Genomic DNA, 55,563 nt, shown 5'->3' with positions numbered 1-55,563 from the left:
CAGCAGGCGTCTCCGGCCTAGGCCCCGAGGCATCAGGACAGCCGGGGGTCGAGCGGGTCGCCGGGCGGCGTCGGCGGCCGTGGGATCACACCTCGAGCACTGAGAGCGTTCGTCACCTCGGTCACGAGGGCTGCGGAGCCGATCGCGATGCCGGTGCCGAGCAGCACGCCGGTCACCACGTCGGAGAACCAGTGCGCCGACAGGTAGACCCGTGACAGCGCCATCACGAACGTGAACCCGACCGCGAGCAGCTCCCATTTGCGGCGCCGCTGCCCGGGTGGGAAGAACACCAGCACCAGGGAGACGGCGAGCGCGGCGCCGGCCACGGCATGCCCCGACGGGAACGAGAACCCGTTCGTCTCCACGAGGGGGTCAGGCGGACGCCCCCGGTGGAAGAAGATCTTCAGCCACGTGAGCACCGCCTCCGACGCGACCCACGCGAGCACGAAGGTCGAGAACGCCACCCATCGCCGCCGGAAGAGCAGCCACGTCGCGACCACGATGCGGAGGGGGATCGTGACGAGGCCGCCGCCCACGATGCTCAGGAACGTGAAGAACCCAGTGAGCACGCCGACACGCACGTCGTCTGCCCAGCGCTCGACCGTGGCGTCGAACTCGCCGATGAACGACACCGTGGTCAACGGCGCCAGCTCCTCGGGATGGCGCCCCACCGCGACGAGCATGAAGGCGAGGCACGCGAGCAGGCCGAGGGAGAAGCGGAAGGCTCGTCGGTGATCGGTCAGCATCGTCGGCGAGACTAGCCTGCGCACGGTGGCGCCCCGGCCCCGCAGACCGTGAGGTCGAGATCGCGACGGACCTCGGACACGATCGTTGCCCGCGGCAGCGTCGACACGGCGCGATCGGCCTCGATCACGAGGGCGGGTTCAGAGCCCTGAGCGAAGCGGTAGCGATACACGATGCACCCGCCGTCGAAGAGGAGCATCCGCGATCCGACGAACGGATCGAGACTCTCGGGCAACTGGTACGTCCGCATGCCGATCTCGTCGGGTGCCGGGGGGACCTCCACGGCCTCGCTGACGTCACAGCTCGCCATCAGCGCGATCTCGACGGCGTGGACCCCGGCTCGGTCGTGGTCGAGCCAGAGCGTGGTCCCGCTGTCGCGTATGAGCGACCCGGCGAACCGCCATCCGATCGGGAGCTCGGCGATGCAGGGGATCCGGGTGGCCGAGGGCACCGACTGAGCCTCCAGGACGAGGATCGAGCCGTCGAGGTGGGCGCAGACCGGCTGTTGCGGGATGTCCGCCGAACACGCGATCGCTCCCGACATCAGCGTGATCGAGAGCGCGATCGTGGGCCACCTCACGCGAACACCGTCCAGTTCGACACCAACAACCCGAGCACGATGAACGCCACGAGCACCACCCCGATCGTGAGCAGGATGCGCCGGACGCTCCATCGTTGGATCTTCATCGGCTCCCGTTCGGGCGCGAGCGCCTGGAACTCGGCCAGCAGGTCGCGGCCGTCCTCCTTCATCATCGTGCGTAGCTGGGTGGGGCTCGCCACGCCTCGGGTCGCGGAGAATGCCTCCGCGATCTCCTCCGGAGTGAACAAGCGCAAGGCGTGCTCGTACACGCGTTGCGCGTCGGAGCGCAGGCCGAGGACCATCATCATGTTCGCGAGGTCGACGGCCTGACGCCAGGGGGAGGGCCGTACCTGCACGAAGAAGACGTCGATCAGCTTCAGGTCTCCGCCGAGCACCATGAGGTTGGCGGGCTTGATGTCACGGTGGGCCAGACCCTCGTCCCACATCTCGCGCACGAGCCGCAGTCCTTGGTCGATCACGCGGTCGTCGACCTCCGCCTCGCCGATCTCGACGGCACCGACGAAGAACTCCATCACGATCATGTACTCGCGTTCGGGGGTGATCTCGACGACGCCGTACGGGCGCGGCACGGGCAGGTCGAGATCCTCCATCAGCCTGAGCGTGTAGTCCTCGTACTCCACGAACCGGCGCACCGTCTGGAACGGGGTCTCGTCCTCGAGCTTGCCGTACAAGATCGTGCGTCCGAGCTTGTACCAGCGATCGGCGCGGACGTGGTTCTTCGCGTACAGCTTCGCGAACAGCACCCGCTCCGTGCCGGAGCCTTCCTCGCGTACTCGCAATCGCAAGGGCGTTGAGCCGCCAGACCCTTCCAACCCCACGGGTTCCACGTCGAGCACGCGGTAGCCGAGCTGATCGCGGACGGCGGTGGCGATCGCTTCACCCCGTCGGCCTCCGACGTCGAGATGCGCCGACTTCCCGCGTCGATAGGTCACCGGGAAGACGTCGTTCGGCGCGAACCAGCGGAACGCAGTGAGCCCGATCGCGACCCCCAGCACGGCGCCGAAGATCGCGTCGGTGGGGTGGTCGACCGCGAGGTAGACCCGAGCGATGCCGACGACCAGGAGCACGCCTCCGGTGGCCCACTTCGAGGCCTCTCGCCACCGTCCGTGCGGGATCAACGAGTACGTGATGCCGACCAGGGTGACGGCGAGGCCGGCGAGCTGCCTCGACGGCATCCCGAAGTCCTGCCACGGCCCGATCGTGATCACGTCGAGCGGCCGCGGCCGGTGGATCGCCAGTGTCAGCCCGTACGTCACGAAGGCCTCGACGATCAGGGCGCCGATGAACACGAGCAGGTGACGCCACCGGCGGACCACGATCAGCGTCGCGATCGTGCCCCATCGCAGGATGCGGATCGCCCACCGGGACGTGAGGAGGGCGATCATCTCCATGACGTCGGTGAGAGGCTCAGCGCGCCACGAGGCGAACCATCGCAGCACCGCCGTGTCGACCCGCTCGAAGAGGCGTTCTGACGGCTCGAACAGCACGATGCCGATCACCGTGGCCAGGAAGTAGGCAGCCATGAACAGCCAGAACTTCCCGCTCTTCCCGAGCTCCCGCGGCAGTGGCGGCGCCTCGCCCGAGGGGCGCCGCCGCACGTCGGGACCGAGCTGGCGTCGTCGATGCTCGTGGGTGGTCTCGGTCGTCCGCTCGGCGGCGTCCATCTCGTTCCTCTTCCCTCGTCCGCGCGATGCTACCCGGAGGCGTTCCCGAGGTGGTGCTCGTCCAACCATCTGGCCGCCGCCACGGCCGGAGCGACGCCCGAGCTGACGAGGGCGTTGAGCGATCGGAGCTCGGTGGTGGTCAGCTCGGCCGACACCGCGTCGATCGCCTCGGTCAGTTCGGGGCCGAAGCGTTCCACGGCGTCACGTCGCACGAGCGGCGTCACGTTCTCCGCAGGCTGTAGGCGCCGATCGTCCTGCAGCAGCACGAGCCCGTGCTCCGCGAGGCTTCCGTCGCTCGTGAACAGCACCCCGACGTCCACCGTCCCCTGCTGGACCGCAGCAGCCGTGATCGGTCCGCCCGCGTCGAGGGGTAGGAACGACGCGAACTCCAGGCCGTAGGTCTGGGTGAGGCCGAGCAGGCAGAGGTCTCGCTCGGGGCACTCAGGCGGTCCTCCGAGCGTCATTGCGGAGGCGACCTTTCGCAGGTCGCTCACCGTTCGCAGCGCATGCTCCGTCGCGGTCTCGGTCGTGACCACGAGGCCGTTCCTGCTCTGGGCGGGAGCCGGGTCGAGAACTTCGATGTCGCGGGAGCCGAGCGAGACGCGCAGCGTCGCCAGCGACGAGTCCGGGTCGACCGAGGGCCGACCCCCCAAGAACGCGACCGCGCTTCCGGCGTACTCGGGCACGATCTCGATCAATCCCCGCTCGAGCGCCGGCAGCACGACCTCTCGTGCTCCGACGCGGCGGAGGTGTCGGACCTCGAAGCCCTGGGCTCGCAGCGCGCCGGCGTAGACCTCGGCGATCGTCTCGCTCTCGTCGAAGTCGAAGGACGCGATCGTGATCGCATCGTCCTCGAGCGTGTGGTCCACCGGTGTCGCCGGCCCACATGCGGCGATCGACGCCGTGATCATGACCAGCAGCACACCCATCGTCCTCGCGCCCATGCCGAGAACCGTACTCCAGCGACGGGCCGGGGGGTCGCGCCCGGGTGTCGCGTGGGACAGGCACAGGGGGACGTCGGCTAGGCTCTCGCGCGATGCAGGTCGTGCATGGGTTCGATGCGTTGCCGCTGCTGGAGGCACCCTCGGTCGTGACCGTCGGCTTCTTCGACGGCGTCCACCTCGGGCACCGGTCGGTGATCGACACCACGGTCGCTCGGGCCCGCGACCGCGGCATCGGTTCGATCGGCATCACCTTCGACCGCCACCCTCGCGAGATCCTGACCCCGGGCAACGAACCTCGTCTGCTGACCACGGTCGATCGAAAGGCGGCGCTCATCGGAGCGAGTGGGCTCGATGTTCTTCTGGTGCTCGAGTTCACCCCGGAGTTCTCGCACATCCTCGCGGAGGACTTCGTCCGCACCGTGCTCGTCGACGGCGTGCACGCACGGCACGCGGCGATGGGTGCGAACTTCACGTTCGGCTACAAGGCAGCGGGCACGGTCGCGATGCTGTCCGAGATGGGGGCCCGGTACGGCTTGACCGCCGAGGGGGTGCCGCTGTTCGAGCTCCATGGACGCACGGTATCGTCATCGTCGATCCGCGACGCCCTGGCCGCGGGCGAACTGACGTGGCCGGCCGAGGCGCTCGGGCGGCGCTTCGTGCTCGACGGCGAGGTGATCTCGGGGCACGGTCGCGGCAAGGGGCTCGGCTTCCCGACGGCGAACCTGCGGACCTGGCCGCGCCTGATGCTGCCGGGGCAGGGGATCTACGCGGGCGTGGCCGAACTCAGAGGTCGCCGGTACCGGGCCGCGATCGACGTCGGCACGAACCCCACGTTCGGCGTGGAGCCGCTGCACGTCGAAGCTTTCCTGCTCGATTTCGAGGGTGACGAGCTCCGCGGGGAGCCGCTCGCGATCGAGTTCTGGGAGCGTCTGCGCGACGAGATCCAGTACGAGTCGATCGACGAGCTGATCGCGGCGATCGCCGACGACGTCGAACGCACGCGGGCGATCGTGCACGACGATCAGCTCGACCGGTGACCGTCGCGGGGTCGGCGACCCGCCCGATCCTCCCGCAGCAGGCGCCACGCGAGCCGCATCATGTAGGCCAACGGGATCGTGATGCCGACCCGCTGCACGATGCCGTTGCCCGGGCGCACCACGTCCCGGGCGAAGTACGACATCACCCCGCTCGAGCCGATCGCCGCTCCCGCAGCCGGCAGGGCCAGGTCCCGCAGTTCGGGTTCGCGGCGCAGGCGAGCCGCGAGTGACAGGAGTCCGGCCGTCGCGCAGACGTGTCCGATCACCGAGGCGAGGTCGTGGGCGTCGTTCATCCACGACTGGCGTCCGATGGGCTCGCCCGGCATCGGCCAGTTCGACATGCGGTCGCGACGCATGCCCCCGGCGGCGCAGATCGCGAGCCCCGATGCGCCCAGCAGCGTGGGCCCGTTCCCGGCGTCACCGAGCCGACGTTCGAGCGAGGCCGCGAATCCGATCGCGCCGATGCCGAGCGCCCAGAAGCCTGCGGTCATGACGAACGGCGCGCTGGCGTCGGGGGCCGCGAGGCCGCTGATGTGCTCGTTCGCGGGCGAGTAGCTGGGCTGGCGGCGACTCGCGCCGATCCACGCGGTCGTGAACAACACGGGGCCGACCAGGCCGCACGCCTGGAGCAGGCGGTCACCGAGGGGAGGCATCGTCGCCATGGTAGTCACGGCCGGTCGGGCGTGGCCGTCCTGGGCCCGGACCGGATCGTGGGAGGATCCGCTCGTGCGGGTACGTGACCTGGTGATGCGCTCGATCGCTCGGCTCGCCGCCCTCGGGTGGTTCCGCTCGGTCGAGACGAGCGGGCTCGAGCGGGTGCCGTCACGCGGGCCGGTGCTCGTGGTCGCCAACCACGACGGGGGGTTCGTCGACCCCGTGCTGCTCGCCGCGACGCTCCCGCGGTTCCCGCGCTTCCTGGCGATGGCCGGCCTGTGGCGCACGGCGGCGAGGCCGTTCCTGTGGCTCGCGGGGGCGATCCCGGTCGTCCGCGCTTCCGACGGCGCGACATCGGCCAACGTGCGGGCGTTCGCCGCCTGCCACGACGTCCTCGCCGGCGACGGCGCGGTCGCGATCTTCCCCGAGGGACGGGCGAGCGACGAGGTACGGCTGCTGCCCGTGAAGACGGGGGCCGCCCGCATCGCGCTCGGCTCGCGCGCCGCCGGGGCCGAGGGTCTGCGGGTCGTGCCGGTCGGGCTGATCTACGAGAACAAGTCCACCGCGCGGGCGCGCGTCTACGTCCGCGTCGGCCTGCCGATCGACCTCGACACCGAGCTCAGGACCCTCGTGCCGCCGGGGGGCGACGCCGAGGACGACGATCGCGAGACGGTGGGCGCGCTCACCGCGGTGATCCGCGATCGACTCGCCGCCGTTGCCCTCGACTTCGACAGCGCGGCGCAGATGTCGTCGCTCGGGCTCGCCGCCACGATCGCCCTGCGGCCCCTCGACGCCGACCCCGGGTGGCGGCCCGCGTTCTCGGCCCGTGAGGATCTCACCACCCGGCTGGGCGATGCACCCGAGGCGCAGCAGGCAGCGGTCCGTGACGCCGCCGACGCCTATCGAGCTGCGCTGGAAGCGAACGCGATCTCCGATGCCGCGGTCGCCACCGACCCTCGACGGCACCGACGGGTGCACCTTGCGGGGTTGCTGGCCGCGGCGCTGCTCGCCGTGCCGGCCGTGGTGGGCGCGGTCGTCAACGCGGTGCCGGGAACCCTCTCCTGGCTCTCGGGGCGGCGTCCGATGGCGCCGGTGACCCGGGCGACCGTGAAGTTCTTGGTCGCGATCGTCTGCTTCCCGCTGACCTGGCTCATCGTCCGCTACCTGCCACCCGTGCGCGACACGGCGCACCCATGGTGGGTGACGGCGGTGATCGGCCCTGCCTGCGGCCTCGCGGCGGCGTGGCTGGGAGCGCGGCTGCGGCGCGCCCGGCGGGCCCGCGTCAACCTCCGGAGGCTCGCCGGCGTCGGCCCATCCCTCGACGACCTGCGTGCCCGACGCGACCGCCTCGTGGAGGCCGTGGGCGCCGTCACGGCCGAGGATCGGTTCGGTCAGGCCGGTGTTCCCGCTGGTAGGCTTGGTGACTGACCATGACGTTGACCAAGGAATCGAAGTCCCAGATCATCGCCGAGTACGCGCGGTCCGACGGCGATACCGGCTCGGCCGAGGTGCAGATCGCGGTGCTGACGACCCGCATCGCCGAGTTGACTGAGCATCTCAAGACCCACAAGCACGACCACGCGTCCCGCCGCGGCCTGCTTAAGATGGTCGGCCGTCGCCGCCGCCTCCTCGACTACCTCCGCAACGAGGACATCGAGCGGTACCGCGACGTGATCGCGCGTCTGGGCCTTCGCCGCTGAGGCTCGCGCAGCCGTTTCCGGCGCGGTTTCGCGTCGCCGGACGGCACGAAGGAGTGATGCGAACGACCCAACGACCCGCCGGAGGCGGGATCCAGGTCGGTAATCAGTAGCGAGCCTCCGGACGGCTCCACGGCTTCGGCCGGGCGCCCGGCGGCCCACCACTGAGGATCGGCCGACCCGCCTCCTTCCGTACCGCGCACGCCCGATGCGTGCGCCACACCAAGGAGGAAGGCCACATGGCCACCATCACCAAGTCCCACGCGTTCGGCGACCGGGACATCACGCTCGAGACCGGCCGCATGGCCAAGCTCGCCGACGGCGCCGTCGCCGTCACCTACGGCGAGACCCAGGTCCTCGCCACCTGCGTCAGCAGCAACCCTCGCGAGGGCATCGACTTCTTCCCGCTCACGATCGATGTGGAAGAGCGCATGTACGCCGCGGGCAAGATCCCCGGCAGCTTCTTCCGCCGCGAGGGCCGGCCATCGGAGACCGCGATCCTGACCTGTCGGCTGATCGACCGCCCGCTGCGGCCGACGTTCAAGGACGGGTTCCGCGACGAGGTGCAGGTGATCATCACCGTGCTGGGAGTCGACGGGGAGAACCCGTACGACATCCCCGCGATGAACGCCGCCTCGGTCGCCACATGCCTTGCCGGCCTGCCGTTCGACGGCCCGGTCGCCTCGGTGCGTATGGGCCTGATCGACGGGCAGTGGGTCGTGAACCCCACGTTCCAGCAGGTCGAGGAGGCGACGTTCGACGTGGTCGTCGCCGGCCGCAAGAACGACGCCGGTGAGATCGACGTGCTGATGATCGAGGGCGAGGCGCCCGACAACACCTGGGACCTGCTCGCGGGAGGCGCCGCCGCACCGACCGAGGAGACCGTCGCCGAGGGGCTCGAGGCGGCGAAGCGCGCGATCGATGAGCAGATCGGCTTCCAGCAGGCGTTCGTCGACGAAGCCGGGGTCACCGAGCAGGAGTGGACCCCGCGTCCGCTCTACGGCGACGACGTCTACGAGATCGTCTCGTCCTTCGCGGCCGACCGTCTCGGCGAGGCGATCGTGCCCGACAAGGCCGAGCGCGAGGAGAAGCTCGACGCGCTGAAGGCGGAGGCGAAGGAGCACCTCGCCGTCCGGCTGGGCGAGGACGGGATCGACCGGCTCGGGGAGTTCGGGGCCGCGTGGAAGCAGGTGCAGAAGAAGGTGATGCGGGCCCGCGTGATCAAGGAGGGCATCCGCCTCGACGGCCGCACGCCCACCGAGATCAGGCCGCTGTCCGCAGAGGTCGGTGTGCTCAAGCGCGCGCACGGCTCGGCACTGTTCAGCCGCGGCGACACGCAGGTGCTGAACATCACGACCCTCGGCATGCTCCGCATGACGCAGATGATCGACACGCTCGACCTCGAGGACACGAAGCGGTACATGCACCACTACAACTTCCCGCCGTTCTCGACCGGCGAGACGGGCCGCGTCGGCTCGCCACGCCGCCGAGAGATCGGTCACGGCGCGCTCGCCGAACGCGCTCTGATCCCGGTGGTGCCGCACGAGGACGAGTTCCCTTACGCGCTGCGGCTCGTGAGCGACGTGCTGAGCTCGAACGGCTCCACGTCGATGGCGAGCGTCTGCGGTTCGACGCTCTCGTTGATGGACGCTGGCGTGCCGATCAAGGCGCCGGTCGCGGGCATCGCGATGGGCATGATCGCCGACGACGGCGCGTTCGTGACCCTCACCGACATCCTGGGCGCCGAGGATGCGCTCGGCGACATGGACTTCAAGGTCGCCGGCACGCGCGAGTTCGTCACCGCGATCCAGCTCGATATGAAGGTCACGGGGCTCCCCGGCTCCGTGCTGGCCGATGCGCTGAAGCAGGCGCGCGAGGCCCGCTTCCAGATCCTCGACGTGATGGAGGCCGCGATCCCCGCCCCGCGCGAGGAGGTCAACGCGAAGGCGCCACGCATCATCTCGATCCAGATCCCGGTGGACAAGATCGGTGAGGTGATCGGCCCGAAGGGCAAGCGCATCAACGAGATCATCGCGATGACCGGCGCCGACATCGACATCCAGGACGACGGCACGGTGCTGATCGGCTCCACGCTCGGCGCCGAGGGCGCCGACGAGGCGTCGCGCATGATCGACGAGATCGCGAACCCGCGCCCGGTGCTCGTGGGCGAGCAGTACGAGGGCACCGTGGTGAAGACCACCACGTTCGGCGCCTTCGTGAACCTCGTGCCCGGACGCGACGGGCTCGTGCACATCTCGAAGCTCGGCAAGGGCAAGCGCCTCAGCAGCGTCGAGGAGGCCGTGAAGGAGGGTGAACACCTCACGGTGCTCGTGGAGGACATCGACTCCCAAGGCAAGATCAGCCTGAAGCCGGTCGGCGAGGAGTGGGCGATCCCCGAGGGTCAGGGAAAGGAATCGGGAAGCGACGCCGGCGGCGGTCGCGATCGCGGCAGCCGCGATCGCGGACGGGACCGGGGCGGCCGAGGCGGCGACCGCGGCGACCGCGGCGAGCGCCGGGGCCGGCGCTTCCGCGACGAGCAGGGAGCGGAGCGGAGCAACCCGCCCGCGGCCTCCGACGCGCCACCGGCCCCCGACGCGCCGGCAGGCGAGTAGCCGCCAGCCGGTCACTCCGATATGCCCATCGAACGGACCGAGTTCAGCTCGGGCCTGCGGGTCGTCACGGAGCGGATGCCAGGCGTCCGCTCCGTGTCGCTCGGCTTCTGGGTGCTCGCCGGATCGCGTGACGAGCGGCCGCGGATCAGCGGTTCCAGCCACTTCCTCGAGCACCTGCTGTTCAAGGGCACCGACCGGCGCACCGCGCTCGAGATCGCGGAGAACTTCGACGCCGTCGGGGGCGACGTGAACGCGTTCACCGCCCGTGAGTACACGTGCTACTACGCGCGGGTGCTCGACGGCGACCTCGAGATGGCCGTCGATCACCTGGCGGACATGGTCCAGCACTCGGTGATCAGGGCCGACGACCTCGATGCGGAGCGTCAGGTGATCCTCGAGGAGATCAACATGCACGAGGACTCACCCGAGGACGTCGTGCACGACCTGTACACGCAGACGCTGTGGCCCGAGCACCCACTCGGACGGCCGATCCTCGGCACGGTGGAGACGATCCTCGCCGCGAACCGCGCCTCCGTGCGACGGTTCTACGGACGCCACTATCTGCCCGGGAACCTCGTCGTCGCCGCGGCCGGGAACTTGCGCCACGACGACCTGATCCGCATGCTGAAGCAGCGCATGGACACCGGGCGGCGGCTATCCGCCCGGGATACGTCCGTCTGGAACCTGCGGGCACCGGGACGGACTCCGAAGCCGTCGGGCAAGCACCTCGTGAAGCGGCGCAAGACCGAGCAAGCGCACATCTGCCTCGGCACGAACGGGCTGGCGCGCAATGATCCCGATCGGTTCGCGTTCCTCGTCGTGAACACCGCCCTCGGCGGTGGCATGTCCTCGAGGCTGTTCCAGGAAGTGCGCGAGAAACGCGGCCTCGCCTACACGGTCTACAGCTATCACGCCCAGTACACGGAGGCGGGCCTCTTCTCCGCGTACGCGGGCACGACGCCGAGTCGCGCGCAGGAGGTCGTCTCGCTGCTCCGGCGTGAGCTCGAGATCGTACGCGACGGGGGGTTGACCGAGGAGGAGTTCGAGCGGGCGAAGGGACACGTGAAGGGTTCCATGGTGCTCTCCCTGGAGGATCCGGGCGGCCGCATGAGCCGGCTCGGGAAGTCCGAGATCGCCCACGGCGAGATCCTCTCCGTCGACCAGGCGCTCCGCCGCATCGACCACGTCACGCTCGACGATGCGCATCGTGTCGCCGAGCGGGTACTGTCGCAGCCGATGACGCTCACGGTGCTCGGCCCCTTCGTCGCCTCATCGTTCCGGGAGGTCATGGCGTGATCCGTGTCGGGGTCGTCGGCGCCACGGGCCGCATGGGTCGCGAGGTCTGCCGGGCCGTCGCGGCCGACCCCGACCTGGCTCTGGTGGCCGCCGTGTCGCACTCGGCACCGGGTGCATCGCTCGCCGACGCGATCGGGCTCGACGGCGAGGCGGGCGCTGTCGTGCTCGCCGAGCATCTCGATCGGGTCCGCGACGCGGGCCCCGATGTGCTCGTCGACTTCACGGCACCCGCGTACGCCTCGGATCACGTCGCCTGGGGTATCGCCAACGGCGTTCACGTCGTGGTCGGCACCACCGGGTTCGAGATCGACGAGGAGTGGCGTGAGGCGCCCGTGGGCGTCGTCGTCGCTCCGAACTTCGCGATCGGCGCCGTGCTGCTGATGCGCTTCGCCGAGCAGGCCGCCCGTCACCTCCCTTCCGCCGAGGTGATCGAGCTCCATCACGACGGGAAAGCCGACGCGCCGAGCGGCACGGCTCTGCTGACGGCCAGGCGCATCGGGGCCACACGGGCGGGCGGCACGACCGCGCGGGGCGGTGACGATGCGTTCCCCGGAGCGCGGGGCGCCGACGTCGGCGGCGTACGGGTGCACTCCGTGCGGCTGCCGGGGCTCGTCGCGCACCAGGAGGTGATCTTCGGCGGACAGGGGCAGACCTTGACGCTGCGTCACGACTCGACCGACCGAACGTCGTTCATGCCTGGCGTGCTACTCGCGATCAAGGCCGCTCCGACGAGACCGGGTCTCACGGAGGGGCTGGAGCCACTGCTGGAGCTCACGTGAGCAAGCGGCTGGCGGTGGTCGTCGCCCACCCCGACGACGACACCGACGCGTGTGCTGCCACCGTCGCTCGACACGCCGAGGACCCACGTTCACGCGACGAGCGGGGAGGCGGGCGAGATCTCCGATCCGACGCTCGTGACGAGGGCGACGCTCGGCGAGGCGGGGACCTCGACACGACGCCGAGGACCGGCGTATCGAAGTCGGCACGGGGCGAGCGCGGCGTGATCGCCTGGCCACAGTGGCGTCCGGGCGGCCCCGTGATCACCGACGTCTTCGAGGGGCTCGACTAACCCCCCACTCCCTGCACCACGAACGCGACCCCGATCGCGAGCAGCAGCACCGACAGCCCGGCCCTCGTCCACACGAGCGCCCGTTCGCCGAGCAGCGCCCGGCTGCCCGTGCCGACCAGGGCCGATCCGAAGTCGGTCAGCGAGACGCCGAGGGTCATCGCGACCGCGGTGAACAGCGCGACGTCGCGTCCACCGTGGGCGCTGGCCTCCGCCATCACCGCTGCCGCCGTGGTGGCGAAGAAGATCCAGGCGCCGGGGTTCACGATCACGAGGACGACGCCGCGTGCGGAGGGCCCCAGACGGGAGCCGGTCGGCTCGACGGTGGGCGCGCCGACCGACTCGCGCCGCAGGCCGCGGAGCTCGTTCACCGCGAGGTAGACGAGGAAGCCCCCGCCGACGATGCGGAGGCCCCGGACGAGCTCCGGCGACGGTTCCACGGTCGAGAACCCCAACGCCAGCGTGACGAGCACGACGAACAGCATGCCGTTGGCGCCGAGCATCACCCGGAACCCCTGTCCGATCCCGTGGCGCGCCGTCTCGTTCAGGATCAGGAGCTGGACCGGCCCGGGCGCGGCGCCGAGGGCAGCGCCGAGCGCGAAGGCCGGCACGACGTGATCGCTCCAGGCGTTCACGGGCCGGCCCTACCCTGCCCGGGGTCCGTCGAGAAGCGCAGCTCCTCGACCGTGATCGAGCCGTCGGCGTCGCGGCGCACGAGGATCCCCTCGCACTCGCGGAACGGCGCCACCTCGGCGCCGGTGAGGCCGAACGCGGCGCGTTCCACCAGAGGGGTGTGGCTGATCGCGAGGCCCGTGCCGCCCTCGGGAAGCTGGTCGAGCAGGGCCAACACTCCGGCGGCCATGCCCTCCGGGCTGCCGCCGCTCGCATCGTGCCCTCCGAGCCCGGGCACCACGGCGTGGTCGGGGAGTTGCTGCATCGCCCCGCGCAGGAACCACGCGGCGGTCTCGGCCGCCCGTCCGGTGGGGGAGACGAAGACCCGGTCGTAGCTGCGAGTGGTGGCGCGGCCGATGTCTTCCGCCATGGCGCGCCCCTCGGCCGTCAGGGCATCGGCATGAGGATCGCGGCGTGCGTGTCGTCGAAGTTCGAGCTGTTCCACCGGCGATCGAGCCTCCTGAGGGTTCGCGTATCATGCCGCGCCGTGATCCCCCTGCGTCGCATCTCCCTGCCATTCCTCACACTCACGCTCGCCGTCGCCGTCGCGGCGTCGGCCTGCACCGGAGGCGACGACGGGGCGAGCGCCGTGCCATCCACGTCTTCGCCCGCAGGCGAGGGGGTGGTGAGCGAGGATACGGGCAACACCGAGTTCATCCCCGGGCGATTCATCTACCAGTTCAACAGCATCACGGCCCAGGCCACGTTCGAGGGCAACGTCGCGACGATGAACGTCCGCAACGGCACGGGAGCGGACCTCGGCGCGCCGGCCCTGTACGTGCTCGGTGCCGACGACCGGCGCTACGACGGGGTGGTCGACGGCGCGATCCCGATCGCCGAGGGTGAGCAGGTCACGCTGGAGTTCACGTTCCCCGACGCGGTGTCGCCGCAGACGATCGGGCTCGCGATCCTATCGTTCGGCGACGACAACGTGGGCGCGATGGCCCCGGTGCCGAGACCCAACGCCTGAGCCCCGCACGATCGTCGACGGTAGACTCGTTCCGACCCTGCCCGGAAGGACGTCCCCCCGATGCCCCGACCGATCCGCGTGGCGCTCGCAGTGTGGGTGTCGGCGAGCGTATTCGGAGTGCTCGCCTCCCCGGTCGTCGCGGGGGCCCGCGAGGATCCGGTCGTGCGGACCCGCATGACCGGATGGGAGTCGCGGGCGGGAGGGTTCCACATCTACCGATCCGGAGCCACCGCCCGGCTGCAGGTGGGTGTGTGGCCCGCCTTCCCACGCGAGACGGTGCGGGCTCGGCTCGAGTGGCGTCGTCAAGGGCGGGCGTGGCGCCTACTCGACCGATCGAGCGCCATCCTGAACCGCGACAGCCGAGCGCTGTTCGAGATGCGGGGTGTCCCGAGAGGGTATCGCTTCAGGATCAGGGTCCGGATCGAGCCGACGCAGGAACATCGGGCGGCGCGATCGGGCTGGTCGTACTTCCGGGCCAGCTGAGCGGCTCAGTCGTGGCTGGCCGGTTCACCCTCGCCGGCGGCCCGCCGAGCCAGTACGAACAGCAGGTCGCTCAGCCGGTTCAGGTAGCGACGGACCTCGGGGTTGACGGTTCGACCGGCCCGCTCGAGGGAGACCACCGCACGTTCGGCGCGGCGGATCGTGCTCCTGGCGATGTCGAGTGCCGCGCTCGGCGGGTCGGCGCCGGGCACGATGAAGACCTCGGGCAGGGGCCGCTCGGCCACGAGCTCGTCGATCCGCGACTCGAGGCGCAGGGTCATCCGTCCGGTCACGAGGGAGACGCCGGCCGTCAGCTTGGCCCGATGATCCGCGTTCGTCGCGAGATCGGCGCCGACGACGAACAGTTCCCGCTGCAGCGCGAGGATCTCCTCGGCCATCGACGTGTCGCCCGAGAGCGACCGCGCCAGCCCCAGCACGGCCACCGCCTCGTCGGTGGTGCCGTAGGCCTCGGTCACGAGGTCGTCCTTCGGCACGCGACCCCCGTAGAGGAGCCCGGTCGTGCCGTCGTCGCCGGTCTTCGTGTAGATGCGCGGCATGGCCCGCTAGCATAGGCGCATCGCTGCCGCCCCCCAGGCGGCGCCCGGCACGAGGAGAGGCTTCCGATGACCGGACACGCGGGCAGGTTCGGCTCGGTCGTGACCGCCATGGTCACGCCGTTCCGAGACAACGACCACGCGGTCGACCTCGACGGCGCGCAGCAGCTCGCGTCGTGGCTCGTCGACAACGGCACCGACGCGGTCGTCGCGGCCGGGTCTACGGGCGAGTCCCCCACGCTCAGCTTCAGGGAGAAGGCGGAGCTGTTCCGCGCTGTCGGCGAGGCGATCCGAGGGCGCGCCAAGCTGATCTGCGGGACGGGCACGTACTCGACCGCCGAGACGCTCGAGCTCACCGAGGCGGCCGAGGACGCCGGCGCCGACGGCCTGCTCGTGGTCACGCCCTACTACAACAAGCCGCCGCAGCGCGGCCTGATCGCGCACTTCGAACGCGTGGCCGACGCCACCGACCTGCCGATCATCGCCTACAACATCCCGGGCCGCACGGCGATCCGCATCGAGCACGACACGTTGCTCACGCTCGCCGAGCGCCCCAACATCGTGGCGGTCAAGGACTCGACCGGCGACTTCCAGGCGGCCTCGCGTTTGATCGCCGAGGCGCCGAGCGGCTTCGAGGTCTACTCGGGCGACGACTGGGCAGCGTTCGGGTACGCGTGCCTGGGTGCCGTCGGGGTCGTGAGCGTCGCGAGCCACCTCGTCGGCCCGCAGATCCATCAGATGCTCGAGCTGGTCGGCACGGGCGATGTGCCCGCCGCCCGCAAGATCCACGAGCAGCTCTCGCCGTTGTTCAACGCGCTCTTCATCACGTCGAACCCGATCCCGGTGAAGGCCGCCCTGAACATGCTCGGGCGCCCCGCCGGGGTGCCGCGGCTGCCGCTCGTTCCCGCGACGACCGAGGAACGGGCACGGGTCCGCGCAGCATTGGAGGACGCCGGTCTCCTCTAGCGCGAACCACTGTCGCGTCGTCTTCCTCGGCGGGGTCGGGGAGGTCGGCCGCAACATGGCATGTGTCGAGCTCGACGGGCGCATCTTGATCATCGACGTCGGCCTGTCCTTCCCGTCGGGCGACATGCCCGGCATCGACCTCGTGCTGCCCGACTTCGACTACGTGCGGAACAACGCCGGCCGTATCGACGCGATCGTGCTCACGCACGGACACGAGGACCACATCGGCGCGCTGCCGTACCTGCTGCGCGAGATCGCCGAGGTGCCCGTCTACGGGACACCCTTCACGCTCGAGCTCCTAAAAGGCAAGCTCGAGGAGCATCAAGTGAGCGACCGATGCGAGCTGCGCACCGCGGTGCCCGGCGAGGGGGCGAGTATCGGCTCGTTCACGATGCGGTTCCTGCGGGTCACGCACTCGATCCCCGACGGCATGGCCGTCGTCGTCGACACGCCGCACGGCGCGATTCTGCACACCGGCGACTTCAAGATCGACCAGACGCCGCTCGACGGCCGACCGACCGACCTGCACGGCCTCGCCGAGGAGGCGAGCGGCCGCGGCGTGCACCTCCTGCTGAGCGATTCCACGAACGCCGAGGAAGCCGGCTACACCGATAGCGAGCGCACGGTCGGCCCCGTGCTGCAGCGCATCGTCGAGCACGCTCCGGGGATCGTGGTGGCGGCCTGCTTCTCGAGCCACATCCACCGCGTACAGCAGATCGTGAACGCCGCGCGCGCGAACGAGCGCGTGGTTGCGTTCCTCGGGCGCTCGATGCTGAACTCCGTGGCGGCGGCACGCCGTCTCGGCTACCTGCAGATCGACGATCGAGACGTGATCGACATCGCCGAGGTCGCCGACCTCGATCCCGGCCGCGTCGTCGTGATCTGCACCGGCAGCCAAGGCGAGCCGTTCTCCGCGCTCTCTTTGATGGCGCAGCGCCAGCACAAGTGGGTGAAGCTCGACGAGGGCGATACCGTCGTGCTGTCGTCGTCGTTGATCCCCGGCAACGAGCCGGCGATCCACCGCGTGGTCGACGCCGTCTACCGCACGGGGGCGGACGTCTACCACATGCCCGCCGATCCTGTGCACGCGAGCGGCCACGCCGCGGCCGAGGAGCTGCGTCTGATGCTGTCGCTCGTGCGGCCGCGGTGGTTCATCCCGATCCACGGGGAGCGTCGTCACCTGCAGCACCACGCGCGACTGGCCGAGGAGGTCGGCATCCCGCGCGACCACATCGTGATCTGTGAGGACGGCGACATGGTCGAGGTGGGAAAGCGGGTCGAGATCGTCGACCGGGTGCAGGCGGGTATGACGTTCGTCGACGGCCTCGGCATCGGCGACGTGGGTGGCGAGGTCCTGCGTGACCGCCGCAAGCTGGCAGGCGACGGCGTGGTCGTGGTGGTGGTGACGGTCGACTCCCAGACAGGCGAGCTCGTCGGCGGTCCCGACATCGTGAACCGGGGCTTCGTCTACGAGGAAACCTCACAGGACATCCTCGACGAGGCGCGCGACCGCGTGATCGCCGCGATCGGCGAGACCGCCGACGCGCATGTCACGGACCCGTCGGCGCTGCAGCAGGACATCCGCCGCGCGCTCGGCCGCTACTTCAACGAGGTGACGCAGCGCAAGCCGGTGATCCTCCCCGTCGTCATGGAGGTGTGAACGGGGCTCCGGTCGTTGCTTGCAGCGGGCCGATTTCCCGTCAGACTGACATCCTCATGGCGACGAAGACTTCCCCGTCGCGGCGTTCGTCGTCGCGTGTGTTCAGCCGTCCTGCCGGCAAGAAGACGTCGGCGAAGCGCCCTTCCGGGAGGAAGCCGGCCCCGAAGAAGAAGCCGCAGCGGGCCCCCGCGACCCAGATCCTCTCGCCGTTCGCGAGGGACACGCTGGGCATCGGGCTCATGGTCCTCGCCGGCCTCGCGGTGCTGTCCGTGTGGTTCGACGCCGCCGGGCCGATGGGCGACGCGTTCTCGCGCCTCCTGCACACGGGCTTCGGGCTCGCGGCCGTGCTGTTCCCGCTCGTCGGGCTCGGGTGGGGCATCGCGCTGCTGCGCGACCGCTCACCCGAGGAGCGCATGCGCATGCTCATCGGGTTCGTAATCATGGGGCTCGGCGTGCTCGGCCTCGTGTCGATCGTCCGCGGCAACCCCGGGGTGTTCGCTCCCGCCGTCGACACGAAGGTCCGCGGCGCCGGCGTGACGCAGGGCTTCTCGGACGCCGCCGGATTCTTCGGCACGCTGGGCGCCTCTCCGCTCTCGAAGGTGATGTCGCCTGCGGGTGCGGCCCTCGTCGACCTGGGCCTCGCCGTGATCGGCACGCTGATCATGACGGGCACCTCGTTCGCCGAGCTCGGGCGGAAGGTCGCACGGGCCCGGGCGTCACTCGCCGAGAGGTACGAGGCGAAGCGCGCCGACGAGCAGGCGAAGGCGGAGGCGAAGCTCGAGAAGCAGCGCCTGAAGGACGAGCGCGCCATGGAGAAAGCCGAGAAGGGGTCCAAGGCGAAGCTGACGGAGCGGCTCGGACTCACCGAGCCGGTGGTCGTGCTGCCGGAATCAGAGGCGCTCGGAACCCTCGATCTGCCGCCGGATGCGGCCGACGAGGCTTCCGGGTCCACGTCGGCGCCCACGAAGGCTCGCGGTCGCACGATCACGACGGCCGACGGGCCGTACCGGCTTCCGCCGCTCGACCTGTTGCGGACCGCGCCACCGTCGACGAACGACGGCGTGCACGAGAAGGACATCATGGAGGCGCTCGGACACACGCTCTCGACGTTCGGCGTCGACGCCAGGGTGACCGCCGCCCATCGGGGGCCTACGGTGACGATGTACGAGGTGGCCGTCGCGTCGGGCACCAAGGTCAACAAGGTGCTGAACCTCTCGAGCGACATCGCCTACGCGCTCGCGACGCCCGACGTGCGCATCATCGCCCCGATCCCCGGCAAGTCCGCGATCGGCATCGAGGTGCCGAACCGTCACCGCGACTTCGTGATGCTCGGGGATATCCTGCGCTCCAGGGCTGCCAAGCAGGCCACCCATCCCCTGCAGGTCGCCCTCGGGAAGGACATCCACGGCGAGGCCCAGATGGTGAACCTCGCGACGATGCCGCACGTGCTGATCGCCGGGGCGACCGGCGCCGGCAAGTCGAGCCTCGTGAACAGCTTCGTCACGTCGATCCTGATGCGCACGAGCCCCGACGACGTGCGACTGGTGCTCATCGACCCCAAGCGAGTGGAGCTCAGCCACTTCGCCGAGGTGCCGCACCTGCTGAGCCCGGTGATCGTGCACCCGAAGCGGGCCACCGAGGCGCTCGAGTGGATCGTTCGCGAGATGGAGATGCGCTACGAGATGCTCGCGACGGTCGGCGTGCGCGACATCGACGGCTACGAGGAGGGCCTGCGTGAAGGCACGCTGCGCCTGCCGGTCGGACGGGAGCACGACTACCGGCACATGAGCTACATCGTCGTCGTGATCGACGAGTTGGCCGACCTGATGATGGTGGCGCCCCGAGCGGTCGAGGACGCGATCTGTCGCATCGCGCAGATGGCCCGCGCGGTGGGCATCCACCTCGTCGTCGCCACCCAGCGCCCGAGCGTCGACGTCGTCACCGGGCTGATCAAGGCGAACATCCCGAGCCGCATCGCCCTCATGACCTCGAGCCAGGCGGATTCACGCGTCGTGCTCGACCAGAACGGCGCCGAGAAGCTCGTCGGGCACGGCGACATGCTCTTCGCGCCCGCCAACGCCTCGAAGCCGACGCGGCTGCAGGGCGCGTGGGTCACCGAGGCCGAGATCCAGGGCATCTCGGAGTTCATCCGTGCCCAGCGTGAGGTCGTCTACGAGCAGCACGTCGAGGGGCTCGGGATCCCGCCGACCGAGGCCGAGCTCTCCGCCGGGACGAGCGGCGCGGGGGACAGCGACGACGATCTGCTGAGCCAGGCCGCCGAGTTGATCATCCGTTCTCAGCTGGGGTCCACCAGCATGCTGCAGCGCAAGCTGAAGGTCGGGTTCGCTCGTGCCGGGCGCATCATGGATCTCTTGGAAGAGCAGGGCATCGTGGGTCCGAGCCAGGGATCGAAGGCCCGCGACGTGCTCGTGACATGGGACGAGTGGGAGGAGCGTCGCGGCGCCTGAGGCGGTCACGGAAGGAGGTGGAGCGGGCATGTCCTTCCTGATGCGAGCGTCAACGGTCGCCCTCGCCCTGGTGATCGGCTCGGTCGCGGCCTGTGCCGATGCGCCGCGTTCCGGTCGGCTCTCCGACGACGGCGCCGTCGAGACTCCATCGGTCGCCGTGATCGAGTGCCTGGCCGACGGCTCGACCTCGGTGCGGACGCCCCAGGTGCTGGTGCGATCCGACGGTGTTCACGTCAAGGTCGTGAGCCATCTCGACGAGCCTGCGAGCATCAACGGCTGGGGTTTCGACGTCGAGCCGGGCACCACCCGACACGTCTCCGGCACCGCTCCGGGAACGATCGAGACCGCCTGCTGGAGGTACAGCGCACACGACTCCGGCACCGAACCTCTGACGCACTCGATCGACGTGCTGGATCCGGACGGCTCGTACTTCGAGGGGGAGGTGACGTGCGACGGCAACGCGATGAGCTGGATCGCGGACTACGCCACCGCTCCAGACCGAGCCGTCGGTCGGGTCCCGCTCGACGTCGCCCGCGCCAGCCTGCGCGGATTGAGGGCTGACGACGAGGTCGGATACGCCGGCTACCCGGCGGCCGACGACCCCGGAGTCGTCGTCGTGCGCGACGGCGTCGTGGTCGCGTCGGTCGCGTTCGCGAGGTTCGACGGCGAGTGGTCCTCGCCCGGCGGGACGATCTGCGAGGACGCCGACATCCACGTCGCTGGGGGCTGACGAACCCTAGAGGGCGCCGACGCGCCGGGCGACCTGGAACAGCGTGTCGGCGTGCTGTTGCGGGTCGATCATGAACCGCCCCGCCATGCCTACCTGGCCCTGCCAGTACGCGTAGATGCGCTCAGCGTGCCAGCCACGTTCGGCGCCGCTGCGGTAACTGCGGACGAGCTCGCTGCCGCTCCAGATCGCCGGGGGAGCGACGATGAAGCCGCCGCGGGTCCCGTCGATCGAGAGCCAGTAGGCACCGACCAGTCCCCACCGTCCGTCGTCGAGCTGGCCCGAGACCAACAGGAACTTGACCGGGCCCTCCGAGAGCGTGTCGGGCGCGGTGACGGGTTCGCGGATCGCCGAGAGCGGCGAGGACTTCCAGGTCGTGTCGTTCATGTCAGGCTCCATCAGCACGGGTTCCCTCCCCCTCGGAGCGCACACTAATCCCCCGAACGGGGCCGTCGCGCCCGGCGAAAGTCGGTGTTTTCCCGCTCGGGGGCCGTCGGAAGTCGGTAGTTCGGCGACCGGCGGCTTAGGCCGGGTCACGTACAGCAGCGGGCGCGTCGTCGGCGAGCTTCACCCACTGCTCGTGGTCCCGCCAGGCGCCCCGGATGAACAGGTACCGGGGCGAGAAACCCTCGCGACGGAATCCCGCGCCCCGGACGAGCGCGATCGAGGCCTCGTTCCCCGGCTGCACGTTCGCCTGCACGCGATGCAGCCCGAGGTCGTCGAACGCGTAGCGCAGCAGCAGCGGCATCGCCGCGCGCATGTAGCCCCGCCCGGCGAACGGCTCGAAGGCGTAGTAGCCGAGGAACGCGCTCCGGAACGGGTCCATGACGATCTGCGAAAGGTTCATCACCCCGGCGATCGAACCGTCGTCCGCGTCGCAGACCAGGAGGGAGCGGTCCGTCTCGGACCGGTTGCGCGTCAACAGCCGCTCGAACCAGGGCGCCGGGTCGCCGGGTTCCAGCCACGGGTCGTGGAGCTCGCTCGACGCCAGGAGGCGCTCGATGAACTCAGCACGGTCGGCCTCGACCGGCGGTCGCAGCAAGACCCTGGGGGTCATGCCTCCAGCGCCCGGGCCCTCGCCTCGGCGATCACACGCTCGGCCGACGCCCGGTCCTCGAAGCCCTCGGTGCTCACCTTGTGCCCTTCGAGGTCCTTGTAGACCTGGAAGAAGTGCTCGATCTCGTTCAGCAGGGTCATCGGCAGCCCCGCGAGATCGCCGACGTGCGACCAGATCGGGTCGCGGAACGGGACGCACAGGATCTTCTCGTCCTCGCCCTTCTCGTCGGTCATGCGGAACAACCCGATCGGTCGGACGTTGATGCGGCACCCCGGGAACGTCGGCTCGCCCACGAACACCAGGGCGTCGAGGGGATCGCCGTCGCCACCGAGGCTGCCGTCGATGAACCCGTAGTCGGCCGGGTACTGCATCGAGGTGAAGAGCATCCGGTCGAGCACGATCTCGCCGGTGTCGTGGTCCATCTCGTACTTGTTGCGTGACCCCTTCGGGATCTCCACGATCACCGTGAGGACGTCGTTGGTCATGCGGGGGAGTGTAACGGCGCTATCATCCCGAGGTTCCCATGGCCGGCACCTCGCTGCATCGACCCATCGGGGTCGGCCCGGCGCTCGAGAAGGCACGACGCATCCGCGGGCTCTCGCTCGACGAGGCTTCGCGCGACACGAGGCTCCGGGTCGACCAGCTCGCCGCACTCGAGATCGAGGATTTCGCGGCGCTGCCCAACGACGCCTTCGTCCGTGGCGCGCTGCGCACGTATGCCCAGTACCTGGGTGTCGATCCTGACAAGGTCCTCCGCGCCTACGGGCGCCACGCGGCCGAGCCCGTCGCCCCCGCGCCCCCCGAGGGGCTCGGGCGCATCGAGCGAGCGATCGCGGCGACGCGGATCCGCGACAACCAGCGGTTCCTGCTCCTCGGGGCGGCGACGCTCGTCCTCCTCCTGCTGTTGTTCGGGCTCGTCGCCCGTGACCGCGGCGCCCCTGCCCCGGCCGCGATCCCGACGAACGCACCGCCGACGGCGGGCGTGTCGTCGACGATCGATGCCGTGCTCGTCGCGCTGCGGCCCGTCGAGGTCACCGTGACGGTCGACGGCGCTCCCGAGACTCGCGACATGGAAGAGGGCGAGACCCTCTCCTTCTCGGCCGACGAGGAACTCGTGCTCACCGTCGCCGACGGAGGAGCGGTACAGGTGACGGTGGCCGGGCGAGACCTGGGAGCGCCCGGAGAGCCCGGGTCGGCGTGGACCGACACCTTCACGTTCGATGTGCGCCCCTCGGCCGACGCGACCACCGGATCGCCCGCGCCGTGAGCCGAGCGGTGCGTGTCGAGGTCGTCGGGGTGGGCACCGAGCTGCTGCTCGGCCAGATCGCGAACACCAACGCTCGCTGGATCGGTGAGCGGCTCGCGGAGATCGGTGCCGACGTGCTGTTCCATCAGGTGGTGGGGGACAACCTCGACCGCATCGTGTCGGTGCTGGAGTTCGCCGCGTCTCGAACCGACGTCGTGATCGCGACCGGCGGACTCGGGCCCACCGAGGACGACATCACCCGCGATGCGATCGCCCGGGTGATGGGTGTGCCGCTCGACCGTGATCCCGGCCTCGAGCGCTGGTTGCGCGAGCGGTTCGCAGGGTTCGGCGCTGGTTCGATGCCCGAGAACAACCTGCGCCAGGCCGACGTGCCTCGGGGGGCCCGCACGATCGAGAACGACCGTGGCTCTGCCCCTGGGCTCGTCGCCGACCTGTCGGGCGGCGTGCGGATCTACGCGCTGCCGGGGGTCCCGGCAGAGATGATCGCGATGATGCGGAGCACGGTGCTGCCGGAGCTCGGCGCCTCGATCGGGGCCGCCGTGGTGCGCTCCCGCACCTTGCGATGCGTGGGGATCGGGGAATCGAGGGTCGCCGAGATGCTGGCGGACCTCTTCCCGGCTTCGTCGAACCCGAGCCTCGCCTACCTGGCGTCAGCGGGCGAGGTCAAGGTGCGGCTCACGGCGAAGGCCGACACCGTGGAGCGGGCCGAGGCGATGATCGCCCCGCTCGCGACCGAGGTGCACCGGCGCCTCGGTGACCTCGTGTTCACGCTCGACGACGAGACGCTGGAAGAAGCGGTCTCGCGGCTCCTGCTGGCATCGGGGCGACGTCTCGCCTGTGCCGAGTCGCTCACGGGCGGCAGCGTCGGTGCTCGCGTGACCGCCGCCGATGGCGCATCGAAGGTCTTCGTCGGGTCGGCCGTCGTGTACACGGCCGAGGCGAAGCGGCGGGTGCTCGGCGTGTCGCGCGAGACGATCGAGGGCCCGGGGGTCGTCAGCCGCGAGTGCGCGCTCGAGATGGCGGCAGGGGCCAGGCGCCTGTACGGAGCCGACGTCGCCGTGTCGCTCACCGGTGCCGCGGGTCCCGATCCTCATGACGGGGCGGAGCCCGGAACGGTGTGGATCGGGCTCGACGCGGAAGGCGTCACCCACGCGCGCGGGTACGTGGCGTCGGGTGACCGGGCGCGGGTGCGTCGGTGGGCTGAGCAGGCCGCGCTCGACCTCGTGCGGCGCTTCCTCGAGGGTAGGTCGCTGCCCGAGGGCGACCGCATCATCTGACGGCGCGAGGCGGACGAGCGTGGCCAGGGATCGTGCGGCGAGGCCCGAGGCGAAGCCGCACCGGCTGTTCGTCGCCATCTCGATCCCCGTCGAGGCCGCGGACGCCGTCGGGGCCGCGATCGGTCCGTGGCGTGAGGCCTACCCCCGGGCTCGGTGGGTGCCCCGTGAGAACTGGCACGTCACGCTCGCGTTCTTGGGGTCGACCTATCCCCGGCTCATCCCGTGGGCGCAGGGGCAACTGGCCGATGTCGCGGCGCGGACGCCGCCGTTCGAGACACGTCTGCGCGGGCTCGGGGCGTTCCCTTCGGTCGGCCGCGCACGCGTGCTCTGGGCCGGGCTCGACGACGGGGCCGGGGAGATCGCGAAGCTGGCCGTCGCCGCGCGGGATTCCTTGGCCCGCGAGTTCCCGCCCGAAGCCAGGCCGTTCAGCGCGCACCTCACCGTTGCGAGGAGCGACCCCGCATTGGCCCTGCCCCCGTCGTTCGCGGAGACGTCCCTCGAGAGCGATCGGTTCGGGGTCGATGCGCTGCTGCTCATGAGGAGTCACGTCCGCCGGCCCGCACCCGTCTACGAGCGGGTGGCCTCGTTCGCGCTGGGAGGCGGTGAACGGCCGGGAGGATCTCCGGAGCCTGTCTGACCCGGGTGGTTGCATCCGAACAGGTGTTCGGGTACCCTGCCGGCCAGGCTGGGATCACAGAGGTGTAACTTATGTCAGACCCGCTCGCTAGCGTGCGCGTTCCAACAGGAGACGAGCTCGCACGGCACCTCCTCGCCGGTGGGCCGAGGGGCCAGAGGGCCAGGGAGAAGGAGGCCACGGTGGACCGCGAAAAGATGCTCGACGTCACGCTCCAGCAGATCGAGAAGCAGTTCGGCAAAGGCGCCGTCATGAAGCTCGGTGAGCACCCGGCGGGGGCGGGCGTGTCGGTGATCCCCACGGGCTCGCTCGCGCTCGACCTCGCGCTCGGCATCGGCGGTGTGCCGCGTGGGCGCATCATGGAGGTCTTCGGTCCCGAGGGCTCGGGCAAGACCACCGTCTGCCTCCACATCATCGCCGAGGCACAGGCCAACGGCGGCATCGCCGCCTTCATCGACGCCGAGCACGCGCTCGACCCGACCTACGCGCGAGAGTTGGGCGTGAACATCGACGAGCTGCTGGTCTCGCAACCCGACTCGGGTGAGCAGGCCCTCGAGATCGCCGACATGCTGGTGCGCTCGGCCGCCCTCGACCTCGTGGTCATCGACTCGGTCGCGGCGCTCGTCCCTCGCGCCGAGATCGAGGGGGAGATGGGCGACACCCATGTCGGCCTGCAGGCGAGGCTCATGAGCCAGGCGATGCGCAAACTCTCGGGGTCGCTCTCCAAGTTCGACACCACGGCGATCTTCATCAACCAGCTCCGCGAGAAGATCGGCGTGATGTTCGGTTCCCCCGAGACCACCCCGGGTGGCCGCGCCCTCAAGTTCTACTCGTCGGTCCGCCTCGACGTGCGCAAGATCGAGAACCTCAAGGACGGCACCGAGGTCGTCGGCTCGCGCACCAGGGTGAAGGTGGTCAAGAACAAGGTTGCCCCGCCCTTCCGGCAGTGCGAGTTCGACATCATGTACGGCAAGGGCATCTCTAAGGAAGGTTCCCTGCTCGACGTCGGCGTCGACCTCGAGATCATCAAGAAGTCGGGCGCGTGGTTCACGTACGAGGGTGAGCAGCTCGGGCAGGGGCGCGAGAACGCGCGCGCGTTCCTCGCCGAACACACCGATGTGCGTGACGAGATCGAGCGGAAGGTACGCGAGGCGGTCGGCATCACGTCCTTCGGCGACGAGGGAGACGAGACCCCGATCGAGATCGTGCCCGACGTGGTGCTCGATGACGAGCCCACAGCGGACGACAAGGCGAAGGCCAAGGCCGGAGCCGACGGATAGGCGGGTGCGCGAGACCTCACCCTCCGGGCGTGGGCCCGGCGCAGCCAAGCATCCGAGGAGTTGTCACGAGCGGGCCCTGGGGCTCCTGGCGGTGCGTCCGCGGGCCCGCCGGGAGCTCGAGCGTCGCCTCCTGGCTGCCGGATTCGAGGTCGATGAGGTCGACGACGTGCTTGCGCGTCTCGAGCGCGTCGGGCTCATCGACGACGAGTCGTTCGCGCGTCAGATGGCGGACCACCAGTTCGGATCGCGCCGCGCAGGTCGTCGCGCCGTGACGAGCGTGCTGCTGGCGAAGGGCATCGCCCCCGAGCTCGCCGCTCGCGTCGCCGAGGACGCCCCCGATGCCGAGCACGACCGGGCGCTCGAGCTGGCTCGATCACGGGTGGGTCGGCTCACCGGCGTCGAGCCCGTCAAGGCATTCGGCCGGCTGACGTCCCTGCTCGTTCGTCGCGGGTATGCGCCCGACGTCGCGCGATCGGCAGCACGCAGGGCCCTCGAGGTCGACGACGAGGACTAGGCCGATGGGACCTTGTCTGGTGCACGGCGCGGCCGTAGCATCGTGAGCACGAGAGGAACACTTCCGAAACCACGTTCAACGAATCCACCTGTGAGCGAGCATTGTCCCTGACCCACATCGACCCGACCGCCCAGACCCAGCCGGGTGTCTATCACCGGCGAACCATGACGATCCGCACACTCGCGCACAGCGTCTGACCGAACGAACGCGGACCGGAGGGTCCTTCTCGCAAACGTCGTCTGACGAGGTTTGTGGAGGAGAGCCATGGTCCCAGTGTTGACCGCTCTCGCCGGGCTGCTGCTCGGCTTCGCAGCGGGGTTCCTGTACAGGAAGTCCATCGCCGCCACCAACGCCCAAAGCATCGAAGCACGCGCGCAGAAGATGTTGCTCGATGCGGAACGTGAGGCTGATGCGACCTCGAAGCGTTCGATCGGCGAGGCGAAGGAAGAGATCGCGACGATGCGTCGCGAGGCCGACGACGACATCCGGGCGCGTCGAGACGAGATCGTGCGCCAGGAGCGTCGCATGAGCGAGGCGGGCAACGATCTGCAGGTGAAGATCGAGCGAGCCGATGCGCGGGCGGTCGAGCTCGAGGAGCGCGACGAGAAGCTCATGTACGTACGAACCCAGCTGGAGAGGGCGACGGAGCTCCATCGGGCCCAGCTCGAGAAGATCGCCGGGCTGACGTCGACCGAGGCCCGGGACCAGCTGATGGCTCAGATCATCGACGAAGCCAAACGGGCGGCGATGAGCCAGGTCCGAGAGATCGAGCAGCGTGCCCGCGAGGAGGGCGAGGAACGAGCTCGCAAGATCGTCACGATCGCGATCCAGCGGGTGGCCTCCGAGCAGACCGCGGAGTCGACCGTGAGCGTATTCGCCTTGCCGAGCGAGGACATGAAGGGGCGCATCATCGGCCGTGAGGGTCGCAACATCCGGGCGTTCGAGTCGGTGACGGGCGTGAACCTGATCATCGACGACACGCCCGAGGCGGTCGTGCTTTCATGCTTCGATCCGGTGCGGCGCGAAGCGGCCAGGATGACCCTTGCCAAGCTCGTCGAGGACGGCCGCATCCATCCGGCCCGCATCGAGGAGATCCACGAGCGTTCCCAGCGCGAACTCGAGGAACACGTCCGCAGGGCCGGCGAGGATGCCGTCGCCGACGTGGGCATCACCGACATCCATCCCGAGATGGTGAGATTGCTCGGCCGATTGCAGTACCGCACGTCGTACGGTCAGAACGTGCTTCGGCACCTCGTCGAGTCCGCCCACATCGCGAGCAGCCTCGCGGGGGAGATCGGGCTCGACCCGACGGTCGTCAAACGCGGGGCGTTCCTGCACGACATCGGGAAGGCCGTCACGCACGAGGTCGAGGGATCGCACGCGATCATCGGCGCTGAGATCGCCCGCCGTATGGGGGAGTCGCCCGAGGTCGTGCACTGCATCGAGTCGCACCACGGCGAGGTCGAGCAGCACACGATCGACGCGGTGCTGGCGCAGATCGCCGACGGCATCAGCGGCGGACGGCCCGGTGCACGGCGCGAATCGCTCGAGACGTATGTGAAGCGCCTGGAGCGGCTCGAGGAGATCTGTACGGCGCACCCCGGCGTCGTGAAGACGTTCGCGATGCAGGCAGGCCGCGAGGTCAGGGTGATGGTGGAACCCGAGGACGTCGACGACATGCAGGCGCAGGTGATCGCGCGCGATATCGCGAAACAGGTCGAGGAGGAACTCCAGTACCCGGGTCAGATCCGGATCACGGTCGTGCGGGAGACCCGGGCGACCGAGTACGCACGCTAGTCCCGATCAGCGTCGCGAGTCGCCTTCGCGGTCTTCTTCCCGCTGGCCGCTCCCGCCAACTTCCGAAAGCTCAGGCCCTTCGAGGGCTGTGGGCCGGCCACCCAGGAGTCGCCGTCGGTCGATGGTGTCGACGCCGTTGGGGCCGCATCCGGAGTCGGTGGCGCCGCAGCCGGGGCCGGCGCCTCCGGCTCGTCGATCGGGTCGACGGCCGCCAGCGGATCGGCGAGCGCGTCGGGATCCACACCGGCGCGCAGGGCTGCGAGGTCGGCCTCGGTCTTCTGGAGTGCGCGCTCCGCCTCGTCGGCACGTCTCGTCACGTCGTCGAGTCGTGAGCGCAGCTCTCTGAACTCTTGTTCGGAGTGCATCGAAGGGATGAAGCCGTCGTCCTTGGCCATCCGCAGCGCCGCCTCGGCCGCCTCGGTGGCCGCGTAGGCGCTCCGTGCGCGGGCCTCGCTCTGGAGCAGTTGGGACTCGAGGTCGCGGAGCTGGGACCTGAGGTCGACGACCTCGGCGTCATCGGGGGCCCCTGCCGGCTGACCAACGTGCTGCGCGGCGTCCTGGGCTGTCGATTCCAGCTCGAGCATACGGCGCTCCGCCGCTTCGGCTCTCGCTCTCGCTTCGACCGCCGCATCCTCGGCGGCGGCGAGTTCGTCCCTGACCGACGCCAACGTTTCCTCGGCCTCGGATCGCCCGGATCGAGCTGTCGCCAGCGCAGCCTCGAGCGCGGCGGTCGCCTCCTTGGGTCCGTCGGCGTCCGCCGGCGCTGCTGCGATGGCGTCCTCTGCCGCACGCTCGTCCGCCTTCGTTCGCTCGATGTCGGCGCGCACGTCCTCGACGGAACGCTCAGCGGCCATGGCCCGCTCCTCGGCCTCGGCCGCTCGCCGCTCCGCGGCGGCGACCTGCTCGTTGGCTGCGGCGAGATCTGCCGTCGCCCGTTCCGCCTCGGCCGTTGCCTGGGAGAGCTCGTTCCTGATGGAGTCGACGTCGGCCATCGCCGCGGCGACCTCCGAGCGTGCGGCTCGAAGCTCGTCCTGGATCTCGGTCGACAGCTCCCCGGCGTGGGCCGCGCGCTGCTCAGCAGCCGCGGCCCGCTCGTTGGCTGCGGCGAGATCGGCCGCCGCGCGTGCCGCCGCCGCTTCGAGTGCCGCCTTGGTTGCGGCGGCTTCCACCTGCGCCGTTGCCTCGGCTGCGGCGGCTTCGAGCGACTGAACCCGCGACTCTGCCTCCTGGGCCCTGGTCTCCGCGGCGGTGACCCGGGCTTCGGCCGCTTCGAGATCGGCCTTGGTTCGCGCCTCGGCCTCCTCGAGCGCAGTCGTGAGCTCGCCGGCGGTCATGTCCGTGTGCCCATCGAGGACCGCGACCTCGCCCTCCAGACGCTCGAGCACCAGCTCTCGCTGCACCGCAGCGGCCTCGAGTTCCACCACGGCGGCCACCAGCTGCTCGACCTTCGCGGATGCCTCGTCGGCGATGCGGGTCGCCTCGTTCAGCGCCCTCTCATGCTCGGCTGTGCGAGCATCGGCCTGTGCCGCGCGCGCCTCGGCTGCGTCGGCGCGCGATCCCGCCTGGGTCGCCTGGCCCTGTGCGCGAGCCACGTTCGCCTCCAGCACCGCCGCGCGTTCCTCGACCTCGGCGATCTTGGACTCCGTCGCGTCGGCCCGAGATCGAGCCTCGTCAGCTCGGGACTCCGCGGCGGCCGTGGCCCGTTCGGCGTCCGTCGCCCGGACCTCCGCGGCCTCCGCTGCGGTCCGAGCGGCGTCGGCATCCTCCGTCGCCCGGCGGGACGCCGCGTACGCCTCCTCAGCCTCGGCGCGCGCACGCTCCGCGTCGGCTCGAGCCTCTTCGGCTTCATCCCGCGCGCGCTCGGCGTCCGCCGTCGCGCGCTCCGCGTCGATCTTGGCGGCGACGAGACGCTCGTCGACGGCCCGAACGGCCTCCTCACCCTCGGCGACCGCCTGCTCGGCGGCGTTCCTCGCCTCGGCGAGCTCGCTGCGGATCTCGGACAACGCGGACCGAGCGTCGTCGAGCTGTTGCTCCGCCGCCTCGACCCGTGCGTTCGCCTGCTCGAGCTCAGCACGGGCCCCCGCTTCGTCCTTCCGGGTCTGCTCGAGGTCCCGCTCCGAGGATTCTGCCCTGACGGTGGCTTCCCGTGCCTCTGCAGCGAGTCGAGCCGCGGTCTCCCGTGCCTGCTCGAGCGCCTCGAGCGCGTCGGTCAGCTCACCGCGCAGCTCCTCGACCGTCGCCGACGCCTCGGCGAGGCGACCCTCGGCGATGTCGGCGCGGTCGGCCACGCTGCCCAGCTCTGCGAGGCGAGCGCCCGCTGCGGCGAGCAGCGTCTCGGTGGCGGTCGATGCTTCCGTCGCGTCTGCACCTGCCTGCAGCGCGGCGCGAAGGGCGCGCTCGGACGATGCCAGACGGCTGGCCAGATCGAAGATCTCACCGGCGTCGAGCCCTTCCGAGCGAACCGTCGAGGCTCGCAAGGTCTCGAGCTCCGCCACTCGGCGAGCCAGCGCACGTTGGGCTGCAAGGGATTCCTTCAGTTGGGCGCGTGCCTCCCGGAGGCGTGCCTTCTTGCTCGGCTTGTCGGCGTCCATCTGGACCGAGGTCCTCCTACTGTGGCGTGCGGGATCGTCGTTCCTCCCCCACATCGGCGGTGGTGATGCAGGCTTGAGAGGTGTCCGCGGATCTCGTGCGATCTGGGTAGCCGGCCGGTGGCATCGGCTACCCTCGTGAGGTCGTGGAGGGCACGTATGCGATCCGCACCTTCGGGTGCCAGATGAACGAGCATGACTCGGAGCGCATCGCCGGGTTGCTCCTCGCCGACGGCATGACCCCGGCCGACCGATTCGCCGACGCGCACGTGGTGGTGCTCAACACGTGCGCGATCCGCGAGAACGCCGACAACAAGCTCTACGGCAACCTCGGCCATCTGAAGCCGTTGAAGGCGGCCAACCCCCAGATGCGGATCGTCGTCAGCGGGTGCCTCGCCCAGAAGGACCAGGGCGAGATCCAGCGTCGTGCCCCTTGGGTCGACGTGGTCGTCGGGACCCACGCGCTGCCGCACCTCCTGGACCTGTTGGAACGCTCGGAGACCGAGGGCCCCCAGATGGACGTGCGCGAGCAGACGGAGACGTTCCCGAGCGCGCTGCCGGCGGCCCGCGATGACGCGTTCCGCGCGTGGGTCTCGATCGCGCCGGGGTGCGACAACGCCTGCACGTTCTGCATCGTGCCGCTCGTCCGGGGGCCGCAGCGTTCCCGCTCCGTCGGCGACATCTTGGCCGAGGTCCAGGGGCTCGCCGCCCGGGGGGTCGTCGAGGTGACCCTGCTCGGCCAGAACGTGAACACGTACGGTCGCGACGTCACCGTGCCCGGGTCGTCGCGCACTCCGCTGTTCGCCCATCTCTTGCGACAGGTGGGCGCGGTCGAGGGGATCCGACGGGTTCGGTTCACCAGCCCGCACCCGCACGACTTCACGCCCGACGTCATCGACGCTATGGCCGAGACGCCGTCCGTCTGCGAACACATCCACTTCCCGCTGCAGTCGGGGTCGGACGCCGTGCTTAGGCGCATGCAGCGGTCGTACCGGCGCGACCGCTACCTGGGCTGGCTCGATCGCATCCGCACGGCGATCGATGGGATCGCCGTCTCCACCGACATCATCGTGGGCTTCCCGGGGGAGACCGAGCAGGACTTCGAGCAGACGCTCGAGGTGGTGGAAGCCGCTCGTTTCGACAGCGCGTACATGTTCCAGTACTCGCCCCGTCCGGGCACGAGGGCGGCGGGCTTCGAGGAGCAGGTCCCCAAGCCGGTCGTGCAGGAGCGGTTCGACCGTTTGGTCGCGCTGCAGGAGCGTGTCTCGACCGACCGAGCCGCGGCGCTCGTCGGTGAGACCCATGAGGTGTTGGTGGAGGGCGGCGACCGGAAGGGACGCTCGACACAGTCGCGGACCCGAACGAACCGCATCGTGCACATCGCTGACGCCCTGGAGCCGGGCACCTTCGCGCGGGCCCGCATCGTGGCGGCCGCCCCACACCACCTCACTGGCGAGCTCGTGCACGCCCGAGTCGGCGCGGCCATCTGACGGCCGGCACGATGGCGACCGGGCCGCGGCTCCTGGCGCTCGTGGGACCGACCGCATGCGGCAAGACGGACGCGGGGATCGCGCTGGCTCGATCCCTGGGTACCGAGATCTGCTCGGTCGATTCGATGCTCGTGTACCGAGGCATGGACATCGGGACCGCCAAGCCGACGGCCCAGCAACGGGGGCTCGTGCGGCACCACCTGCTGGACCTCGCCGAGCCCTCCGAGCGGTTCACCGTCGCCCGCTACCAGGCCCTTGGGCGAGAGGCGATCTCGGGCATCCGGGCCCGTGGCCTTCCGCCCCTGCTGGTCGGTGGGTCGGGGCTCTACTTCCGAGCGCTCGCCGACGAGCTGATCTTCCCGGGCGAGGACCCGTCGGTACGAGCGCAGCTCGAGGATGAGGCCCAGGCCGTCGGTGTCGGACGACTCTTCCGGCGTCTCGAGGACCTGGATCCGGTCGCCGCGGCGAAGATCGAGCCGGGCAACGTGCGGCGCGTCGTGCGGGCGCTCGAGGTCGCCGCGATCACGGGCTCGCCGTTCAGCGCCTTCGCCGCCGACTGGGACCGCTACGACCCCGCGCGTGTGCTCGTGGCGGGGGTCGCGGTCGAGGCCAGAACCCTGGCCGCCCGCATCGCGGATCGCGTCGCGGCGATGTTCGCTGCCGGCTGGCTCGACGAGGTGCGTGGACTCGTCGGGCGCGGATTCGGCGCATGGCTCACCTCGAGCCAGGCGATCGGGTACGCGGAACTCGTCCGCCACCTCGACGGTAGGCTTTCCCTCGAGGAAGCCTGGGAGGGAACGGTGCGACGCACGAAGGGTTTGGCCCGCAGGCAGATGGCCTGGTTCCGGCGTGACCCTCGCATTCATTGGTTCGAGGCCGGCGAGGGCGGGGCGGTCGAGGTCGTCGACGACATGAGGGCGTTCCTGACGTCGTGAGAGGATCGCTCGAGTTCGCGAAGTACCAGGGGGCGGGCAACGACTTCGTGATGGTTGTCGACCTCGACGACGATCGACCCCTCTCGGCCGAGGAGGTGGCGGCGGTCTGCGATCGGCGGGCCGGGGTGGGAGCCGATGGCCTGATCCGGATCGTGCGAACCGACCGCGAGGGCGCATCGTTCTTCATGGACTACGCGAACGCCGACGGATCGGTGGCCGAGATGTGCGGCAACGGTATCCGCTGCGTCGGCGTGCTGTTGCACGACCGTGGACTGACCGACATCACCTCGGTCGATGTCCTCACTCGCGCCGGCGTCCGGCATCTCACCCTGCATGCCGAACCCACGGGTGTGCGGCGGGCGACCACGACGATGGGCACGCCGAACTTCACACGCGCGGCGATCCCGATGCGCGGTCCGGCCTGGGAGACCTTCCTGGCGCAGCCGCTCGAGATCGGTGACGGGCTCACGCTGACCGCCTCCGCCGTCTCGATGGGCAACCCTCACCTCGTCGTCTTCGTCGACGGCGACCCGGCGACCGTGCACGTCGGCCACATCGGGCCCGCGCTGGAGCGCCACGACCTCTTCCCAGAAGGCACGAACGTGGAGTTCGCGTACGTGCACGACGGGGTGGTGCACGCTCGGGTCTGGGAGCGGGGGAGCGGGGAGACGATGGCGTGCGGCAGCGGCGCGTGCGCCGCCGCGGTCGCGGCGAACGAGGCGGGCCTCGTCTCCTCGCGTACCGTCGTGCGGTTCCCGGGTGGCGACCTCGAGGTCGAACGTCGGGACGACGGCGAGGTGCTGTTGACGGGTGAGGCGCGGCGCGTGTTCGAGGGGGTCGCCGACCTCGAGGCGCTGGTGGGCTCATGAGCCTGGATGCTCCGACCGGCTCGGCGCTCGCGGATCGACTCGGTGACCGCGCGCTCGCCCTGATCGACGTGCCGTCGGTCAGCCGAGGCGAGGCGGACATCCTGGCATCGATCCGCTCATCGTTGCCGCGAAGCTTCGAGGTGCTCGACGACCACGACACCGTCCTGTTCGTCGCCCCGGCGGTGCGGCGGGCCGGGCGGCCGTTCGTCGTGCTCGCCGGGCACGTCGACACCGTACCGATCGCCGGGAACGTACCCGGCCTGCTCGAGCACGGCAGGGTGGTGGGACGGGGTGCGGCCGACATGAAGGGCGCCCTCGCCGTGATCATGGAGCTTGCGGACGAGCTCGCCGACGATCCGGGTTCCGTCGACGTCGGTTTGCTCTTCTTCGGACGTGAGGAGCTCCCATTCATCGAGAGCGCCCTCGTGCCGCTGTTCGATCGGTGCCCGCCCGCCGCCACGCCCGACCTCGCGATCGTGATGGAGCCGACCGACAACGCCGTCGAGGTCGGATGCCTCGGCAACCTGAACGCAACGGTCATCGTGACGGGGAGAGCGGCGCACAGCGCGCGTCCGTGGCAGGGCGAGAACGCGATCCACCGGGCGGTCGCGGCGCTCGCCCCCCTCGCCGACCTGCCCGTGCGCGATGTCATCATCGATGGGCTCACCTTCCGGGAGGTCGTGAGCGTGACCACGATCGCGGGCGGGGTGGCCGCGAACGTCGTCCCCGACCATGTCGAGGCGGGGGTGAACTACCGCTACGCGCCCGGACACGCCCCGGCCGAGGCCGAGTCTCGGCTCCGGGAGTTGCTGGCACCCGCGCGCGTCGAGGTCCGCATCGACGGGAACGCGCCCCCCGGGGCGGTGAGCGTGCGCAACCCGCTGGTGACGCGTCTCCGCGAGGCCGGCGATCTGCCCCTGCGGCCCAAGCAGGCGTGGACACCGGTCGCGGAGTTCGCCCTGGCCGGCGTCGACGCCGTCAACTTCGGCCCCGGTGACCCGCAGTACGCTCATCGTGACGACGAACGCGTCGAGGTGCACTCGCTGGTGCGATGCCACGCGGTCCTTCGCGCGTTCCTGGGCCTCGGGGCGGCCGCCGGTCGCGATGGGCAGGAGGGGTCGAAGACGTGACGCATCTGTCGCCGGGCATCCGGCGTATCGAGCCGTATCCGTTCGAAGAGCTCGATCGGCGCAAGGCGGAGGCGCTCGGCGCGGGCCGGGAGCTCATCGACTTCGGGGTGGGCGATCCACGGGAGGTAACCGCCCCGTTCATCCGCGACGCTCTGCGGGAAGCGATCGAGCCGACGTCCTCCTACCCGCGGGCCGCCGGTCTGCCGGAGCTGCGACTCGCCGTGTCGGGCTGGATCGGGCGGCGGTTCGGCGCCGACGTCGATCCCGACACCCAGGTGCTGCCGCTACTCGGATCGAAGGAGATCGTGTTCTCGCTCGCGCAGGCGACGCTCGATCCCGATGCCGGGAAGGACGTCGTGCTCGTCACCGCGCCGGGGTACACGATCCCCGAACGAGGCGCACGCTACGTCGGTGGCGACGTCCGTCGGCTGCCGCTGCTCGAGACCGACGGCTTCCTCCCGGATCTCGATGCCGTCGACGAGGCGACCTGGACCCGGACGTCCATCCTGTGGTTGAACTACCCGAACAACCCGACGGGTGCGGTCGCGTCGCTCGACTTCCTCCGCCATGCCGCGGAGCGATGCCGCCACCACGACGTGCTGCTCGCCTCCGATGAGGCCTACAGCGAGCTCTGGTTCGAGGGACCGCCGCCCGTGTCGGCCCTGCAGGTGGGTGACCTCACCAACGTCCTCGCGATCAACACCCTCAGCAAGCGGTCGTCGATGACCGGTTACCGCAGCGCCTTCGCCGCGGGGGACCCTGGCCTGATCGGAGCTCTCAAGGCGCTGCGCCCGAGCGTGGGCGTGACTCCCCAGGAGTTCGTGCAGCGGGCCTCGATCGCCGCGTGGAACGACGAGACCCACGTGGAGGACAACCGGGCACGGTACGCGGAGAAGCGGCAGGTCTTCATCGACCTGTTCGCTCGTCATGGTGTGCGCATCGCCGGCAGCGTGGCGACCTTCTACCTGTGGATCGCCGTCCCCGGTGGCCGACCGTCGCTCGACTGGGCGCTCGACCTGATCGACCGCGCCGGGGTGATCGTCGCTCCCGGATCCTTCTTCGGCACGGACGGGGAGGGGTACGTTCGTATGGCGATGGTGCCGACGTTGACCGAGTGCGAGCGCGCGGTCGAGCGCCTCGACGAGGCGTTGAGCGGGGTGCACGCGTGATCAGCGTCGCGGAACTGTGCGAGCGCGTTGAGTCGAGCTGGGTCGCCCGCTTTAGCGATCCGGAGGCTGGCCTCGACCACGAGGCCGTCGAGGCGACGATCGGCATGCTGGATCGGGGTGAGGTCCGAGTCGCGGAGCCCGACGGGTCGGGCTGGGTGGTGCACACGTGGGTGAAGCAGGCCGTGCTGCTCTACTTCCGGATCCGCGGCCTCGAGGTGAGCGCAGCCGGGCCGTTCGAGTACCACGACAAGCTGCCCCTCAAGCACGGGTATGACGCCCTTGGTGTGCGAGTGGTGCCGCCGGCGACGGCGCGGTACGGGTCGTTCCTGTCCCGGGGTGTCGTGCTGATGCCGAGCTACGTGAACATCGGGGCGTGGGTCGGACCCGACACGATGGTCGATACGTGGGCCACCGTGGGCTCGTGTGCCCAGATCGGCGCCGGCGTGCACCTCGCCGGCGGCGTCGGGATCGGGGGAGTGCTCGAACCGCTCCAGGCCGCGCCGGTCGTGATCGAGGACGGCGCGTTTATCGGCTCTCGGTGCATCGTGGTCGAGGGGGTGCGCGTGGGAGCGAACGCCGTGCTCGGGGCGGGCGTCGTGCTCACGGGGAATACCCCGGTGATCGATGTGACCGGTTCCGACACGGTCGAACACCGTGGCCGGGTCCCCTCGGGTGCGGTGGTGATCCCGGGGACCCGAACGCGGGAGTTTCCGGCGGGCCACTTCGGGCTTCCCTGCGGTCTTATCATCGGTCACCGGACGGAGGCGACCGACGACAAGGTGCGGCTGAACGAGATGCTTCGCGACTTCGGCTCGTCGATGGGGTAGGCGGCGGTGCGATGAGCCGATCCTCGAGCCCGACGAGTCGCACGCGCCGCCCCGTCGAGCGCCAGGTGCTCGAATCCCCACTGTCGGCGACGTGGCGACCTGCGGTCCGCGAGAAGGCGGTCCTCGTCGGCGTGGGGCCGGGGATCGACGAGGGCGATCTCGACGAGCTCGACGCGCTCGCCGATTCCGCCGGCGCCGAAGCGGTCGCTCGCGTCGTGCAGAGCCGTCAGGAGCCGGACCCCGCCACGTACATCGGGCGGGGCAAGCTCGAGGAGGTGCACGCGGAGGTTCATCGCGGCGGCGCGGACTCCGTGATCCTCGACCAGGAGCTCACGCCCGGACAACTCCGGTCGCTGGAGGAACGCATCGGCGTGAAGGTGATCGATCGCACCGCATTGATCCTCGACATCTTCGCCCTCCACGCGCGCAGCCGCGAGGGCAAGGCGCAGGTCGAGCTGGCCCAGCTCAACTACCTGCTGCCTCGTCTGCGCGGGTGGGGCGAGGCGATGAGCCGAGCCGGCGGCGGCGTCGGCACGCGGTTCGGCGGCGGCGAGACGAAGATGGAGGTCGACCGCCAGCACATCGGCCGTCGCATCGCGAAGCTCCGGCGCGAGCTCAAGACGCTCGCGCGGACCCGCGAGACGAAGCGGTCACGCCGGCAGGCGAGCGGTATCCCCCAGGCGGCGATCGCCGGCTACACCAACGCCGGAAAGTCGACCCTGATGAATCGCCTGACGGGCGCCGACGTCGTGGTGGCCGACCAGCTCTTCGCGACCCTCGATCCGACCGTTCGCCAGTTGAAGCTGCCGGGGGGACGCCGCTGCACGATCAGCGACACCGTCGGGTTCGTGAGCAGGCTGCCGCATGACCTCGTGGAGGCGTTCCGGTCCACGCTCGAGGAGGTGACGCTCGCCGAGCTCGTCGTGCACGTTGCCGACGCGGCATCCTTTGATCTGACCGACCAGGTCGATGCGGTCCGGCGGGTGCTCGGCGAGATCGGCGCCGGCTCCATCCCCGAGGTGCTGGTGCTGAACAAGATCGATCGTCTGAGCGGCTCCGAACGCGCTCGACTCGCCCGCCGCTATCCGGGCTCCGTGCCCGTCTCGGCGCTCTCCGGGGAAGGCGTTCAGGGACTGCTCGAGACCCTCGAGCTGACGCTGCCGCACCCACCGGTCGAGGTGGAGCTCCTCGTTCCCTACGGGCGCGAGGACCTGATCGCGCTCCTGTACCGCGAGTCTGAGGTCTTGTCGACGACGCACGAAGACGAGGGAACGGTCGTGCACGCCAGGGTGGGCCTCCGCGAGCTCGCCTCCGTGCGCGGCTTCGTGCGGAGCGAGCGACGGACCGGGTGACGCCGGTTCCTCATTCCTCCGGGGCGCCGGTGCGCCACAGAGCCTCGTCGGCCCAGGCGCCCACGATCACACGGTCCGGGTCGTGGCGACCCTCCTGGGCCATTCGGAGCGCGAGCAGCTGGAGGCGGACGGTGAGCGGGATCTGAGCGAGCAGCCCCGCCAGCGACGTGGACTCCCGGAGCTGTGTGTGAGCCACGCCCTCGGCCGCGGCAGCCGCCGCCACACCTGCGACCAACGGCTCCTCGGGGGGCGCGAGCGTCACGAGGTGGTCGCGCCGGTCCAGCGGCACGGCCGAGCCGTGTAGGAGATACTCGACGTCGTAGCCCTCGGCGAGGACCCGGGCCGCTTCTCGGACCTTCAGCGCCCCTTCCCGCGCGGTGATCGCGGCAGGTCCCGCGCCGGTGATCGCCAAGGCGCGGTCGGGACGCGGGATGGAACCGATCGACGGGTCGTCGATCGCCGCCTGCACAGCCGCGGGGAGCGGCGCCAGCGCGTCGTCGGACAACGAAGCCGCGCCGAGCTCCTGGGCGATGAGGGCGAGCGCCACGAGCGCGGTCGTGTAGCTGACGGTGTAGGTCTCGCTCGTCTCGGCCTCGACGGTCTCGATCACCCGGGGGAAGTCGCTCCCGCGCTTCGTGATCGTGACGGTGTCGAGTCCGCCCGTGAACGCGAGCGCTCGGACAGCCAGCGCGTAGGCGGTCTCACCCGTGTGCGTGATCACGATCACTCCGTCCTTCGGACCGATCACCGGAGCTTGCGTGACGAACTGCATCGCGGGCACCGCCGTCGCCGCCCGCCCGGCATCCATCAACATCGCCGCACCGAGCTCGGCCGCGTGCAGGCTGGTGCCGGTGCCGACGACCCAGAGACGGCGAGCCCGATGCAACCCCTCGGTCGCCACGTGGACCTGCTGACGCACGGCGGGGGACGTCAACATGTGCTCGATGGCGGCAGGCTGCGATCGGATCTGCCGCTCGAGCGCGCTCTCACCCTCAGCTGCCATTCGACCGGGGCCCCTCCTGGGCGTGGATCCCCGACAGATTAGACGGAGACCTGCTGCTTCGGAAGCAGCGGTGCCATCGACCACCGAGGCATTCCATCGATGAGCGGTTTCTGGTAGGAGTACCCCTGCGCGTAGGCAGAACCGTGGAGGAGGGGCGCATGAAGCGGAGCATCACGTTGGCGATTGCCTCGTTGCTCGGGGTGGCGACGGTCGTCGGACCGGTCGGGATCACGACAGCGGGGGCCGGAGGTGGAGGCGGTTGCACGATCGTCGGCACCGCCGGGAACGACGTGCTCAATGGCACCGCGGGTCGGGACGTGATCTGCGGTCGTGGAGGCAACGACGTCATCAGGGGAGGTCGTGGCAGCGACATCCTGAAGGGTGGGGCCGGTGCCGACCACCTGGAAGGCAGCGTCGGGCGCGACGTGCTCAAGGGCGGCGGTGGCCGCGACGAGCTACTGGGTGGCGACGGCCGGGACATCCTGAAGGGCGGTGCCCGCGGTGACGTGATGCAGGGCGGGCACGACAACGACACGCTGCGGGGCGGCGGGGGCAAGGACACCATGGCCGGCGGCCTCGACGACGACGTCGTCCGAGGTGGCACCCAAGGCGACACGATGCGGGGCTCGAAGGGGAACGACTCGTTGTACGGCGAGGCCGGGAAGGATCGGATCTCCGCCGGTCAAGGTGATGACCTCGTGGTGGGCGGCAAGGACGCCGACCAGCTCCGCGGCCGAGTGGGCAACGACACGCTCAACTCGGTCGACGGGAGAGGGAACGACCTCGTGCGAGGACAGGGAGGGACGGACACCTGCACCACCGATCCCGGCGACACGGTGGACGGATGCGAAGCCTGAGGTGACCTAGAGCTTCCTGAGCACGGCCACGACCTTCCCGAGGATGCGGCCGTCCGGCATCTCGAAGGGCTGGAGCGTGGGGTTCTCCGGGATCAGCATCACGCGGGTCCCGTCGTGGCCGAGCCGCTTCACCGTGGCCTCGTCCTCGGCGGGGCCGGGCAGCAGCGCGGCGACGATATCGCCGTCGCGGGCGTGGTCCTGAGACCGCACCACCACGACGTCGCCCTCGAAGATGCCGGCCCCGATCATCGAGTCCCCGACCACGGTCAGGGCGAAGTGGTCGCGGTCATCGGCGTAGCCTTCGGGCACCGCGATGTGGTCCTCGACGTTCTGATCGGCCAGGATCGGCGCACCGGCGGCGATCCGGCCGACCAACGGAACGGTGACGGCCCCCGCTCGCGGCTCGGAGAGGGCCATGGCCCGTGGCTTGGTCGGATCCTTGTGCAACAGGCCCTTGCGCTCGAGGTTCGCGAGTTGCGCGTGCACGCTCGACGAGGAGGTGAGGCCGACGGCCTCGCCGATCTCGCGGACCGTCGGAGGGTATCCACGCTCGCGGATCGTCTCGGCGATGACGTCGAGGATGCGCTGCTGTCGTTGGCTGATCGCCGTCGTGTCAGACATGGTCACTAGCCTCCCTCTCGATGAGCGCGACCGTAGCAGTCGATGCGAGAGGGTGCAAACATATGTTCGGAACCGCGCTTGACTTCGAACACGCGTTCGAGGAAGCTTCCTCCATGCATCGAACGTACGTTCGTCGCCGCCTCGTCGTAATCGTGACCACGATCGGCATCATGCTCGCGCTGGGCGGGCAGGCGGCGCGGGGGCTGGCCGGCGATCCGCTCGAACCTGCGGTGTCGAGGACATACGTCGTCCGGCAGGGCGACACGCTGTGGTCGATCGCCGCTCGGCTGGCACCCGATCGCGACCCTCGAGCCGTGATCCTCGAGCTCGAGCGGTTGAACGAGAGCGCGATCGACGGCCTCGTGCCCGGACGGTCGCTGTCGATCCCGCCGTCGTCGTGAGACGGGCCGATGCCACCTTCACACGATCGCGTTGACGCCGATGGTCCCCGCGAGTACGGTTCGCGCGGCCACAACATCTTGTGGCTGCGACCACGATGCGATGCCCTTGGTGCGACGCTCACGAAGACCGCGTCGTCGACTCCCGGCCGGCCGAAGGCGGCGTGGCCATCCGTCGGCGGCGCGAGTGCCTCGCGTGCAGCCGCCGGTATACGACCTTCGAACGGATCGAGGAGGTCGGCCTGGTCGTGGTCAAGCGCGACGGCTCGAAGGAGCCGTTCGATCGGGAGAAGCTCGCGAGCAGCATCCGCAAGGCGCTCGCCGACCGACCGGTGACCGCGACCGAGGTGGAGATCATGGTCGATCGCATCCAGGGGCGTCTGCGTCGGCGCGGGCCCGAGATCCCATCGAGCCTGGTCGGCCAGGAGGTGCTGGCAGCGCTCCGCCGGGCGGACGAGGTCGCGTACCTCCGATTCGCCTCCGTCTACAAGGAATTCGAAGGTGTCGCGGACTTCGAGCGAGAGCTCGTCTCGCTGCAGAAGAAGGAGCCGGCCAAGCGACGCCGCACGCGCTAGGCGTCGTCAGACAGCCCTCCGACTCCCTGCGGGCAACCCGCCCTTGGTCGAAGCGGGTCGACCATGAGATACTACATGTAGTGTGTGACAAGAATTCTCGGCACAGCATGTTGACGGCGGGCACCGGGAGGTCCAGAATCACCGAGCCGTAATCACACGGGTGTGCTTTTCCCCAGCCATCCACACTTGTTCCACAGGGCGGTCCACGACCGCCGAGCAGAGGAGGGGGTTACCGGTGGCGACGAAAGAGGGCGACGTCGAGGTCATCCGGGAGGGCTTGACGTTTTCACGGTACTTCACGACCGAAGGGAAGCACCCGTTCGACGACGTGGAGTGGGAGATCCGCGACGCGGTCATCCCGAACTACAAGGAAGGCGGCAACGCCTTCGAGCAGCGCGACGTCGAGTTCCCGGCGTCGTGGTCCCAGAACGCCACCAACATCGTCGCTCAGAAGTACTTCCGAGGTACCCTCGGCACCCCTCAGCGCGAGTCGAGCGTCCGACAGCTCGCCGGGCGGGTCGTCGACACGATCACCAGGTGGGGTCAGAAGAACGGCTACTTCGCCACGGACCACGACGCCCAGGTCTTCGCGGACGAGCTGACCCATCTGATCGTCACCCAGAAGGCCGCGTTCAACTCGCCGGTCTGGTTCAACGTCGGTGTGCCCGACACGCCGCAGCAATGCTCGGCCTGCTTCATCCTCGCCGTCGACGATCACATGAGCTCGATCCTCAATTGGTACGTCGAGGAGGGCACGATCTTCAAGGGGGGCTCGGGCTCGGGCATCAACCTCTCGAAGATACGCTCGTCGAAGGAGTCGCTCGCTGGCGGCGGCACGGCCTCTGGGCCGGTCAGCTTCATGCGAGGCGCCGATGCCAGCGCCGGCACGATCAAGTCGGGCGGCAAGACGCGGCGCGCCGCGAAGATGGTGATCCTGAACGTCGATCATCCCGACGTCGAGGACTTCATCTGGTGCAAGGCGAACGAGGAGCACAAGGCCCGAGCCCTGCGCGACGCCGGGTTCGACATGGATCTCGACGGCAAGGACAGCGCGTCGATCCAGTACCAGAACGCCAACAACTCGGTGCGGGTGACCGACGAGTTCATGCGCGCATACGAACAGGATCAGGATTGGAGGCTGAAGGCGGTCACGACCGGAGAGACGGTCGACACCGTTCGCGCCCGTGAGCTCATGCGGCAGATCGCCAAGGCAGCCTGGGAGTGCGCCGACCCGGGCATGCAGTACGACACGACGATCAACGAATGGCACACGTGCCCGGCGTCGGGCCGGATCAACGGCTCCAACCCGTGTAGCGAGTACATGCACCTCGACAACTCCGCGTGCAACCTCGCCTCGTTGAACCTCATGAAGTTCCTCGACGACGACGGTGCCTTCGACGTGGCGAGCTTCAAGCACGCCGTCGAGGTGGTGTTCACGGCGCAGGAGATCGTGGTCGGCGAGTCCGACTACCCGACCGAGAAGATCGCCGAGAACGCCCGCGCGTACCGTCAGCTCGGCCTCGGATACGCGAACCTCGGTGCCCTGTTGATGGCGAGGGGTCTGCCCTACGACTCCGATGCCGGTCGCGCATGGGCGGGTGCGATCACCTCGACCATGACCGGGCACGCGTATCGCACGAGCGCACGTATCGCCGAGGTGATGGGTGCGTTCGAGGGTTATGAGCCCAACGCCGACGCGATGCTCAGAGTGATGCGCAAGCATCGCGCCGCGGCCGACGAGATCGATCACGAACTGGTGCCCGAGGGCATGCTCTCGGCGGCGAAGCAGGCCTGGGACGAAGCGGTCTCGCTCGGCGAGCAGCATGGGTTCCGCAACGCGCAGGCGTCGGTGCTGGCGCCCACGGGCACGATCGGCTTGATGATGGACTGCGACACCACCGGCATCGAGCCCGAACTGGCGCTCGTGAAGACGAAGAAGCTGGTCGGCGGGGGCACGATGCAGTTCGTGAACCAGACGGTGCCGCGGGCCCTCGAGAAGCTCGGGTACGAGGCGTCCCAGATCGAGGACATCGTCTCCTTCATCGCCGAGCACAACTCGGTGGCCGACGCGCCGCACCTCGAGGCCGAGCATCACGCGGTCTTCGACACGGCGATGGGCGCACAGCCCATCCACTACATGGGGCACGTGCGCATGATGGCGGCCGCGCAGCCGTTCATCTCCGGCGCCATCTCGAAGACCGTGAACATGCCGGAGGAGGCCACCGTCGAGGAGGTCGAACAGCTCTTCGTCGAGAGCTGGAAGCTCGGTCTCAAGGCCGTCGCGATCTACCGAGACAACTGCAAGGTGGCCCAGCCGCTGTCCGCGGACAAGAAGAAGGGCGCCGAGGCGCAGGAGCCTGCAGGCCTGGCGCACCCGGTCCGCAAGCGGTTGCCGATGTCGCGCCCCTCGACCACGACCTCGTTCCAGGTGGGTGACGCCGAGGGTTACATCACGGCCGGCTCCTACCCGGACGACGGCCTCGGCGAGATCTTCCTGAAGACCTCGAAGCAGGGGTCGACCCTCGCCGGCGTGATGGATGCCTTCGCGATCGCCGTCTCGATCGGGCTGCAGTACGGGGTGCCGCTCGAGACCTACGTGTCGAAGTTCATCAACACGAAGTTCGAGCCCAGCGGCATGACGAACGATCCAGACATCCGGTTCGCGACCTCGATGATCGACTACGTGTTCCGGAGGCTGGCGCTCGACTACCTGCCTGCGGAAACGCGTGAGGGGCTCGGCATCAAGTCGATCGCCGAGCGCACCGAGGCCGTGCGGGCCGAGGTCGCCGCGCAGCCCGAGCAGTCGATACTCGAGCCGGGCGACGGCGTGGCGTTCGTCCTCGACCAGGCCGAGAAGCCGTCCGCGAAGGCCAACGACGCGCCGCTCTGCTACAGCTGCGGGTCGAAGATGCAGCCGGCGGGCTCCTGCTACGTCTGCTCGAGCTGCGGCTCGACGAGCGGCTGCTCCTGACGTCCGCGATCGATCCGTGGGCGAGGGACGGCGCCCGGCTCACGGTGAGGCCGCAGGGTCGCGATGCCGCGCACACGATGCATCGGTAGCCTGTGCGCATGACGCATGAGGGCCGGGCCGGGCTCGAGGGCCTGCACCATGTGCAGCTCGCGATGCCTCCGGGAGAGGAAGAGGCCGCCGTTCGTTTCTACGGCGCGATCCTCGGCCTCACCCAGGTGCCCAAGCCGCCCGAGCTCGCGCCCAGGGGCGGTGTGTGGTTCCGCGACGGGAGCCTCGAGGTGCACCTGGGCATCGAGGAGCCGTTCACCCCGGCCGTGAAGGCGCATCCCGCGTTCCTCGTCAGGGACCTCGAGACCCTGCGGGAACGGATCCAGGCGGCCGGGTATCGGGTGACCGATGACGTACCGCTCGAGGGGTATCACCGGTGTCACGTGCGCGATCCGTTCGGCAACCGCATCGAGCTGGTGGAGCCGAAAGCCTGATGGAGCTGCCGTTCCGGCGGCTCGACGACGAGGCGGCACTGCCGTCTGCGAGGCATCCCGGCGACGCCGGGCTCGACCTGCGAGCCAACGTCGACGTCGAGGTGCTCCCCGGCGAACGGGCGATGATCCCCACCGGCGTCGCCGTCGCGATCCCGGACGGACACGCGGGACTCGTGCTGCCGAGATCCGGCCTCGCGTCGACGCACGGCCTGACGCTCGCCAACGCCCCGGGGCTGATCGATGCGGGCTACCGGGGCGAGGTGATCGTGTCGGCGGTGAACCTGGACCGCGCCGGTGCTGTGAAGATCGCGCGCGGCGACCGCATCGCGCAGTTGGTGGTCGTCAGGATCCCTGAGGTCGAGCCGATATGGGTCGACGGGTTGCCCGAGTCCGAGCGGGGCGACGGTGGCTTCGGCTCGACCGGCTCGTCGTGATCGTCAGGCTCGAAGCGCACGCCGATCGCTCCGCCTCGATCGAGGTCGAGCGAGCCGCCTTCGAGCGACCGCTGGAGTCGACGATCGTCGAGGCGGTTCGCGACGAGGCCGGGTCGTTCGCGCTCGTGGCCGAGATCGACGGCGACATCGTCGGCCACGTGCAGATGAGCAGGGCTCAGGTGGGGGAGACCGACGTCCTGGCGCTCGGCCCGATCGGGGTGCTCCCCGACCGTCAACAGCGTGGCATCGGATCGTCGCTCGTGCGGGCCGCGCTCGAGGAGGCGGGAGACCGGGGGAAGCCGGCCGTGATCCTGTTGGGCGATCCCTCGCTCTACGGTCCGCTCGGGTTCGCGCCGGGATCGCGCTACGGACTGCGGAACCCGTTCGGCGGCATGCAGGAGGGAGACTTCGTCGTCGCCGAGGAGGACTTTCAGATCGCCGTGCTCGACGAGGCACGGGCGGCGCGACTCGCGGGCGCAGTTCGCTGGCACCCGGCCTTCGGTTGAAGGTGCACAAGGCCGGGGTTAGCATGGGTGCGCGCCGCGCGGACGTGGCTCAGTTGGTAGAGCACCACCTTGCCAAGGTGGGGGTCGCGGGTTCGAATCCCGTCGTCCGCTCCAGCAACTACCTGTGGGAACTCTGAAGGTCCCGGGTGCGACCCAGCCCGGGGGCCCCTCGTTTGAGAACCTACCGAGGGGCCGCGAGCGCCTCCGCGAGCGCCTCGGGCTACGCCGGTTCAGATTGCGGGCCGGCTGGGGCTCACGCTCGCCGAGTACCGGCTGCTCGAAGCGGGGGAGCTGCACTTCTCGAACGACCTGTACGAGTGGATCGTGGAGCCGTGTGGGTGGCCCCGCGAGCTCAGCCCGACCTGCGCTGCCTTCATCGTCGGCCTGAGCGGCGAGAGCAGTGAGCCCACCGGGGCGGGTACACCCGGCGGGCTCATCGCCCTCATTGCCCGACGACCTGATCGGAGCTTCAGGCTAGGCAGGGATTCGCTTCATCGGTGGTCGGTGGCGTGTCAGGTGGCAGCCCGACGAAGGTGGCAACCAGTACGACCCCGTCCTCTCCCACGTTGAGTGCCTTGTGCACGTGACCAGGTGTCTCAACGAAGATCTCACCGGGCCGGTACACGTTACGGGTGCAGTCACCCTCCTCGATGATCGCCACGCGACCCTGCTTCACGAGGACGAAGACGTGGGCTGGGTGCGAATGCCACCCGGTGGTGCCGTTGGGCTCTAGCTGGGCGCGGACGAACAACGTCACGCTCGGCCCGTCCGGTTGGATGGACAGCGAATCGATCGTCGTCGCCCCGAGGACCTTGGCGACGTAGCCCCGGCTCGGCGTCGCGACCGCAGCCCCGACCGTGAGGACCAGGACAGCCGCCAGAGCGATGATTACGCGCTTCTTCTTCATGTTGGCGTCCTTCCTTCGAAGCGAGCTGGTTTCGACCGGAATGGCCGCCGAGGAGGTCCACGAGATTGCGCCAACCCGGCCATTTCTCGGCCGCAGGGACCGGTTCGTTCTGGGTCAACCCGCTCGGAGCTGAGCTTCATCGCCTTCCCCCCCTTTCTCGATGCGCGATGAGCGCTCGTCCATCGCGACGCTACGAGGTCGTTCCGGCCGGCTCTACGGTGGCGGCCTGGCGAGCGCCGGGATGCTGCCATCCCGGCTCGATACCGTGCTGGGCCGCTTGACGCCGCCCGAGCGATGACGGACAACTGCCGGGGACCCAGGCGCAGGAGGGCATCCGCTGGAGATCGACCAGAGCGACGAGCAGCCAACCCTCGATGGGTTGCGCCGCGAGATCGAGGAGCTCCGAGCGTCTCGGAAACGACTCGCGCTGGTCGCCGATGCCGAACGTCGCGGCATCGAGCGGGCCCTCCACGAGGGCGTGCAGCAGGACCTGGTGGGGCTCGCGGCCAACCTCGAGGTCGCGGCGCGATCGGTGGAGTCCGATCCCGCCGCGGCGAGAGCGCTCCTGGACGAGCTGCAGCGCGAAGCGCGGCGGGCATTGACGGAGATGCAGGAGCTCGCCAACCGGATCATCCCTTCGCTTCTCGACGCGGGCGGGTTGGCCCCGGAGCTCCGCGCGGCGGCGAGCCGCGAAGGCGTGGCGGTGCGGATCGACGTCGACGTGCACGTCACCGTGCCGCCGGAGATCGCCGGCGCCGTCTACTTCTGCGTGCTCGACTCGTTGGAGCGCGCGCCGACCGGCACTTCGGCGGTGGTGAGCGTCCGAGGTGAGGAGGGCGCGCTCGCGTTCGAGGTCGTCGCGGAGTGCGACCTGGGAGCGGAGCGTCGCGCCCCGTACGATCGCGTCGAGGCGTTGGGCGGGCGCGTCACGATCGCGTCGGAGGGCGACCGGACCACCGTCACCGGCTCACTGCCGCTCCCACGATGACGCTAGTCGCTCTCTGCGAGGTACAGGATCACGGCCTTGACCCGCTTGTTGACCGACGGCTCCCACGTGAGCCCGAGCTTGAGGAAGATCGAATGGATCACCTTCTCGATCGACCGCTCGGCGAGGAAGAGGGACTCACCGATCGCCTCGTTGCTCTTGCCCGCCGCCATCTCACGCAGCACGTCGCGTTCGCGTGCGGTCAGGCTCTTGAGCGGCGACCGCTCGCCGCGGGCATCCTCCGCGACCAGTGCCTCCACGACCATCGGGTCGATCACCGAGCCGCCGTTCGCGACCGCGCGGATCGCAGACACGAGCTCGCCCGGATCCTGGACACGCTCCTTGAGGAGGTAGGAGCGCCCGGCGCTGCCACCCTCCAGGAGGGCGATGGCGTAGCTCGGCGTCGCGTACTGGCTGAGCACGACGACGCCTACGTGTGGATCGGTGGTGCGGAGCCGATCTGCCGCCCGGATCCCTTCGTCGCTGTTGCCGGGCGGCATGCGGATGTCGGTGACGACCACGTCCGGACGCTCCGCCTCCACCGCGGCGAACAGGGAGTCGAGGTCGCCGCACACCGCCGCGACCTCGAGCTCAGGGTCCGCCTCGAGCAGTCGCCGGACACCTTCGCGAACGAAGAGATGATCCTCGGCGATCACCAACCGGAGCGGCATGGCCCGAGGATACGCCTGTGACCAGCGTCCTCGTCGTTGACGATAACGACCGGAACCTCAAGCTCGCACTCGATGTCCTGGGCGCGGCGGGGTTCCGGACGTTCGGTGCTGAGACGGCCGCGCAGGGGATCGCGCTCGCGCGGGAGCACGTGCCTGACGTGATCCTGATGGACCTCCGGCTTCCCGACATGGATGGCGTGGACGCGACGCGGAGGCTCGCGGCACACGAGCGAACGGCTCTCATCCCGGTGGTCGCGATGAGCGCATCATCGCTCGAAGGGAGCGAAGACTGGCTCGAGGACGCGGGCTTCGCGGGATGGCTCGAAAAGCCGATCCACGTGAGCACGTTTCCCGAGCAGGTCCGCCGTCACTGCGTGGGGAGGACGGGGTGACGAGGTCGAGGGCGTACCGTGCTGGCATCCCCAAGACAAGGACGGTTGGCCTGGTGGGCCGAGACCATCGCGCTCCCTAGCCTCTAGACGGATCGGCTCGGCGGTGTGAACATCGTCGAGCGCCGACGGCCAAGCGGCCTGAGCGGAAGGGGTATCGCCATGCGGAGGCTCGTGATCGGTGGGGGACTCGGAATCTTCCTCCTCTCTGTCGTGCTCGTGGCCTGTGGTGGCTCGAGCGCCGACTCGTCCGACGCCGAGGCCCGACGATTCCAAGACATGTGGGAGATCGACAAGCTCGAGAAGCATTTCCACCAGGCCACATCGGACAAGGACATCGACCTGATGCTGAGCCTGTACTCCCCCAACGCGACCTTCACCGTCGGCGGGGGAGAGACCGCGGTGGGCGTGGACGAGATCCGGGAGTTCTGGCTTGAGAAGTCGCCGGCGTTCGACCCCGCGAACACCTGGATCTCCGATCACCCCGCCTACAAGCTCGAGGTCACGGTGAACGGCGACCGCGGGACGCTGCACTTCGAGTGCCACTTCGTGGATGCCGCGACCAGTAAGGTGGTGGCGGTCACGGCCGGCGATGCGGACGTCGCGCGGATCAACGGGGAGTGGCTGATCACGAACTTCGTCGGCGGCACGACCGAGCTCTAGGCGTGCGAGCCTGTGCCCGACGCGCGTGCTGACAAGCGGCGAGCGGCTGTCGTCCACAAGCGGCGGCCGCTGAGCCGCATCGACGATCCGTTCGTCCGTGCCGTCGCCCGTCTGCCGGTCACGGTTCGCACGAAGCTCCTGCTCGCGTCCGTCGGCACCTCGATGCTCCTCGTCGCGGTGGGACTGCTCGGGCAGCTCGTCCTCGGGCAGTCGAACGATCGCGTCGCGAGTCTCGGAGCGCTCCGGGAGCGAGCGATCGGCTACGCGCAGCTCCAGAGGGACGTGTTGAACCTCCGCAACCTCTTGGCGGAGAACGTGGGTGATGACTTTTACAAGGTCTGGACGGAGGTCCCGCAGCGGGAGAATCTGGAGGCGATCGACCGACACGCGAGCTCCGCGGTTCGCGCCATCGAAGCCGGGACGGCCGCGGATCAGTTGGGCTTCACGCCGCCCCCTGAGGATCATGGCGACCTCGAGACCATCAGGGACACCGCCCACAGTCTTTGGGTGGTGCTGGACCAAGAGCTCATCCCCCTCTACCAGGAGGACGCCACAGCCGACGAGGTACTGCCGATCCGGGTGAGAGTGGAGAAACTCTCGAGCGACCTCAAGACCTTCACCGCGGACCTGGCGGACGGGACGCGGGCCGAGGTCGAGGAGCTGATCGCCCGGAACGCCAGCTCGTTCGCGAGCTCGCGGGCGCTGTTCATCGGCGTGGCAGCCGCTGCACTCGTGCTCGCGCTGTTGCTGGGGTTCATCCTGTCGTGGTCGCTCATCGGTCCGATCCAGAACATCGACGTCCGACTCGCGGCGATCGCGTCGGGAGACTTCGAGGGGCGCGTCGACGTCGAGAACCGCGACGAACTGGGAGCGCTGGCAGCCAACGTCAATCGGATGAACGACGAGCTCCGGAGCGTGTACGCGGAGCTCGAGGAAGCAAGTCAGCACAAGTCGGAATTCCTGGCCAACATGTCCCACGAGCTCCGGACACCGTTGAATGCGGTCATCGGATTCTCGCAAGTTTTGCGCGACGAGATGGTGGGCTCGGTGAACGAGAAGCAGGCGGAGTACCTCGACGACATCACCTCCTCGGGGAACCATCTGCTCTCGCTCATCAACGACGTCCTCGACCTCTCCAAGGTCGAGGCCGGACAGGTCGAGCTCGAGGTGCACCCGTTCTCCCTACGGGAGGCACTCGAGCGCGGCGTGGTGATGGTTCGCGAGCGCGCGACGGAGGACGGGGTCCGCGTCGCGTTCGCCGCCGATCCGGAGGTCGATCCGGTCAACGGAGACGAGCGACGGATCAAGCAGGTCATCTTCAATCTGCTCTCGAACGCGGTGAAGTTCACGCCCGCGGGCGGGGAGGTCGACGTGAGCGCGACGCGGGTCAACGGCGAGGTCAGGGTCTCCGTCGCCGATACCGGCCCGGGCATCGCTCCCGAGGATCGGGATCGGATCTTCGAGGAGTTCCAGCAGAGCGAGACGGGCGTCGGGCACCGCGAGGGAACCGGCCTGGGCCTCGCGCTCTCGAAGCGGTTCGTGGAGCTCCACGGCGGACGGATCTGGCTCGAGAGCGAGCTCGGTCGCGGGAGCACGTTCACGTTCGCGCTGCCCGCGGGATCGTTCACGCCATGACGGGCGAGCGGATCCTTGTCGTCGAGGACAACGAGAAGAACATGAAGCTTTTCCGTGACGTCCTGGTCGCGACCGGTTTCAGAACGCTCGAGGCGACGACGGGCGGCGAGGCGGTCGACATGGCATCCGAGCACACGCCGGACCTCGTGCTGATGGACGTCCAGCTCCCGGACCTCGACGGCGTCCAAGCGCTCCATCGACTGCGGGCGAACGCGCGCACGGCGACGATCCCCGTCCTTGCCCTGACTGCACAAGCGATGCAGGGGGACCGCGAGCGGTTCCTGGCGGAGGGCTTCGACGGCTACGTGTCGAAGCCCGTGAACGTGCGGGAGCTGATCGGGATCGTCCGGCAACACTGCGAAGGACGGATCGGATGAGCGGCGAGGGCCGGATCCTGGTCGTGGACGACGTTGCTCCGAACGTGCGGCTGCTCGAGGCCATACTCGTGCCGCGCGGCTACGACGTCGTCTCCGCGACCGACGGCGAGCGCGCGCTGGAGCTCGTCGCGTCGACCAAGCCGGACCTGGTGATGCTCGACGTCGTGATGCCGCAGCCGGACGGGTACGCGGTGTGTCGCAGGATCCGGGAGCGCGAGGAGACCGCGATGTTGCCCGTGATCATGATCACGGCCAGCACGTCGGAGAAGACCGAGGCGATCCGGGCGGGCGCGGACGATCTGATCGCCAAGCCGTTCGACCAGGACGAATTGCTCGCGCGGGTCCGGTCGCTCCTGCGGATCAAGCGCTACCACGACACGATCACGTCGCAGGCCGTGGAGCTGACCGAGCTGAATCGAACGCTCGAGGAGCGGGTGCAGTACCAGGTCGTGGAGCTCGAGCGGGTCCGGAAGCTCCGGCGGTTCCTCTCTCCGCAGCTCGTCGACGCGATCGTCGCGTCGGGTGACGACGCGATCCTCCGCAGCCATCGCCGCAAGGTCGCCATGCTCTTCGCCGACCTGCGCGGATGGACCAGCTTCGTCGACGCGGTCGAGCCCGAGGAGCTGATGCAGGTGCTCGGGGAGTTCCACTCTGTGATCGGCGGTCTCGTGCAACGGTTCGACGCGACCGTGGGGTTCCTCGAAGGCGACGGGGTCCAGCTCTTCTTCAACGACCCTCACGAGATCCCAGACGCGCCCCTGCGCGCGGTTCGGCTCGCGTGTGCGCTCCGAGAAGAGATGGCGACGCTGACGCCGGTGTGGCGCAAGCGCGGCTACGAGCTGGACCTGGGGGCCGGCATCGCACTCGGCTACGCGACGTGCGGCGAGGTCGGGTTCGAGGGCCGCTCCGACTACGCGGCGATCGGGGCGGTGACCAACCTCGCAGCGCGGCTCGCCGATGAAGCGACGGGCGGCCAGGTCCTGATCACCCAGAGTCTCCACGCGGAGGTCGAGGAAGACGTCGAAGTGGAGCCCAGAGGTGAGCTCACGCTCAAGGGGTTCCGTAGGCCGATCCCGGCATTCAACGTGATCGCCGTTCGCGAGCCGTCGGCGAACGTGTCCACCCTGCAGGGCTCCTGAGGCGCGGCTCGACCGCGACGGATGGTCCTCCCGTATGGGCCGGCGTGCGAACCCTCCATGTGGTGAGCCGGCGGAGGAGCCTCGCCACGGAGGGCCGGGAAGACTGGTCGGCGGAACCGAGGGGCTCACGCCCCAGGCCGAGGTTCTTCGCCGGCCTCGCGAACGGCCTGATCCTGGGCTACCTGATGTACCGAGCCGAATTGGTGCCACCAGGCATGGCGATGCTGGGACGCATCGGAGGCCGCTGCTCATGCTCTCGGGGATCGCCATCATGCTCGGCCTCTTCGAGCGGGACGCGCTCCAGGGATCGCGACCATCCCCGAGTTCCTCTGGGAGCTGTCGCTGCGTCGTTAAGGGGTCGGGCCGTCTCCCATCATCGCCGGCGATGCCCATGTGTCGATGCCGTCGCCGGATGACATCCCGCGGGCGTTGCGTGATGACCTCCGCATCAGGCAGGAGAGCCTCGTGGCAGCGAGGCAGACCCGCGGTTGTGAACGCGAGCGAACGGTTCGGTCGAGACGATCCACGAGACGGGTCGAGACGCGCAGCGACCCCCGTACTCCGGGGAACCGCAGCCCGGGGGCCTCTACGTGCCGACGGGTGTCCTAGGTCGCGGACCCCGGTTTCTGCGGGTTGTAGGTTCCGACCGATTCGGAGTTGCGTCGGTCCCGAGAGACTAATCCTCAGGCTGGCGATGTGTAACCCCGCTCGTGTGGAGTGACGGGCTAGCCTGGCCATGCTCCCGATCCTTGTGCAGCACCTCCCGAGGGACGGCGAGCTATGCGACGACGAGAGACTCGAGCACACACTCACCGAGTACCGCGCACGACGGGGGGCTGGTTCTCCTTGCTGTACTGCCACAGTGCCCGGTCGAGGGTGCGAAGCTTGGAGACATCCGTCGCCGAAACAGCGAGCGAGTCTGCGAGCGCGCGGCAAGAGATCAGGTACCAGCCGAACGGGGCGCGGTCTTCTATCAGCCCAGCTTGTTGCATCGTCCAGATCGCCCGAACGTCCCAGACCGTGTACTGCTCGGGGCTCCACACGGTGAGGATCGACGACGCCATCGCATCCTGAACGCCGTAGAGCGTCGTGAGGATCGATAGGCGTTCAACAGCCTTCGGCGCGAAAGCCGCCCTCGTGACATGCCGAACATTGATCGGGTCGTTTCGACTGAGGTGACTTGCCGAGCGCGCGGCCTTCCACCTGCCGATCTGGAGCAGCTCGTCCATCTCGAGGTGCATGCGAGCGCGCGCGGCCGGCCCCACGTCGTTGAATAGTTGGCGCTCCAACGCTGCCCCGGCTGCGGTCGCGCGGTCGGCATACCGCTGGCTCCAGCGCTCCAGGAACGATTCGTCGATCGTGAGGACAGCCATGGCCGGGAGTGTGACACGGGTTCCGCTATGCATCCCCCCTGTCCGGCTGCTTCAGCGCTCCCGTTCGCCTGGAACACCTTGGATGACTGGCCGCTCTACCCGTCTGTTCTACCCACCTCGGCAGTCCAGGACCGGTGAGGCGCGACCAGATGGGATGGCCTCCGGACATACACGCAGGTCAGCGGGACAGGAAGCGACTCGACGAACGAGTCATCCCACCTTGCCAAGGTGGGGGTCGCGGGTTCGAATCCCGTCGTCCGCTCCGATGAACGGCCGCCTTCGGGGCGGCCGTTCGTGCGTCGTCGCGTAGACTGACCGCCGCGAGCCGGCACGCAGCGGCGGGGTGGCCGAGTGGTTAGGCAGAGGCCTGCAAAGCCTCGTACACCGGTTCGATTCCGGTCCCCGCCTCGACACTCCCGTGTAGCATCAGGGGGCACACGGGCGCTTAGCTCAGGGGGAGAGCGCTTCCTTGACGCGGAAGAGGTCAGAGGTTCAAATCCTCTAGCGCCCACCGGTGGAGCCCGCTGCTCACAGCGGGTGTGGCACGCGTTGTCGACGTCTACCGCGAGGAGAGCACAC

Annotated in this window: 56 protein-coding genes, 4 tRNA genes and 1 pseudogene (1 of these 61 only partly in view); 44 read left to right on the top strand and 17 right to left on the bottom strand. The window is 69.5% G+C overall.

What is annotated here, in order from left to right:
- Positions 1-21: the end of a lysylphosphatidylglycerol synthase transmembrane domain-containing protein gene (locus VFI59_13285; GenBank protein HET6714668.1), read on the top strand. 1,104 nt of this gene lie to the left of the window's left edge; the window shows 21 of its 1,125 coding nt (coding positions 1,105-1,125); the start codon falls outside the window, past its left edge; it ends in the stop codon at positions 19-21.
- An 11-nt stretch (positions 22-32) separates the two neighbouring features.
- Here VFI59_13285 and VFI59_13280 read toward each other — a convergent pair whose 3' ends face one another.
- The 4 genes from VFI59_13280 to VFI59_13265 are packed head-to-tail and all read right to left on the bottom strand — an operon-like array spanning position 33 to position 3,953.
- The gene (locus VFI59_13280; protein ID HET6714667.1) at positions 33-746 is read right to left on the bottom strand and encodes a phosphatase PAP2 family protein; all 714 of its coding nucleotides are present in this window, start codon (positions 744-746) and stop codon (positions 33-35) included.
- An 11-nt stretch (positions 747-757) separates the two neighbouring features.
- On the bottom strand, positions 758-1,324 hold the full coding sequence (locus tag VFI59_13275; GenBank protein ID HET6714666.1) for a hypothetical protein: 567 nt from the start codon (positions 1,322-1,324) through the stop codon (positions 758-760).
- Positions 1,321-3,009, bottom strand: a complete 1,689-nt coding sequence (locus tag VFI59_13270) for a phosphatase PAP2 family protein (GenBank protein HET6714665.1) — start codon at positions 3,007-3,009, stop codon at positions 1,321-1,323. The genes VFI59_13275 and VFI59_13270 overlap by 4 nt, the downstream gene beginning before the upstream one ends.
- 29 nt (positions 3,010-3,038) lie before the next feature.
- Entirely contained in the window at positions 3,039-3,953 is a 915-nt protein-coding gene (locus VFI59_13265; protein ID HET6714664.1) for an ABC transporter substrate-binding protein, read from the bottom strand.
- Between the two features lie 92 nt (positions 3,954-4,045).
- On the opposite strand from VFI59_13265, the gene VFI59_13260 reads away from it, so the two are divergent.
- Entirely contained in the window at positions 4,046-4,990 is a 945-nt protein-coding gene (locus VFI59_13260; GenBank protein HET6714663.1) for a bifunctional riboflavin kinase/FAD synthetase, read from the top strand.
- Here the strand turns inward: VFI59_13260 and VFI59_13255 are convergent.
- Complete coding sequence (locus VFI59_13255; GenBank protein ID HET6714662.1) at positions 4,975-5,643, bottom strand: DUF998 domain-containing protein; 669 nt, start codon at positions 5,641-5,643, stop codon at positions 4,975-4,977. The two genes, VFI59_13260 and VFI59_13255, sit on opposite strands and share 16 nt — an antisense overlap.
- A gap of 73 nt (positions 5,644-5,716) precedes the next feature.
- On the opposite strand from VFI59_13255, the gene VFI59_13250 reads away from it, so the two are divergent.
- The 6 genes from VFI59_13250 (at position 5,717) to VFI59_13225 (ending at position 12,318) form a co-directional block, all read left to right on the top strand.
- Positions 5,717-7,072 carry a 1-acyl-sn-glycerol-3-phosphate acyltransferase gene (locus VFI59_13250; protein HET6714661.1) on the top strand — a complete coding sequence of 452 codons (1,356 nt, stop codon included), beginning with the start codon at positions 5,717-5,719 and terminating at the stop codon, positions 7,070-7,072.
- A 2-nt stretch (positions 7,073-7,074) separates the two neighbouring features.
- Positions 7,075-7,344 (top strand): 30S ribosomal protein S15, encoded by a 270-nt coding sequence (gene rpsO, locus VFI59_13245; protein HET6714660.1) that lies wholly within the window; start codon positions 7,075-7,077, stop codon positions 7,342-7,344.
- A gap of 236 nt (positions 7,345-7,580) precedes the next feature.
- Positions 7,581-9,953, top strand: coding sequence for a polyribonucleotide nucleotidyltransferase (locus tag VFI59_13240; GenBank protein HET6714659.1), 2,373 nt, complete (start codon positions 7,581-7,583; stop codon positions 9,951-9,953).
- 21 nt (positions 9,954-9,974) lie between these two features.
- Positions 9,975-11,249, top strand: a complete 1,275-nt coding sequence (locus VFI59_13235) for a pitrilysin family protein (protein ID HET6714658.1) — start codon at positions 9,975-9,977, stop codon at positions 11,247-11,249.
- On the top strand, positions 11,246-12,028 hold the full coding sequence (gene dapB / locus VFI59_13230) for a 4-hydroxy-tetrahydrodipicolinate reductase (protein HET6714657.1): 783 nt from the start codon (positions 11,246-11,248) through the stop codon (positions 12,026-12,028). Before VFI59_13235 ends, dapB begins: the two co-directional genes overlap by 4 nt.
- Entirely contained in the window at positions 12,025-12,318 is a 294-nt protein-coding gene (locus VFI59_13225; GenBank protein HET6714656.1) for a hypothetical protein, read from the top strand. Before dapB ends, VFI59_13225 begins: the two co-directional genes overlap by 4 nt.
- On the opposite strand, the gene VFI59_13220 is transcribed toward VFI59_13225, so the two are convergent.
- Positions 12,315-12,950 (bottom strand): LysE family transporter, encoded by a 636-nt coding sequence (locus tag VFI59_13220; GenBank protein ID HET6714655.1) that lies wholly within the window; start codon positions 12,948-12,950, stop codon positions 12,315-12,317. The two genes, VFI59_13225 and VFI59_13220, sit on opposite strands and share 4 nt — an antisense overlap.
- Positions 12,947-13,357 (bottom strand): hypothetical protein, encoded by a 411-nt coding sequence (locus tag VFI59_13215; GenBank protein ID HET6714654.1) that lies wholly within the window; start codon positions 13,355-13,357, stop codon positions 12,947-12,949. The genes VFI59_13220 and VFI59_13215 overlap by 4 nt, the downstream gene beginning before the upstream one ends.
- Positions 13,358-13,474: 117 nt before the next feature.
- On the opposite strand from VFI59_13215, the gene VFI59_13210 reads away from it, so the two are divergent.
- Positions 13,475-13,957 (top strand): hypothetical protein, encoded by a 483-nt coding sequence (locus VFI59_13210; protein HET6714653.1) that lies wholly within the window; start codon positions 13,475-13,477, stop codon positions 13,955-13,957.
- Between the two features lie 60 nt (positions 13,958-14,017).
- The gene (locus VFI59_13205) at positions 14,018-14,440 is read left to right on the top strand and encodes a hypothetical protein (GenBank protein ID HET6714652.1); all 423 of its coding nucleotides are present in this window, start codon (positions 14,018-14,020) and stop codon (positions 14,438-14,440) included.
- Between the two features lie 5 nt (positions 14,441-14,445).
- Here VFI59_13205 and VFI59_13200 read toward each other — a convergent pair whose 3' ends face one another.
- Complete coding sequence (locus VFI59_13200) at positions 14,446-14,994, bottom strand: cob(I)yrinic acid a,c-diamide adenosyltransferase (GenBank protein ID HET6714651.1); 549 nt, start codon at positions 14,992-14,994, stop codon at positions 14,446-14,448.
- A gap of 66 nt (positions 14,995-15,060) precedes the next feature.
- Between VFI59_13200 and dapA the strand changes: the two genes are divergently transcribed.
- The 4 genes and pseudogenes from dapA (at position 15,061) to VFI59_13180 (ending at position 20,815) form a co-directional block, all read left to right on the top strand.
- The gene (gene dapA / locus VFI59_13195) at positions 15,061-15,957 is read left to right on the top strand and encodes a 4-hydroxy-tetrahydrodipicolinate synthase (protein ID HET6714650.1); all 897 of its coding nucleotides are present in this window, start codon (positions 15,061-15,063) and stop codon (positions 15,955-15,957) included.
- Between the two features lie 28 nt (positions 15,958-15,985).
- Positions 15,986-17,617: pseudogene (locus VFI59_13190) on the top strand (ribonuclease J).
- Positions 17,618-17,673: 56 nt separating this feature from the next.
- Positions 17,674-20,085, top strand: coding sequence for a DNA translocase FtsK 4TM domain-containing protein (locus VFI59_13185; protein HET6714649.1), 2,412 nt, complete (start codon positions 17,674-17,676; stop codon positions 20,083-20,085).
- 28 nt (positions 20,086-20,113) lie between these two features.
- Positions 20,114-20,815, top strand: coding sequence for a hypothetical protein (locus tag VFI59_13180; GenBank protein ID HET6714648.1), 702 nt, complete (start codon positions 20,114-20,116; stop codon positions 20,813-20,815).
- 6 nt (positions 20,816-20,821) lie between these two features.
- On the opposite strand, the gene VFI59_13175 is transcribed toward VFI59_13180, so the two are convergent.
- The 3 genes from VFI59_13175 to VFI59_13165 form a co-directional block, all read right to left on the bottom strand.
- Positions 20,822-21,199 (bottom strand): hypothetical protein, encoded by a 378-nt coding sequence (locus tag VFI59_13175; protein HET6714647.1) that lies wholly within the window; start codon positions 21,197-21,199, stop codon positions 20,822-20,824.
- A gap of 136 nt (positions 21,200-21,335) precedes the next feature.
- Positions 21,336-21,869 carry a GNAT family protein gene (locus tag VFI59_13170; protein HET6714646.1) on the bottom strand — a complete coding sequence of 178 codons (534 nt, stop codon included), beginning with the start codon at positions 21,867-21,869 and terminating at the stop codon, positions 21,336-21,338.
- Positions 21,866-22,354, bottom strand: a complete 489-nt coding sequence (locus tag VFI59_13165; protein HET6714645.1) for an inorganic diphosphatase — start codon at positions 22,352-22,354, stop codon at positions 21,866-21,868. Before VFI59_13165 ends, VFI59_13170 begins: the two co-directional genes overlap by 4 nt.
- A gap of 38 nt (positions 22,355-22,392) precedes the next feature.
- On the opposite strand from VFI59_13165, the gene VFI59_13160 reads away from it, so the two are divergent.
- From VFI59_13160 to rny, 6 genes are all read left to right on the top strand, one after another.
- Complete coding sequence (locus VFI59_13160) at positions 22,393-23,136, top strand: helix-turn-helix domain-containing protein (GenBank protein ID HET6714644.1); 744 nt, start codon at positions 22,393-22,395, stop codon at positions 23,134-23,136.
- Positions 23,133-24,413, top strand: coding sequence for a competence/damage-inducible protein A (locus tag VFI59_13155; GenBank protein HET6714643.1), 1,281 nt, complete (start codon positions 23,133-23,135; stop codon positions 24,411-24,413). The genes VFI59_13160 and VFI59_13155 overlap by 4 nt, the downstream gene beginning before the upstream one ends.
- A gap of 19 nt (positions 24,414-24,432) precedes the next feature.
- On the top strand, positions 24,433-25,050 hold the full coding sequence (thpR, locus tag VFI59_13150) for an RNA 2',3'-cyclic phosphodiesterase (GenBank protein HET6714642.1): 618 nt from the start codon (positions 24,433-24,435) through the stop codon (positions 25,048-25,050).
- Between the two features lie 194 nt (positions 25,051-25,244).
- Positions 25,245-26,327: a recombinase RecA gene (recA, locus tag VFI59_13145; GenBank protein HET6714641.1), complete on the top strand. Its 1,083-nt coding sequence runs from the start codon at positions 25,245-25,247 to the stop codon at positions 26,325-26,327.
- 4 nt (positions 26,328-26,331) lie between these two features.
- Positions 26,332-26,841: a regulatory protein RecX gene (locus tag VFI59_13140; GenBank protein ID HET6714640.1), complete on the top strand. Its 510-nt coding sequence runs from the start codon at positions 26,332-26,334 to the stop codon at positions 26,839-26,841.
- 264 nt (positions 26,842-27,105) lie between these two features.
- Positions 27,106-28,638, top strand: a complete 1,533-nt coding sequence (gene rny / locus VFI59_13135) for a ribonuclease Y (GenBank protein ID HET6714639.1) — start codon at positions 27,106-27,108, stop codon at positions 28,636-28,638.
- On the opposite strand, the gene VFI59_13130 is transcribed toward rny, so the two are convergent.
- Entirely contained in the window at positions 28,635-31,229 is a 2,595-nt protein-coding gene (locus VFI59_13130) for a hypothetical protein (protein ID HET6714638.1), read from the bottom strand. The genes rny and VFI59_13130 overlap by 4 nt on opposite strands.
- Before the next feature lie 143 nt (positions 31,230-31,372).
- Between VFI59_13130 and miaB the strand changes: the two genes are divergently transcribed.
- From miaB to hflX, 7 genes are read left to right on the top strand one after another with little or no spacing between them, the layout of a single operon-like run.
- Positions 31,373-32,716 carry a tRNA (N6-isopentenyl adenosine(37)-C2)-methylthiotransferase MiaB gene (miaB, locus tag VFI59_13125; GenBank protein HET6714637.1) on the top strand — a complete coding sequence of 448 codons (1,344 nt, stop codon included), beginning with the start codon at positions 31,373-31,375 and terminating at the stop codon, positions 32,714-32,716.
- Positions 32,717-32,727: 11 nt separating this feature from the next.
- Complete coding sequence (miaA, locus tag VFI59_13120) at positions 32,728-33,651, top strand: tRNA (adenosine(37)-N6)-dimethylallyltransferase MiaA (GenBank protein ID HET6714636.1); 924 nt, start codon at positions 32,728-32,730, stop codon at positions 33,649-33,651.
- Positions 33,648-34,520 carry a diaminopimelate epimerase gene (gene dapF / locus VFI59_13115; GenBank protein HET6714635.1) on the top strand — a complete coding sequence of 291 codons (873 nt, stop codon included), beginning with the start codon at positions 33,648-33,650 and terminating at the stop codon, positions 34,518-34,520. Before miaA ends, dapF begins: the two co-directional genes overlap by 4 nt.
- Positions 34,517-35,650, top strand: coding sequence for a succinyl-diaminopimelate desuccinylase (gene dapE, locus VFI59_13110; GenBank protein ID HET6714634.1), 1,134 nt, complete (start codon positions 34,517-34,519; stop codon positions 35,648-35,650). The genes dapF and dapE overlap by 4 nt, the downstream gene beginning before the upstream one ends.
- Entirely contained in the window at positions 35,647-36,819 is a 1,173-nt protein-coding gene (locus tag VFI59_13105) for an aminotransferase class I/II-fold pyridoxal phosphate-dependent enzyme (GenBank protein HET6714633.1), read from the top strand. Before dapE ends, VFI59_13105 begins: the two co-directional genes overlap by 4 nt.
- Entirely contained in the window at positions 36,819-37,646 is an 828-nt protein-coding gene (locus VFI59_13100; protein ID HET6714632.1) for a 2,3,4,5-tetrahydropyridine-2,6-dicarboxylate N-succinyltransferase, read from the top strand. Before VFI59_13105 ends, VFI59_13100 begins: the two co-directional genes overlap by 1 nt.
- An 11-nt stretch (positions 37,647-37,657) precedes the next feature.
- Positions 37,658-38,998 carry a GTPase HflX gene (hflX, locus tag VFI59_13095; GenBank protein ID HET6714631.1) on the top strand — a complete coding sequence of 447 codons (1,341 nt, stop codon included), beginning with the start codon at positions 37,658-37,660 and terminating at the stop codon, positions 38,996-38,998.
- Between the two features lie 10 nt (positions 38,999-39,008).
- Here the strand turns inward: hflX and VFI59_13090 are convergent, their stop codons facing one another.
- Positions 39,009-40,001, bottom strand: coding sequence for an SIS domain-containing protein (locus VFI59_13090; GenBank protein HET6714630.1), 993 nt, complete (start codon positions 39,999-40,001; stop codon positions 39,009-39,011).
- Positions 40,002-40,159: 158 nt separating this feature from the next.
- Here VFI59_13090 and VFI59_13085 point away from each other — a divergent pair, with 158 nt between their 5' ends.
- Positions 40,160-40,858 (top strand): calcium-binding protein, encoded by a 699-nt coding sequence (locus VFI59_13085; protein HET6714629.1) that lies wholly within the window; start codon positions 40,160-40,162, stop codon positions 40,856-40,858.
- Between the two features lie 6 nt (positions 40,859-40,864).
- On the opposite strand, the gene lexA is transcribed toward VFI59_13085, so the two are convergent.
- Entirely contained in the window at positions 40,865-41,479 is a 615-nt protein-coding gene (lexA, locus tag VFI59_13080; protein HET6714628.1) for a transcriptional repressor LexA, read from the bottom strand.
- Between the two features lie 113 nt (positions 41,480-41,592).
- Between lexA and VFI59_13075 the strand changes: the two genes are divergently transcribed.
- From VFI59_13075 to VFI59_13045, 7 genes are all read left to right on the top strand, one after another.
- The gene (locus VFI59_13075; GenBank protein HET6714627.1) at positions 41,593-41,880 is read left to right on the top strand and encodes a LysM peptidoglycan-binding domain-containing protein; all 288 of its coding nucleotides are present in this window, start codon (positions 41,593-41,595) and stop codon (positions 41,878-41,880) included.
- 95 nt (positions 41,881-41,975) lie between these two features.
- On the top strand, positions 41,976-42,452 hold the full coding sequence (gene nrdR / locus VFI59_13070; GenBank protein HET6714626.1) for a transcriptional regulator NrdR: 477 nt from the start codon (positions 41,976-41,978) through the stop codon (positions 42,450-42,452).
- A gap of 235 nt (positions 42,453-42,687) precedes the next feature.
- The gene (locus VFI59_13065; GenBank protein ID HET6714625.1) at positions 42,688-45,423 is read left to right on the top strand and encodes a vitamin B12-dependent ribonucleotide reductase; all 2,736 of its coding nucleotides are present in this window, start codon (positions 42,688-42,690) and stop codon (positions 45,421-45,423) included.
- A gap of 98 nt (positions 45,424-45,521) precedes the next feature.
- Positions 45,522-45,905 carry a VOC family protein gene (locus VFI59_13060; protein HET6714624.1) on the top strand — a complete coding sequence of 128 codons (384 nt, stop codon included), beginning with the start codon at positions 45,522-45,524 and terminating at the stop codon, positions 45,903-45,905.
- A complete protein-coding gene (dut, locus tag VFI59_13055; GenBank protein HET6714623.1) occupies positions 45,905-46,339 on the top strand; it encodes a dUTP diphosphatase in 435 nt (144 codons plus the stop codon). The genes VFI59_13060 and dut overlap by 1 nt, the downstream gene beginning before the upstream one ends.
- Positions 46,336-46,845, top strand: coding sequence for an N-acetyltransferase (locus tag VFI59_13050; protein HET6714622.1), 510 nt, complete (start codon positions 46,336-46,338; stop codon positions 46,843-46,845). Before dut ends, VFI59_13050 begins: the two co-directional genes overlap by 4 nt.
- 38 nt (positions 46,846-46,883) lie before the next feature.
- A tRNA-Gly gene (locus tag VFI59_13045) sits at positions 46,884-46,959 on the top strand.
- 355 nt (positions 46,960-47,314) lie between these two features.
- Here VFI59_13045 and VFI59_13040 read toward each other — a convergent pair.
- Positions 47,315-47,752, bottom strand: a complete 438-nt coding sequence (locus VFI59_13040; GenBank protein HET6714621.1) for a cupin domain-containing protein — start codon at positions 47,750-47,752, stop codon at positions 47,315-47,317.
- A 379-nt stretch (positions 47,753-48,131) separates the two neighbouring features.
- Between VFI59_13040 and VFI59_13035 the strand changes: the two genes are divergently transcribed.
- Positions 48,132-48,740, top strand: a complete 609-nt coding sequence (locus VFI59_13035; protein HET6714620.1) for a histidine kinase — start codon at positions 48,132-48,134, stop codon at positions 48,738-48,740.
- Positions 48,741-48,742: 2 nt separating this feature from the next.
- Here the strand turns inward: VFI59_13035 and VFI59_13030 are convergent, their stop codons facing one another.
- Positions 48,743-49,408, bottom strand: coding sequence for a response regulator transcription factor (locus tag VFI59_13030; GenBank protein HET6714619.1), 666 nt, complete (start codon positions 49,406-49,408; stop codon positions 48,743-48,745).
- Between the two features lie 17 nt (positions 49,409-49,425).
- On the opposite strand from VFI59_13030, the gene VFI59_13025 reads away from it, so the two are divergent.
- The 5 genes from VFI59_13025 to VFI59_13005 all read left to right on the top strand — a co-directional run bounded on the left by VFI59_13025 (position 49,426) and on the right by VFI59_13005 (position 53,611).
- Positions 49,426-49,800 (top strand): response regulator, encoded by a 375-nt coding sequence (locus tag VFI59_13025; protein HET6714618.1) that lies wholly within the window; start codon positions 49,426-49,428, stop codon positions 49,798-49,800.
- A gap of 159 nt (positions 49,801-49,959) precedes the next feature.
- A complete protein-coding gene (locus tag VFI59_13020) occupies positions 49,960-50,460 on the top strand; it encodes a nuclear transport factor 2 family protein (GenBank protein ID HET6714617.1) in 501 nt (166 codons plus the stop codon).
- A 12-nt stretch (positions 50,461-50,472) separates the two neighbouring features.
- The gene (locus tag VFI59_13015; GenBank protein ID HET6714616.1) at positions 50,473-52,095 is read left to right on the top strand and encodes a HAMP domain-containing sensor histidine kinase; all 1,623 of its coding nucleotides are present in this window, start codon (positions 50,473-50,475) and stop codon (positions 52,093-52,095) included.
- Complete coding sequence (locus VFI59_13010) at positions 52,092-52,472, top strand: response regulator (GenBank protein ID HET6714615.1); 381 nt, start codon at positions 52,092-52,094, stop codon at positions 52,470-52,472. Before VFI59_13015 ends, VFI59_13010 begins: the two co-directional genes overlap by 4 nt.
- Positions 52,469-53,611, top strand: coding sequence for a response regulator (locus VFI59_13005; GenBank protein HET6714614.1), 1,143 nt, complete (start codon positions 52,469-52,471; stop codon positions 53,609-53,611). Before VFI59_13010 ends, VFI59_13005 begins: the two co-directional genes overlap by 4 nt.
- An 809-nt stretch (positions 53,612-54,420) precedes the next feature.
- On the opposite strand, the gene VFI59_13000 is transcribed toward VFI59_13005, so the two are convergent.
- Positions 54,421-54,984 carry a hypothetical protein gene (locus VFI59_13000; protein ID HET6714613.1) on the bottom strand — a complete coding sequence of 188 codons (564 nt, stop codon included), beginning with the start codon at positions 54,982-54,984 and terminating at the stop codon, positions 54,421-54,423.
- A gap of 162 nt (positions 54,985-55,146) precedes the next feature.
- Between VFI59_13000 and VFI59_12995 the strand changes: the two genes are divergently transcribed.
- The 3 genes from VFI59_12995 (at position 55,147) to VFI59_12985 (ending at position 55,495) form a co-directional block, all read left to right on the top strand.
- A tRNA-Ser gene (locus VFI59_12995) sits at positions 55,147-55,246 on the top strand.
- Positions 55,247-55,321: 75 nt separating this feature from the next.
- Positions 55,322-55,392, top strand: a tRNA-Cys gene (locus VFI59_12990).
- 31 nt (positions 55,393-55,423) lie between these two features.
- Positions 55,424-55,495 (top strand) — tRNA-Val (locus VFI59_12985).
- The last annotated feature ends 68 nt before the right edge of the window (positions 55,496-55,563 follow it).

Source organism: Actinomycetota bacterium, assembly GCA_035697485.1.
GTDB lineage: Bacteria > Actinomycetota > UBA4738 > UBA4738 > HRBIN12 > JAOUEA01.
This window is presented reverse-complemented; position numbering and strand designations above follow the sequence as displayed.

Excerpts from the sequence above, each read along its gene's own strand:
- VFI59_13270 (HET6714665.1), bottom strand. The coding sequence starts at position 3,009 with ATGGACGCCGCCGAGCGGACGACCGAGACCACCCACGAGCATCGACGA.
- VFI59_13000 (HET6714613.1), bottom strand. The coding sequence starts at position 54,984 with ATGGCTGTCCTCACGATCGACGAATCGTTCCTGGAGCGCTGGAGCCAG.
- VFI59_13075 (HET6714627.1), top strand. The coding sequence starts at position 41,593 with ATGCATCGAACGTACGTTCGTCGCCGCCTCGTCGTAATCGTGACCACG.
- VFI59_13280 (HET6714667.1), bottom strand. The coding sequence starts at position 746 with ATGCTGACCGATCACCGACGAGCCTTCCGCTTCTCCCTCGGCCTGCTC.
- VFI59_13010 (HET6714615.1), top strand. The coding sequence starts at position 52,092 with ATGACGGGCGAGCGGATCCTTGTCGTCGAGGACAACGAGAAGAACATG.
- VFI59_13165 (HET6714645.1), bottom strand. The coding sequence starts at position 22,354 with ATGACCAACGACGTCCTCACGGTGATCGTGGAGATCCCGAAGGGGTCA.
- VFI59_13180 (HET6714648.1), top strand. The coding sequence starts at position 20,114 with ATGTCCTTCCTGATGCGAGCGTCAACGGTCGCCCTCGCCCTGGTGATC.
- VFI59_13200 (HET6714651.1), bottom strand. The coding sequence starts at position 14,994 with ATGCCGCGCATCTACACGAAGACCGGCGACGACGGCACGACCGGGCTC.
- VFI59_13005 (HET6714614.1), top strand. The coding sequence starts at position 52,469 with ATGAGCGGCGAGGGCCGGATCCTGGTCGTGGACGACGTTGCTCCGAAC.
- VFI59_13185 (HET6714649.1), top strand. The coding sequence starts at position 17,674 with ATGGCGACGAAGACTTCCCCGTCGCGGCGTTCGTCGTCGCGTGTGTTC.
- VFI59_13255 (HET6714662.1), bottom strand. The coding sequence starts at position 5,643 with ATGCCTCCCCTCGGTGACCGCCTGCTCCAGGCGTGCGGCCTGGTCGGC.
- VFI59_13040 (HET6714621.1), bottom strand. The coding sequence starts at position 47,752 with ATGAAGAAGAAGCGCGTAATCATCGCTCTGGCGGCTGTCCTGGTCCTC.
- VFI59_13160 (HET6714644.1), top strand. The coding sequence starts at position 22,393 with ATGGCCGGCACCTCGCTGCATCGACCCATCGGGGTCGGCCCGGCGCTC.
- VFI59_13130 (HET6714638.1), bottom strand. The coding sequence starts at position 31,229 with ATGGACGCCGACAAGCCGAGCAAGAAGGCACGCCTCCGGGAGGCACGC.
- VFI59_13240 (HET6714659.1), top strand. The coding sequence starts at position 7,581 with ATGGCCACCATCACCAAGTCCCACGCGTTCGGCGACCGGGACATCACG.
- dut (HET6714623.1), top strand. The coding sequence starts at position 45,905 with ATGGAGCTGCCGTTCCGGCGGCTCGACGACGAGGCGGCACTGCCGTCT.
- VFI59_13235 (HET6714658.1), top strand. The coding sequence starts at position 9,975 with ATGCCCATCGAACGGACCGAGTTCAGCTCGGGCCTGCGGGTCGTCACG.
- rpsO (HET6714660.1), top strand. The coding sequence starts at position 7,075 with ATGACGTTGACCAAGGAATCGAAGTCCCAGATCATCGCCGAGTACGCG.
- dapA (HET6714650.1), top strand. The coding sequence starts at position 15,061 with ATGACCGGACACGCGGGCAGGTTCGGCTCGGTCGTGACCGCCATGGTC.
- VFI59_13265 (HET6714664.1), bottom strand. The coding sequence starts at position 3,953 with ATGGGCGCGAGGACGATGGGTGTGCTGCTGGTCATGATCACGGCGTCG.
- rny (HET6714639.1), top strand. The coding sequence starts at position 27,106 with ATGGTCCCAGTGTTGACCGCTCTCGCCGGGCTGCTGCTCGGCTTCGCA.
- hflX (HET6714631.1), top strand. The coding sequence starts at position 37,658 with ATGAGCCGATCCTCGAGCCCGACGAGTCGCACGCGCCGCCCCGTCGAG.
- miaA (HET6714636.1), top strand. The coding sequence starts at position 32,728 with ATGGCGACCGGGCCGCGGCTCCTGGCGCTCGTGGGACCGACCGCATGC.
- VFI59_13215 (HET6714654.1), bottom strand. The coding sequence starts at position 13,357 with ATGGCGGAAGACATCGGCCGCGCCACCACTCGCAGCTACGACCGGGTC.
- nrdR (HET6714626.1), top strand. The coding sequence starts at position 41,976 with ATGCGATGCCCTTGGTGCGACGCTCACGAAGACCGCGTCGTCGACTCC.
- recA (HET6714641.1), top strand. The coding sequence starts at position 25,245 with ATGCTCGACGTCACGCTCCAGCAGATCGAGAAGCAGTTCGGCAAAGGC.
- VFI59_13085 (HET6714629.1), top strand. The coding sequence starts at position 40,160 with ATGAAGCGGAGCATCACGTTGGCGATTGCCTCGTTGCTCGGGGTGGCG.
- VFI59_13030 (HET6714619.1), bottom strand. The coding sequence starts at position 49,408 with ATGCCGCTCCGGTTGGTGATCGCCGAGGATCATCTCTTCGTTCGCGAA.
- VFI59_13090 (HET6714630.1), bottom strand. The coding sequence starts at position 40,001 with ATGGCAGCTGAGGGTGAGAGCGCGCTCGAGCGGCAGATCCGATCGCAG.
- VFI59_13020 (HET6714617.1), top strand. The coding sequence starts at position 49,960 with ATGCGGAGGCTCGTGATCGGTGGGGGACTCGGAATCTTCCTCCTCTCT.
- VFI59_13175 (HET6714647.1), bottom strand. The coding sequence starts at position 21,199 with ATGAACGACACGACCTGGAAGTCCTCGCCGCTCTCGGCGATCCGCGAA.
- lexA (HET6714628.1), bottom strand. The coding sequence starts at position 41,479 with ATGTCTGACACGACGGCGATCAGCCAACGACAGCAGCGCATCCTCGAC.
- VFI59_13170 (HET6714646.1), bottom strand. The coding sequence starts at position 21,869 with ATGACCCCCAGGGTCTTGCTGCGACCGCCGGTCGAGGCCGACCGTGCT.
- VFI59_13060 (HET6714624.1), top strand. The coding sequence starts at position 45,522 with ATGACGCATGAGGGCCGGGCCGGGCTCGAGGGCCTGCACCATGTGCAG.
- VFI59_13260 (HET6714663.1), top strand. The coding sequence starts at position 4,046 with ATGCAGGTCGTGCATGGGTTCGATGCGTTGCCGCTGCTGGAGGCACCC.
- dapE (HET6714634.1), top strand. The coding sequence starts at position 34,517 with ATGAGCCTGGATGCTCCGACCGGCTCGGCGCTCGCGGATCGACTCGGT.
- VFI59_13205 (HET6714652.1), top strand. The coding sequence starts at position 14,018 with ATGCCCCGACCGATCCGCGTGGCGCTCGCAGTGTGGGTGTCGGCGAGC.